We start from the raw sequence: 56,607 nt of genomic DNA, 5'->3' as shown, positions 1-56,607 counted from the left end.
CCTCGTATCGGCCGGTATATGTGCCGTCACGAAGACTTTTGAAGCTGATGGCTTTCATCCAAAGATATGAATGAATAAAAAAATATTCATTCACATCATGGCATGAAGATAACTTCTTGACTAGACCATAAATGGAAGGCTTGTCCAATGGGCATCCGTCTTATGGAGTTCAGCTTTAATGGCAACGATCACATTGGAGATTGCCTGCACCTTTCCTTGTGGAAGCATACAGATGTGATCGCCCCTTGGGGTTATATTGCCAACCTTATATACGGATACGGCCTGTTCTCTGTGCTGACCATATGGATTTTCTACTTCACCGTTAATTGGGAAGCCCGAATGTCGGCTCTGTACGCAGATAATAGTTGGTCCGCACCTCTGCCGCCCAGTTGGCCAGAACCTCGCGCCATTGCACGCTGCTGAAGAACTCCTCGACCGTCTGGTTGTCGGAATCCCATTCCACGAAGATGTTGAGCGGGGTGATTCCGCCTGCCCATATTCCGTTGCCTGCGTCTGTGCTTCTCTCCCGCACCAGCAGAATGGGAAGACCGAACTGGAAGGCCATGGAGGGCTCAATTTGCAAATAAACGGACCCTTCCCAAAAAGGGGTTGTTGTCGGGGCCGGCCCCACATTGCTCTTGATAAATTGGGCGTAGAAGCGTCTGAAGTTGATGGCCAAAAGACCGTAGCTGGACATCACCAGGCGGCGGATGCTGGTCAGGATGGTTTCGGGATACTGCTCGCTTTCGGGCAGAGTGCGGGGAAACAGCAGCGCCTCCTCGATTTCCTGGATAAGGCGGTCCAAAAACTGCTGCTGCAGGCTGTTGAGAGTGTTGGTCGTACTCAAGAAGATAGGAATCCGGAAAGCGCGGTCCACGTATTCCGACAGATGCGCCGATACAGTATTCCCCTTCAGCGGAAAACTGGCGGGAAGACTGGAGATTGAGGGTTTTTCAAAACTTAGAACTGACTTGCTCCCGCCATACTGGGGAGAACGTTTCTTTAAGGGAATCGGCTGGGATTTCCCTTTGGATTTTTGAATACTCACCATAACAACCCCTACTGGCTCGATTTAGCATACGCTGGCACAGCATATGCACAAACGCCTATGGGCGTTACACCAGATATGGCGATGGGGAATGCGGGAGGGGAAGAATTTATGGGTGCCATCTTAAGGGTGAGAGTTCCAAACAGGGGAAAAGTGCCTGCAGTTGACCAAAGGCGAGGACACCTGCCGCGAGACAGAAGTTAATGTTCCCGCAAGAAAATTCAGGTAGGACACAAGGAACACACGATTCTGCGGGAGGACTTCTGAGGCACCAAAGGTTGAATGTGGATTTTGTTATAAGTGAACTAACTTAAGCATTACTTGAATTAAAGCATTGAATAAAACGAAAGTTTGCATTAATATTATTTATATGCAAAGTTTGCAAACTTTCGAGTGGAGGTAATAATATGGGGACTGAAACCCGGAGCGCACAAACCAAAGCCCTGATCCTTGATCTTTTAAGCAGCAATCCTCAGAAATCGTATACGTGGGCTGAAATGCGCGAACACGTTAATAAATCTCTGAGTATTACGAATGGAATTTTCGCTGGATCGATTCAAGCGTTAACGTCTGCTGGGAAAATTGAAAGGAAAGACCGAGGTGTATATGCAATCACCACTGAATATGATTCCGGCGATTTGCTTAGTCCGAGAATCGTTAGAATTCTGAGGGATGCGGAAAACAGTATTCGACAGGAAGCCCAAGGAATCAAAATTTTGAATCTGGAAGAAGCTGATTTTTTAACGATTCGCCACATCCAAAAATTGCTGGCCGATCTAGAGAGATTGCGGACTGGATTTGAAAAAAATGTAAGTTCATCAATTAACATCTAACTCAAACGGAAAACTGACGTTGCTCGGAATTTAAATATAGAGAGGAGCAAGGGATAAATTGAATTGTTTTTTATCCCGTATATGGTATAATGAAAACTGTAATTGAATTGCTTCATGATCCAGAGCTAGACACGCGTCCTGTTGATGACTTGCTTTTTGATATGGAGCAGCAAAGTAAAAAAGATCCTGGAGTTCGGCAACTATATAAGTTGATCGTTCGCGGACTTGAGGTATTGGAACATCATGGATTGGATTTTGCTCTGAGGGAGTATCTTGTTGAAACAAGAGAAGATGGGAAGCCTTACACAATTAAACTTGCTAAGGAACTGAGAGATCACGTTCCACTTATTGAATTTAGAGTGAATTGGGTAGGTACTGGAGCATTTCGTGCAGTTTTTTTCGAATATGTTCGGGATAATACTCAGATTTTGATTTTTCCTCGAGCCATTGTCAAACAAGCCACTTATGACCCGGAATTTGAGCGGATTGTAGCAGAGACGGAATCCATATATCAAGATTTTTGTGAGTTTCCCGAAAAATACATTGTATTTCCCGGAGGTGTCGAAGATGTCGAAACCAAGTAACCCCCCTGTACTTGGTCAGTCCTTTAAGGACTTGAAGAAAAGGGCAAGACAGATTCCTGAAGTCAAAGATTACTTGGATAGTTATTCGGTTGTTATTGGAAATATTATATTTGTTCGTCGAATGAAGTTAAAATTAACGCAGCAAGAACTCGCTGAGCTTGCTGGAACGAAACAATCCAAGATTTCTGAGATTGAATCGGGTGAGGCGAATGTAACGATGGAGATTATGAACCGGGTTTTCAAGGCATTGGGACTTGAGGACCTTCAACCTCAGTTCCGCGACGAACAAGCGGCAGGATTCAAGCTTTAGAGAAAAACACCGGTGGCCGGTGTTTTTTTGTTTTTGGTTTGCCAAGTCGGAGCTGGAGCATGACCCCACAGGCCACGATTGGTGGCATGTCCGTCGGGTTGCCACTATGGCTGGGAAGCTGGTCCAAAGCGAAGGAGCGGATTTCTTTATATGCGCTGTAGCCGCGTTGCTCCATGATGTGGCTGATGAGAAGCTCAACGAGTCCAAGGAGGCCGGTCTGCAAAAGGTAAGCAGTTGGCTGGAGCGGCAGCCGGTGGAGGAAGAGGACCGCCGGCATATTATCGAGATTATCGCCAATATGTCATACAATGCGGGGGCCAATCCCCCGATGCGGACTCTGGAGGGGAAGGTGGTCCAGGATGCGAACCGTCTGGATGCCATAGGAGCCATCGCCATTGCCAGAACCTTTCTGTACGCCGGATGGAGCGGGCAGCCCATCTATGATCCACATAGATCATAACGTCATTGTTCCCGTCCTCGGTCAGACGCTCGGGATGCCGGGCTTCTTCGCGGATATGGAAGGATCTCACGCCGGATACATCGAAGAACACTTTGCCTGTTTTGCCTCAAATTGTTGGAAATGGCGGGGCTCAATGCTTTATCTGCTGATGCGGGTTGGCTATCCTGTGCTCTGGAGAGCTCTGATCCCTACCTCCCCTCAAGCGTATATGAAATTTCGAGTATAATTTCCCGTCTGGCCACGAAAAAGCACATTATGATTGATTTTTCGATCATAATACCTGACATGGAGTGGTTAGGGGCAAATTATGGTTACTTTTTCATATACAAATGATGGTTTTAGCGATTTTCTCAAAATTATATATGATTTTTCGTGTCCGCCGCCGCTCCAGCCTGTCTTGTCTCACCCCCAGCTAGTGGTCCGCTCCAGCTCCCCGCCTGCCCCATCCAACCTACTCCCGCCCAACCTGCCCTATGAAGCACTTCATCAGGCCAGGCTAAACCAAATCGGGGCTTTGCAGAGAGCCCACGTACTGGTAATACACCACCCGCCCGGACTGCCCTTTTGCGATGGGCTGAAGCTTGCCCTTCTCCACCAGCCTGCGGCAATACTTGATGACGGTCATGTTATGGAGCTCCAGCTCCCGTTCCACCCGGGAAAAGCCCTTGTCCGTATTCCGCTTGTCACCGCCGTCGGCCGCCGATAAATACGGGGCAAGGCTGGTGCGCAGCGCATACAGGATGAAGGAGGGGTTTTCCTTCAACTCGTCCAACGCAATGTAAAACACTACACAGTCCTGCGTCTGAAGAAACAGTCCTCGGTTCAAATCCATCCGGTACTTGGTCCGGTCCATGCCATGGGAGCCATAATCCATCACCTCCAACGCCACACGCAGGGTCCCTGCAATCCACATGAAATCAACAAAGTAGGACCGTCCCCGCCAGTCCTTCACCTCATATTCCGGATGCAGCCCCTGGAAGCCGCCGGCCAGCGGCCACCACACCTGCTCCGCAAATAAGCGGTTGCCATACCCGTGCCCCCGTTTCAGCGCGTCCAGCCGCTCCCCTTTTCGTGCGCTTAAATGATGCTCCATCCATTTCCTGTGTTCCTTCTCAAAGCTCATGCCCATGTCCAACGCCTCCTTCAAAATGGCCCAACGCAAAACACAAAAAGCCCGCCCCTTTCCGGCATGGAAAGGAGGCGGGCATGCTTTGCCGCGCAAATGGTTAAATACTTCTTATAGTGTGCCATAATACCAACAGCCGCGCAAGAAAAACAATCCAATCCTTAGGTTTTTGAATCCTTTCCGCCTAATTCCAAGTATTATGAAGTATGATAAAACGAGAGGCGCATGTCTTGCCGTTATTGTGAGGAGGGATACCATGGGAATACTGTCCAGATTCAAGACCATTATGGCCAGTAATGTGAACGCTGTGCTGGATAAAGCGGAGGACCCGGAGAAAGCCATTGAGGAGCTGATGCGGGGGCTGCAGTTGGATTTGGGGGCCGTACGGGCGGAAGCCGCGGCTCTGCAAGCGGAGGAGCAGCGCGCCAAGCGGGCCCTGGAGGAATGCCGGGCGGAAATCCGCAAGCTGGCTGCCTATGCGGAGAAGTCCCGGGAGCTGGGCAATCCGGCGGATGCCGGGCTGTTCCTGGATAAGCGGGACGCCCTTCTCCCCAAGGAAACGGAGCTGGAGGGCCGGTACCGGGAAGCAGTCGGGCAAGCGGCCAGTCTGAAGGAGCTGGAGGAGAAGCTGGCTTCGGACATAAGCCGGCTGGAGGCCCGACAGGCGCAGTTGAAGGAACGGATGGCCGCGGCCCAGGCGCAGCGGAAGCTGAATGCCATAGAAGCGCCGGGACAGGGAGGGCGATCCGCTATCCAGGCAGCGGAGGATAAGATCAACAGCGCTTATTATGAAGCCCAGGCGCTGGCGGAGCTGAGGTCCGACCCGAAGGAGAAGCTGGAACGGGAGCTTGCGGAATTGGACAGAACCGCCCGGGCCCGGGAAACGGAGGACGGCAAACCGGAATAAGCCTCGGAAAAAGACCGGGAACGGGCTACAGCGAATCGTAAGGTGAGGTGAAGCGATGCAGGCCATTGATTTCAAATGTATGAATTGCGGCAGCAGCATGGTCTTTGACAGCGGCAAAACAGCATTGTCCTGCCCAAGCTGCGGCAGAACGGATTCCATTGAAGGGCTTCCTGACCCTGTGGAGGCATTAAAAGCGCCGTCTGCTCCCCAGCCCCGGGAGGAGTACCATTGCGCCAGCTGCGGCGGCGTGATCGAAGCGGATGGGGAAACCACCGCCACGCTGTGCAGCTTCTGCGGCTCCAGCGCCATCCTGGGGGACAGGCTGGCGGGCAGCCTCCGGCCGGTGCAGGTGCTGCCCTTTGCCATCAGCAAGGAGGAAGCGGTGCGGGCCTTCAAGAAATGGTGCCGCAACGGGCGGCTGACCCCCGCGGGATTTATGACGGCGGACCGGATCAAGAGCATTACCGGCACCTATGTGCCGTTTTGGCTGTACGGCCTGAACAACCATATTGAAGCGCGGGCTCAGGCCACCAAGGTGCGAACGTATGTGCAGGGGGACTACCGGATTACGGAAACCCAGCACTTCAGCGTATACAGAAGAATCCGGCTGAACTACAACCGGGTACCCCTGGACGCGTCGGAAAAAATGAGCGACAAGCTGATGGACCGCCTGGAGCCATTTCCCTACCATCAGCTGAAAAGCTTCAAAACTCCATACCTGGCCGGGTACCGGGCAGATAAATACAGCTACACCGGCGAAGAACTGCTGCCCCGGGTAAAGGAAAAAATCCGGCCCTACGTGGAAGCCTATATCCAGTCGGCCATGGCGGGGTACACCACGGTCAGCTATACCCAAAAAGATATCGACACCCGGATGACCCAGGCGGATTACGTCCTGATTCCCGTTTGGGTGGTCCATTACGATTACGACAAGCTGGAGCATACCTTTGCCATGAACGGGCAGACCGGCAAGGTAGTGGGCAAACCGCCCATCAGCTTCGGCAAGGTGGCAGCCTGGTTTGCGGGCATTTCGGGCGTGACCTTCCTTTCCCTGAAGCTGATCGCCCTTCTGATGGGAGGCGGTTTATGGTGAACAGACAACGCCAACGGGCTATATTGGGCCTGCTCTGCTTCACGCTGCTTCTGCTGGCGGCCATGCTGGCTCCCGCCGGGCAGACGGTTTATGCCGGGGCGGAGAAGCGGCTTATCTATGATGAAGCCGATCTGCTGACGCCCGAGGAGGAGGCGGCGCTTACTGCCTTGGCCATGAAGTATGGCGAGAAGCGGCAGACGGACTTCATGATTTACACCTCGAACAATACGGCCAACACCGATGTGGTGGTCATGACCGAGGATTTCTACGACAGCAAGGCGCCGGGTTATGACAAGGCCCATGGCAACACTGCCATTCTAACCATGGACATGCGCAACAGGGAGATTTACCTGGCCGGGTTCTATAAGGGCGAGGAGTATCTGGATGACCAGCGGATGGACAAAATCCGCACCAAAATCACCCCTTACCTGAGCGCAGGCGATTACCGGAAAGCCTTCGAGCTCTATCTGGACACCGCCAACCGGTATATGGGTTACCGGCCGGGCGTGAATCCCGACAATATCCTGTTTCAGCTTTGGTTCCAGCTGGCGGTTTCCCTGGGACTGGGCGCTATCATCGTCGGCACCATGGCGTATCACTCCGGCGGCCGGGTGACGGTGAACCGGCAGACTTATGAGGACGCCGCCTCGTCGGGAATTCTTGACCGCCAGGACCAATACATCCGCACCACCGTTACCAGAACCAAAATTCCCAAGAACACCGGAGGCGGAGGCGGCGGGGGTGGCGGAGGTGGAGGAGTCAGCCGGGGAGGCCATTCCCACAGCGGCAGCAGAGGCTCGTTTTAGGGAGAAACATAGAGTTACCTATCTTGCAATGAAGGAGTGGTTCAGATATGTCGTTTTTCCGCAACCAGTTTGCCAATGTAGTGGAGTGGGAAGAGTTCCGGGAGGATATGATCTTCTGGAAATGGAGCAACCGGGAGATCAAAAAGGGCAGCAAGCTGATTATCCGCCCCGGCCAGGACGCCATCTTCTTCCACAACGGCAAGATTGAAGGGATTTTCCAGAACGAGGGCGAGTACAATATCGAGTCGCAGATCATTCCCTTCCTGTCCACCCTGAAGGGCTTCAAATTCGGCTTTAACAGCGGCATGAGGGTGGAGGTGCTGTTCGTCAACACCAAGGAGTTCACCGTCCGCTGGGGCACCCAGAACCCCATTCTGCTTCCGGCTCCCAATCTTCCCGGCGGACTGCCCATCCGCGCCAACGGCACCTTCAACTTCAAGGTGAATGATTATGTGGCCCTGATCGACCGGATTGCCGGAATGAAGGACAGCTATCTGGTGGAGGAAGTGAAGCTGCGGATTACCTCCGTGCTGGACCAGCTTCTCATGAAGTGGATCAGCCGGGAGGGCAAGGATATGTTCAATCTCCAGGCCAACGCCTTCGATATCGCCCGCGGCATCCGCGAGGATCTGGACATGCAGGTATTGAGCACCGGCCTCACGGTTACCGGTTTTCAGGTGATGAGCTTCAATTATCCGCACCAGATCCAGGATATGATCAACAAGACGGCCTCCCACGAAATGATCGGCAATGTGGGCAAATACCAGCAGATTTCCATGACCGACGGCATGGCCTCCGGCAATGTGAAGGGCGGAGGGGCCGCGGCGGATATGGCGGGGATGATGATGGGCATGAACATCGCCAAGGAAATGATGAAGAATATGGACCCGCAGAACCCGCAGGCAGGCGGCTCCGGGCAGGGCAGCCCGCAGGGAGCCCAACCGGCCGGAGCGGACGATGGGAAGAAGCCCAACTTCTGTCCCAACTGCGGCGCGAAGAATGAAGGAGCCAACTTCTGCTCCAATTGCGGCCAGAAGCTGGCATAGGGATACTCACCCCATTTGCAGATGAACATCCAAAGACGCTCTTTCCTACGGGAAGGGGCGTTTTTTTGCGCAGAAGGCCGTGGCCGCATGTTGATGCGGGAGGTAGTTTTTGCCCATTTGACTAAAACCAAGCAAACCTTGGACGGCACCCCCTTCGCGCTGATTGTTCCGGCTACCTTCAGCATGCTGCTCCAGTCCCCCGAGGATTATTACGAGCGCTGGGTGCCCGGCTCCCTTTTGCGGATGCTCCGGTTTGCTGCCGCGTTTTTGGCCCTGATGGCGCCTTCGCTTTATATCTCTTTCATCTCCTTTCATCCCGGGCTGATTCCCACCGAGCTGGCGATCTCCATCATGGAGACCCGCCAAGGGGTTCCCTTTCCCTCCTTAATCGAGGTGCTGATTCTGGAGGTCTCTATTGAAATCCTCCGGGAGGCGGGCATCCGTCTGCCCAAGCCCATCGGGCCGGCCATGGGCATTGTCGGCGGCCTGATTATCGGCGATGCGGCGGTACAGGCGGGAATTGTCAGCCCCTTTCTGGTTATTGTGGTGGCGGTGACCGCCATTTCCTCCTTCTCTATTCCCACTTACAGCGCCGGCATCACCCTTCGGGTGCTCCGCTTTGCAGGGATGCTGTTTGCAGCCTTCCTGGGCATGTTCGGCACCATTCTGTTTTTTCTTCTGCTGTGCAGCCATCTGACCAGATTGAAGAGCTTCGGGGTTCCTTACCTCACCCCGGCTTCGCCCTACCGGCTGCAGGATTGGAAGGACCTGTTCCTGCGCGCCCCGCTTTCTATGATGAAGCGCCGGCCGGTTATGCTGAAGACGAAAAAAAGCAAACGCAAATCCTGATTTTCGGAAGGGGAGCTACGCTTGTTCCTTAGAGCCGATGACAAGATTACTTCCTCCCAAGCGGCGGTATTCCTGACCAATACCCTGCTTGGCGCAGGGATTCTGACCATGCCGCGCAGCATAACCCAGGAGATGAAGACGCCTGACTCCTGGCTGACCATTCTGTTGGGAGGCGCAGCGATTATGCTGGTCGTCCTGCTTATGGTCAAGCTCAGCCAGCAGTTTCCCGGCGAGACCATTTTCCAATATGCGGGGAAGATTGCCGGCAGGGTTCCGGGAGGGGCGCTCTGCCTGCTCCTGGTCCTCTATTTCGTGATTGTAGCGGGCTTCGAGATCCGTTCGCTGGCGGAGGTTACGCTGTTCTTCCTGCTGGAGGGAACGCCCATTTGGGCCATGGTCATTCCGTTTATTTGGGCGGGGGCCTACCTGGTGTGCGGCGGCATTAACGCCATTGCCCGGGTGTACCAGATCGTCCTGCCCATTACGATTCTGGTGCTGCTGGTGTCGTATGCGGTCAGCCTGCGGCTGTTCAATATCAATAACCTGCGCCCGGTTCTGGGGGAGGGATTCGCCCCTGTCTTCCGCGGCTTAAAGTCCTCCATCCTGGTTTACTCCGGCTGTGAGGTGGTTCTGACGCTGGTGGCCTTCATGCAGCATCCCCAGCACGCGGTTAAGGCCATGCTGGGGGGGATTGCCATTCCCCTGGGGTTGTATCTGCTGACAGTCATTATGGTTGTCGGCGGTCTGTCCATTGATTGCGTGATTACCAGCGCCTGGCCTACCATCGATTTGATCCGCAGCTTCGAGGTCACCGGTTTTTTTGTGGAAAGGCTGGAATTTCCGCTGATGGTGGTTTGGCTGATACAGATGTTCTGCACCTTTTGCAGCTTCTTCTTTCAAGCCTCCCTGGGTATTTCCCAAGTGTTCCGGCTGCCTGTGCAGCCGGTTATTCTCGCCATGGTTCCCGTATTGTTTCTGGCGACTATGGTGCCGAAGAGCCAGCAGGACCTGATTCTTCTGGGTGACGCCATCGGATGGGGCAGCGCAGGTCTGTTCCTTCTATTGTTCGTCCCGCTTCTTGTGGTATGGATGATTCGTGTGAAGGGATTGAAGCAGCATGTGTAAGCAGCTTAAGCTTCTCCTGGCATGCGCTGCTCTGACGCTGCTTCTGCCGGGCTGCTGGAGCAGCAAGGAGATTGAGGATCTGGCTTTGTACGCCGGATTGGCGCTGGACAGCGGACAGCCTGCTCCCGGCGAAAAGAAGTTCGAGGCCAAAGGGGCCGTCTACAGCAAACGAAACAAGCTAATGGCCACCATTCAGATTGTTCCTACCAAGTCGGTGGGGATGAAGGATAAGGATGAGTATCAATCACAGATGCCGTATGTCAATGTTTCGGGAAGCGGCGACTCGCTGATTGAGATATTCCGTCAATTCTCCACCCGGCTGGATCGTCCGGTTATTGGCCATCACCTGAAGGTCATTGTCATTTCCGCCGATTTGCTGCAAAAGCAAAGCATAGAGCAGCTGACGGATTTTTTGCTCCGGGACAATGATATCCGGCCCAGCACCATGGTGTATATAAGCCAAGGCATGGCCAGGGATACGCTGGTATCCAACAGAACAGAGATTGTCCCGGCCTTTCACATCATGGGGATGATTCGCAACCGTACTCGCACCAGCAAGCTGCTTCCGCCGGTTACCCTATCCCGGCTGGACGGATTCACGTATGCCAAGAAAAACTTCGTGCTTCAGAATCTGGTCACCGGAGGCGGGGAGATCGAGTTTTCCGGCTCCGGGATTATCAAGGGCTCCTCCGGACGCTGGATCGGCAATCTGAGCCAGGAGGATACGGAGTGCCTGGTTTGGCTGAGGAATGAGGGGACAACGGGCGTGATTAAAACGGAGGACGCAGACAATGAAACCCTGACCTATGAAGTGAAGTCCATGAAAAGCAAAATGAATTCCATTGTGGAAGGGGACCGTATTGCATTCCGGGTCAGCCTTGTCAGTGAGGGCCGTCTGATTGAGACCTGGAACGAGCAGTCCACCCCTTCCTCCCACCAGTTTGCCGAAACGGCGGAGCAGATTGTGGAGGAACGGCTGGCCCAGAGGATGCAGACGCTGATGCGCAAGCTGCAGAAGGAGTACAAGGTGGATGTGGGCGCTTTTGGAGAACGGCTGGCCATTCAGCATCCGGAGGTGTGGAGGAAGGTGAAGGACAACTGGGACGAGGTCTTTAGCGGTGTGGAGGTGAATTTCAGCTATGATGTGAGGATTACCGATTTCGGTTCCTTTACGGAAGAAGATTAAGCCTCCGTCTTCTGCTGTTGAGCGTCTATGCCCGGTAGGGTATACTGAAAAGCAGGCATACGCCTATGTTGCAAAGGAGGGCATATATGACTGAGAAGCAGCGCATAATCGAGGATATTCTTCAGCAAGCCCGCAGCCGCGGGATAGAAATAGAACCAGCCGCCGCCAGCCTGAATGAATCCGGACTGGATTTCTGGGCGGTATTCGCCGATACCGCGGCCGGGGGGCGCTGGGTGCTCCGCCAGCCGCGGCGGCCCGATGTGATTGAGTCCGCCGCTTATGAGCGGAAAGTGCTGGAGCTGGTTTCCCGCCATCTGCCGGTGGAAGTTCCGGATTGGCAGGTGCATGAGCCGGAGCTGATTGCTTATCCCCTGCTGGGGGGAGTTCCTATCGCCACCATCAATCCTGAGCTGAAGCAGTACGATTGGGTGATAAACCCCCAGCAGCTGCCGGAGGTGTTCGTGCAATCCCTGGCGGAGACGCTGGCCGCCCTGCATAACATCCCCGAAGAGGAGGCGCGCCAGGCCGGTCTGCGGGTGTGGAGCCCTGGCGGGGTGCGGCAACGGCTGCAGGAGCGGATGGAGGAGGTCAAAGCCGCCTTCGGCGTGTCGCGGGCCCTCTGGGAGCGTTGGCGGGCATGGCTGGAGGACGACACCTTCTGGCCTGACCACTCGGCCTTGGTCCACGGCGACCTGCATCCGGGACATATTCTGGTGAATCCTGACGGCAAGGTAACCGGGCTTCTGGATTGGACCGAGGCGGAATACGCCGATCCGGCTGCGGATTTTGTTACGTATTATATGCTGTTCGGCGACGAAGGGCTGGCCGATCTTCTGCCCCGGTACGAGCGGGCCGGAGGCCGGGTGTGGCCCCGGATGGCGGAGCATATCAGGGAAACGACGGCGTCCTATCCTATTCTGATCGCTATTTTTGCAATGAAATCAGGGCTGGAGGAATACCGCCTGATGGCCTGCGGGGCTCTCGGCGTGGACGAAAACGGCAACGAGCTGGCCGGCGGAGAGTAGCCTGAACCGGCTCCCGCCGCGTTACAGCGACTGGCCAATGACCCGTTTGCAGTACAGCACGGACAGGATGCCGAAGATGGAGTACAGTCCGGTATAGACCAGCATGACCAGAATGGTGGGCGACAGCATTTCCGTACCGAAGAAAAACCACCCGGATTTGACGGCGAAATAGCTGTGGCTTAACCCCACCACCAGAGGAATGCCGAAGTTGAACAACTGCTTGAAGCGGATGCCGGAGAGCAGGTCTCCCGGAGTAAAGCCAAGCTTCCGCAGAATGGTGTAGCCGCCCTTTTCCTCCTCGCTTTCATCCATTTGCTTGAAATACAGGATGCAGCCGGAGGTAATCAGGAAGGTCAGCCCGAGGAAGGCTACAATGAACATGATGAGCCCCATATTGGTGCGTTGGCTGACGAGATTTTCGTATTGGGAGAAGGCCGATTGCTTCGCTGGTTCGGTATTAAAAATGGCGTTGGCGGCTTTGATCTGGCCGGGCTCGGCCAACAGAATGCCGTAATAGACCCGTTCATTGGCCTTTTCCTGGCTGGATGCCGCGGCGGACAGGTTTTGATAATCGGCCTGGTCTATTATCAGCGGCTGGCCGTAATAGATGGGCAGCAGCGCCTCCTTGGAAATGGAGGTAACGGTGACCGGATAGGAGGTTTCCCCGGCAAATATGGTCACCTCCGAATTGTTCCGGGGCGACAGGAAATTCTCCAGAGCCGAGCTGCTGATAAAACGCGCTTCACCCGGCCGGATGTCGATATGCTCCAGCTGCCGGTCTCCCACCACCGTAACTTCCATCGTGCTGTCCTCGCTGCCAGTGAATAAGGATGGGTCCAACAGCCGGGTGGGGTCCATCCTCAGTTTAATGGAGGGGATGGCGATTTCCCGGTAGCCGATTCCCGCTTTGTCCAGCGCGGCGGTGAAATGCCCTTTATCCTCTTGGCTGACAAACCCGAAGTCGTGGGGAGAGGACTCCCTTGCCAAGATGGCGGCAGAGGTATAGGAAATATAGCTTAAGGACAAGAGCCCGATGGCCAAGGCGGAAACGGTGGTAATGACGGTGAGCAAAAGCGCGTTGGACCGCATCCGGAACATAATGGAGGACAGGGACAGCACCTGCTTGACGGACAGGTAGCCGTTTTGGCTTTTGCGGGCCAGATTGAACAGAAAGCGGACGGAGCCTTTATAGAACAGGTACGTGCCGGCAATAACGGAGGCCAGGATGGCCACCATGGCCGCCATCAGCTCTGTCATGGAGGTAAAGGCGCCCCCGAACAGCCGCGCGGACAGTGCATACCCTCCGCCGATAAAGCCCAACCCCAGCACTCCCATGATGATATCCCATATGGAGATGCGCTTAACCCGCTCCTGGGCGGTGGACAAAACCCGGAACAGGGAGAGAATGGTCTGGCTTTTGATAAACAGGTAGTTCATAAGCATAATCAGCAGATATATGGACGCGAAAACAAGAATGGTTTGCTTCAGCGCTTCCGGTGAAAACCGCAGCCGGGCCATTTCCTCCACTTCAATAATCTTGAAGAGGATCATAAGCATCAGTCGGGAGATGCCGAAGCCCCCGCCGATGCCCAGGAGCATCGATCCGAAGTACAGGATCAGATTTTCGGCGCTGAAGAGCCGGAAGATCTTCCCCTTCGTCAGTCCGATTAATTGGAACAGGCCGATTTCGCGGCTGCGGCGTTTGATGAATATGGTGTTGGCATACAGCAGAAACACGGCGACGATGACCACGAGCAGCACGGAGGAGGCTCCGATGGCGGCGCCCCCCTTGACGGTGCCCTCCATTTCGCCCAAAGCCGGATCATACCGCAGGGTAACGAAGGAGAAATAGAGGGCCACGCTGAAGATGAGCGCGAATACATAGAGGTAATAGTTCCGCAGGTTCTTCTTCAGGTTGCGCAGGATGATAAAGTGGATGTTCATGGCTGCACCCCGCCCAGCACACCCTGGGTTTTGATAATATCGCCCAAGAAGGACTGGCGGGTTTCCGCCCCCTTCTCCAGCTGGGTGTAGATTTGCCCGTCGCGGATAAATACCACTCGGCTGCAAAAGCTGGCGGCCATGGGGTCATGGGTGACCATCACGATGGTGGCCTGCCGCTTCTGGTTCATCTCCGAGAGCTTGTTCAGGAGGTCGGAGGCGGATTTGGAATCCAAAGCCCCCGTAGGCTCATCGGCAAAAATAATGCCCGGCTGGTGGATGAAGGCTCTGGCTGCAGAGGTCCGCTGCTTCTGGCCGCCGGAAATTTCCGACGGGTATTTATCCTTCACTTCGAAAATCCCCAGCTCTCGGGCCACCTCCTCAAACCGGAGATGGGCTTCGCGCTTGCTGATGTCCGTAATGGACAGGGGCAGCAGCACATTTTCCTTGACGGTCAGGGTATCCAGCAGATTGTATTCCTGAAAGATAAAGCCCAGGTGGCGCTTGCGGAATTCCGCCAGCGCTTTTTCCTTCATGCGGGTGAAGGTTTGGCCTTCGATATCGATGGTGCCTTGGCTTACCCGGTCGATGGACGACAGGACGTTCAGGAGAGTGGTTTTGCCTGAGCCGGAGGGGCCCATAATGCCCACAAATTCGCCTTTGCGCACCTTCAGGTCGATGCCCTTGAGCACCTCCTGGCGGTTCAGCTTGTTGCCGTAGGTTTTATAAATGTTGGAGGCTTCCAGAATTGCCATATTTGCTTCACTCCTTTGATACCTCCATCATAATCCAGCCGCCGGCGTGTTTTCCTGCGTTTCGCCGAACAAATGAAAAGAGCATGTGACATTCCTGTCACATGCCTGCAAGACGGACCAGATCGTTCTTCCGGGGGAACACCAGAGTGAAGGCGCTGCCCTCGCCGGGCATGGATTCCGCCTGAATGACAATGAGCAGCGACTGTGCCGCTTGCCGGGCCAGATAAAGCCCCATGCCGGTGGCGCTGCCTCCGTCCTGGCGGTTCAGGGTGGAGGTGAAGCCCTTGTCGAAGATCCGCGGCAGGTCCTTGGGGTCGATGCCCCGCCCGCGGTCCCGGACGGTCAGCGTTACATGCCCGTCGAGCTCTCCGCTGAAGATGGAGATGTCTGTGCCGGGACCGCTGTATTTGATGGCATTGCTGAGCAGTTGCCGCAGGATAAAGCCCAGCCACTTGGCGTCCGTTAAGGTCTCTTTCGCTTCCAGGGAGAGGTCGAAGCCGATCCCCTTGGGGATGCACCAGGACCGGAGGTCGCGGATTTCTTTGTTCAACACGGCTCCGAGCTGCACGGCTTCCATGTACAGGTCATTCTTCAGGAAGGGCAGTCGTTTGCGGTGCAGCTCCTGGTCCAGGAGCAGATGAATCCGGAGCCATTCCTGTTGGAGCTGGCTTCTCAGCGTTTCATCGGTGATCCGCCCGAGCATCAGATGCATGGCCGAGAGGGGGGTTTTCACCTCATGAATCCAGGAGAGCAGGTCATTCTTCTCCTGCTCCAGCAGGTGGGCGTTGGACGCGGACTCCTGGCGGATGCTTTCCGTTTGCTCCAGCACAGCCTCCCGGACGATGGCCTCGAAGGGGCTTGCCGCCTCCGGGAGACGCCGGGAATCGAACAGATGCTCACCGGCGGCCAGGCTTTTGTAGAAGCGGGTTTCCCGGAAGTAACGCCAGCATATGAAGGCGATGCATACCGATGCATTCAGCCAAACCAGATATAGAGTGGGCAGGAGATCGATGCCCGGGTCCAGATAGGCCACAAATACCAGCAGCAGCTGCAGCCCGAGCAACAGGAGAAGCCAGCTCGCGCGCTCACTCAGATAGCGGCGGATCATATGACCGGCCCCTCCTCATCGGTGGCGATATAGCCCTGCCCCACCCGGGTTTCGATGCAGGCGTCCAGACCCAGAGGCTCCAGCTTTTTGCGCAGCCGGTTCACATTGACGGTCAGGGTGTTGTCGCTGACAAAATCCTCGTTGTCCCACAAGGCCTGGATCATCGCCTCCCGGGTGACAATCTGCCCCTTGTGCTCCACCAGCAGATTCAGCAGGAACATTTCGTTTTTGGTGAGAAGGACGGTTCCCCTGGAGCCGGAAACGGTGTTTTTGAGGAATTCGACAGTGGCTCCCCGCCAGGTGCGCAGCTCTGGACGGTCGGTGGTGTAATTGTAGACCCGGCGCAGAATGGCCTGGATTTTGGCCACCAGGACCTCGAAGTGGAAGGGCTTCTGGATGTAGTCATCCGCCCCCAGGGTCATGGACATGACCATGTCGCTGGGATGATCCCGGGAGGAGAGCATCAGGATCGGCACCTTGGAGTGGGCCCGGATGGTGCGGCACCAATGGAAGCCGTCAAACTGCGGCAGCTGGATGTCGATGATAACCAGCTCCGGCTTCAGCGCCGCAAACTCCTCCAGCACCCTGCCGAAATCGGTAATGCTGTGGACCTGGTAGGACCATTGGGAAAGCCGCTGGCGGATTTCGCCGAACAAAGCGGCATCGTCTTCAATGAGCAGAATGTTGAACATAGTGAAAATCCTCCTGTAACACCCCTGTCCGCGCGAGGCAGGTGGGGTATGGAAGCGTAGAGATGGGTATGGGCCGGGAGCCGCGTGCGATTCTAACGGCGGTGAGAGCCGCTATTTGCCCCGAAATAGCGGTTTGCCAAATCTAACGGAAGCAGGAGCCGCTATTTGGCCAAAACCGGGCTTGCGACGGGTTGTTTGGCCCGAATAGCGGCGCTGGCCACCGTTAGAATGTTTGGGGCGGTGTTTTCGCGGAAATAAAGGCTTACACCGCCGTTAGAGCTGCTGCCCTTGGTGATGCGGGGCTGACGGCTGCGGCTGCGGCAGCGCCAAGGGAGACAAACCGATGCCTCAGCCGCCCTCTGCTTCCGCCACCGCTGCCGCCTCCTCCATCAACTGGTGGATTTTGCGGGTGGTATTGACGTTACGGACGGTCATCAGCCCGTACAGCTTGGTGCCGATGAGCTTTTGCATCCCGCTGCGAGTGGCATTGGCCCGGTCCACAGACCAAAGCACAGCGCCCGGCGCGTAGAGCACACGGTCGATCTCCGGCTTGAACTTAAGCTCGTCCAGCACCTCCGGCGCGTCTGCTTCAGCCCACAGGAACAGTACATCGCTCCGCATGGTGTCATCGTTGGTCCAGGCTTCCGGCAGATGGCGGATCACCTCACGGATATCCTTCAGACTGCGGATGACCACTCTGATGGGCAGGTTGAACTCCCGCAGAATCGCTTCCTCCAAAATGCCCGCCAGCTTGCGCTTCAGCTCCTGTTCCTGCTCACCGGACAGGCTCCTGCCGCTTGCAGCCTCCTCCGCATCCCAGGAAAACACAATATTTCCGGAATTAATATAGGTGACCACCTGCCGCATCCCCGCCTGCTCAAAGGCTGCCTTCAGCCGCTTCATATCCACCTTGTTATTGCCGCCCACATTAATGCCCCGCAACAGCGCAACGTAAATCATTTTGTCACTCCTTTTTCCTTGTCCCATCATGCTATATTGCTAGTATGCCACAAAATGGGTGGATTCGCTGTAACCCTGCTGACGGAATTGTGCAGAAGAAGTTGCGCGAGAGGCGCAGCAAACGGATATGATCGGTTTTGAAAGGGAGCGATGGGGATGGATTGGCTCACAAAAATGAACAATGCTCTGGACTATATTGAGGAGAATCTCACCGGGGAAATCGACTATGCGGCAGCCGCGCAGAAGGCCTGCTGCTCCAGCTTCAACTTCCAGCGGATGTTTTCGTTTATTACGGGCACACCGCTTGCGGAGTATGTCCGCCGGAGGCGCGAATGGCTCCGCACCGCTTCTCATCTCTCCAGCCCCGCTTCTGCCTCCCTGTAGGAGGCGGCTCGTCCCGGCTTCAGCCTCCACTCGGAGATAAAGAGCCCGGCCAGCGTCAGCAGGGCGCCCATCAGGGCAATGCCGGTCAGCCGCTCATGCAGAATCAGCCAGGAGGCGATGATGGTCACCACCGGCACCAAGTAGATATAGACGCTGGTTTTGACGGCGCCGAGCACCCCCACGCACCAGTTCCACGAGGCAAAGCATAGGGCGGAGGCGAAAAGGCTCAGGAACAGCAGGTTCAGCAGATTCACCGGATCGGCGAACCGCTCCGGCGCCAGATGCACATCCATAAAGCCCAGCGCCGGAAGCATAAATATCAGCCCGTAGAAAAACACCCGCCGGGTACAGGCGATGTTGCTGTGCCCCAAGGCGCTGATTTTGCGCATGAGCACGGAGTAAAACGCCCAGAAAACACAGGCCAGCACCGCCAGAATGTCCCCGGCAGGGTTCAGCTCCAGCGCATAGCTCCCGTTCAGCGTAATGAGGACAATGCCCAGCATGGCCACGGCGAAGCCGATGAAAAAAGGCGGGCGCAGCCGTTCCCCCTTCAGGAAGAAGTGGGCCGCCACCGCCGTGAAAAACGGGGCGACGGACACAATAATCCCCACATTGGAGGCGAGGGTCATGGTGAGGGCGATATTTTCCAGCAGAAAATATAAGGTCACGCCGCAAAGCCCGGCTCCGGCAAACAGCAGCTCCTCCCGGATGCCGGATGTTTTCACAAAGCGGGGATGAACCGCAAGCAGGGCCAGATACCCCAGAGTAAAGCGGAAGATGAGAATCTCAAAGGGGGAGAAATCCCCCAGCAGCACCTTGGTGGAGATGAAGGTAGTGCCCCAGACAACAATGGTGAAGATGGCGGCTGCGTGTCCTGCCGCTGCGGCTTTCGGTTTAATCATGTTTGCCTCCTTGAAGTACGGGCCGGCGTACCGGACCGTCCGGGAAAATCCGCGTATACTGCCCTGGCGTCAGCCCGATCAGCCGTTTGAAGGTATGGGTAAAATGGCTTTGGTCGCCGAAGCCCGTCAGCTGCGCCGTTTCCGCCGGGGGCAGCCCCTGCTCCAGCAGCTGTTTGGCCCGTCCGATCCGCACAGCCTGGAGATAGCAGTACGGCGTGATGCCCAAGGAGCGGGTAAACAAGCGGAGAAAATGATACTTGCTCATACCGGCCAGACTGCCCAGCTCATCCAGCGAAACGGCATGATGATAATGGGTATCCAGATAGGCGCAGGCAGCCTTCAGACCGGCCTCCGGCTCCCGGCCCGCAGTCTCGGAGCGCAGATCCGCCTCCTCCTGCAGGAACTGGCCGATCAGCAATAGCGCCAGCTCCTCCTTGGCCATATCCCGCTCTCCCCCCAGAATCATCCGGTGCAGCTCGCACAGGGAACCGGCCAGCTCGCTTTGGAACAGCACCGGCCGTTTGAGGCGGGGCAGACAGGACCGTCCCGTCATCTCCCGCACCATCCGCTCCATGGCGTCCGCCTGAATGTTCAGGCAGCGGTAATCCAAAGCCCTGCCGTCCAGCTGCTCGCAGGAATGGACATCCCCGGGGTTGAAGACGGTAATGTCTCCCGGATTGATGATGTACTCCCGGTTTTTGCAGACCAAAAGCCGCTGCCCCGCCTCAATGAACCCGATAACATAATAATCGTGGAAATGGTTGGGGAATTTCTGCATGACTCCCACAAACCGGTAAGCCTCGATTTCCAGTTCCGCATCATAGCATACGGTCCGTTTTTCCTTCGCCATGCGCCTTCTCTCCTGTCCGGCCTCGATTAGTGTAAGAATACCACAGCCTGCCCTCTGAAGGATTGTATAATCTTGCTCAATTGGGCGGGTAACCGTATAATGAGAGAAGGGAACGTATGTTTGTTGGAAAAAAGGGATATAGGGAAAGAGGAGATATGGTATGCTGTTGGAAAAGGAAAGGCTGATCCGCTTTTTGGTGGAGGCCAAGCGCAATACATATGCGGCCCAAGGGGATGAAGCCTCCGTGCCGCCGCTTCTGGCAGGCTCCAAGCAATTGGAATATGCCAACGGGGATTACCGGTACCGGGATATTTATTTCGGCATGGATTTTTTTGCCGGGCAGGAGGTTGTGGAGCTGGCGGGGCGTCCCGTTTGGACCATGGTTTATTCCGGTGGTGTAACGATGTCCCCGGCGAGCCGGGCGCGGACGGCGGCGGTGTACCAGTTTTTGCGCAGCGCCCTCAGGCAGGCGGATGCGCAGCAGCCTTACCGCGGGCCGAAACGCTGGCGGGAGGGGGATTGGGAGTACCGCAATACCTTCGAGGGCGGGCTGGGAAGCTTCCACGGGGTAGAATCCATTCTGCTGGACGGGGAATCCGTCTATGAGCTGCATTACAGCGGCGGACTGCTGCTGGACTGAACAACGAAGGGGCTGATTGACCGTGCATCTGCTGGATATGGAGGGGCTGGACGAATCGACTATTCTGGATATCTACAAGCGGGCCGACAGCCTCCGGCTGGAGCCGGGAGCCCCTTTGCTGGCGGGAAAAACCTGCGTCATGTTCTTCTCCGAGGCCAGCCTCCGCACACGCCTCACCTTCGAGAAGGGGATACAGCTATTGGGCGGCCGGACCGTCCTGTTTCCGCCGGAGACGTTGGATAAGGAGGAACGGCTTCAGGATGTGATGGGGTATCTGGAAAATTGGGCGGATGCCGCCATCATCCGCCATCCGGATCTGGACAAGCTCCGGGAGATTGCGGTCCATGCCCGCATTCCGGTGATCAACGCCATGACAGCCCATAATCATCCCTGCGAGATTCTGGCGGATCTGTATGCCCTCCGTCTGCGGCGGCCGGATTACCGGGAGCTGGCCTATACCTTTGTGGGGCCGCCGGGCAATATCGCCCGCACTTGGATGCACATGGCCAAGGTGATGGGGCTCCGCTTCATCCATGTTTGCGCGCCCGGCCATGAGATGGGGCCGGAAACCGCCCAGTACCGGTTTGCCGTTTCCCTGGAGGAGGCCCTCCGGGAGAGCGATGTGGTGCTCACGGATTCGCTGCCCCGCTCGTTCCGCGAGGAGGCTTATTTCCGGGATTACCGCATCACCCCGGAGCGGATGGGACTGGCGAGACCGGGAGCGGTGCTTAATCCCTGTCCCCCTTTCCGCGTGGAGGAGGAGGTGAGCAGTGCGGCGATTGCTTCCCCGTATTTCGTGGGGTACGGCTTCAAAAAGCATCTGCTGGAGGTCCAGCAGGCGGCGCTGCTCCACTGTCTGGAGAGGTAAACCGGCTCGGCTTCCTTATGGAGGATTGCTTATCCGGACCGAGAATCCGTTATTTTGCCAAAACGCAGGCTTCTGGCGATTTCGCGGACACACAGTACGCTATTTCCTCTGCAACCCGTCCAAACCCGCTCTTTTCCGGCAGATAGCGCATCCTGTGTCCGCGCAGATGAGAAAGCGCCGTTTTTCTGCCAAATAGCGAATCGTCTGTCCGTTGGGGCGGCCGAATCCGCTGGCTCTCCTGAAATAAAAGCCGCCAGGCAATCCGCCCGGCGGCTTTCGGTGTTTAGCGCAGAGAATGAAGGGCCAGCAATTCCTCTTCGGTCAAGGCGCGGTCGAACACTGCCAGCCCGCCCAGCCGCCCGGCGAAGAAGTTGCCGATGGAGTGGAGACGGTCTACGGCGCCTACCGTAAAGTCCGCCCCGTCCGGCCCGCCGTCATACAACCCGCCCGGATAATAATACGGATTGCGCTCCGGACGCGCATCCAGCTTGCCGTTGACATAGGAGCGGGCATAGAGCCCGTCGTAGGTGATGGCCAGGAACAGCCACTCGTCCTCGGGCAGGGGCGTTTGGCCGATAGAGGCGTCCATGCAATAGCGGTAGCCCGGCGTAGGCCCGCCGATGGCGGAAACGTGGCCGCACAGCTGCTCCTTGCTGTCCCAAATGCCCAGGTTCAAAAACATGCCGTACTGCCGCTTTTCCCCTGTTTCGTTCCAAATTCCGGCGATGAATTCGCATTCCTTGAACCAGGGGCCGTTGGGGTTGCCGTCCCGGGTCATGAGGGGCTTGCGGTGCCGCTTCACCCATGCGGCTACCGTGAGCTTGGCATCGGGGCCGCCGATATTCAGCGCCGGGGTCTCCCGGCGGGCGGCGCGAAGCCATTGCCCCGGCGTAATTTCCGCGGAATAGGGCCCGAGAACGCCGTCCTCAACCCGCCTAACCCCGCCGGCCATTTCCTCCAGCACATACCGGTGGGGGCCTTGTGATACACGGGGCTGGCCGGCCTCCTCCTGAAAGTCCCACAGCGCCACCAATGAAGGCTGCGCCAGCACTGCTTCTTTTACGCTCATACGTTTGTTTCTCCTTCCCCATCCTGCAGAGTGGTCATAGCTTCAGTTTGCAAAAGCATGTTCAGTTTGTCAACGATTTTGGGCAAAGGAGGGTTTGACTGTAAACAAATTTTCCCTGGTTTCTTCAAGGTTCCAGGCGTATACTGGCGCTATTGCATATTGCACGGGGTAAGGGATTGGGCAAGCGCAGATAAGCGGAGGGGGCAGGCATGTTTCGAAAATCATTGCGAACGATTGGGATTTTATTCCGGTATGCCCCGGGTCTGACGGTGATCAAGCTGGTGCAGCTTGGTTTGACAGGGGTGATGGCGCCTTTATCCATCTACTTTATCCAACGGGTGATCGACGCTGCCACAGGTGTGGTGGCCCACGGGGCAAGCTGGAGGCCCTTGGCGGTCTGGTGCGCCTGCCTGCTGGGGGCGCTGCTGTTCAACTCTACAGAGGGAGGGTTTCTGGACGGCATTCTGTTCATCGCCATCAAGCGGAAGCTGAACAGCGGCATGACGCCCAATATTGTGGACAAATTCAAACGGCTGGAATATGCCTGTTTGGAGGACAAGGATGTGCAGGATACCCTCCAGCGTATGTCCAACGATCCCCAGGACAAGGTGTTCCAGCTGTTTTTGAGCGTGACGGGGGCACTGGCCTGTATGGTGGCTATGGCCGGCTCCGCTGTTGTGTTTGCCCAGGCGGGATGGTGGTTTATGGCCGGTTTTCTGGTTCTTCTCGTTCCTGTGGTATGGCTGGACTTCAAGGCTGCCGATATGATGAACGCCATGTTCAACAGCCAGTCCGCGGATGAGCGGCGGATGCGGGATCTGGGCAATCTGGTGGCCGGCAAGGCGGCGCTGTTCGAGCTGAAGCTGTTCGGCGCGACGGATTATATTATGGGCAAATGGCGGGGGTTGGCGCAGCAGGTGCTCCGCACCCGGGTGAAAACCACCTTCCGCGCCCAGCGGTATTATCTGGCCGGTCTGATTTTGTTCAAAATCTGGTCGGCCTTTATCCTCATCAGCCTGGTGTCGGCAGCCGTTCGCGGGGATATGACCATTGGCCTGTTTACGGCCCTGATCGCCTCCACAGGTGCCGTGCTCAGCAACGCGGAGCTGCTCTCCCACACCCTCCAGCGCCTGCGCTCCCGCTATTTGCTGATGGACCATTATTATGCCTTTTTGGCTCTTCCGGAGACCGCCTATGGGGACAAAACGCTGGGAGAAGAACCGCTGCGGGTGGAGTTTGACCGGGTGGCATTCACCTATCCCAAGACTGACCGGCCGGTTCTGAAGGGAGTAAGCTTCACGGTAGAGCCGGGTGAGCGGGTATCTCTGGTAGGGGAAAACGGAGCGGGCAAGTCCACGATTATTAAGCTCTTATGCCGTCTGTACGAGCCGGACAGCGGGTGCATTCTGGTAAACGGCATCCCGATCCCGGAGCTGCGGCGCAGTGAGCTGCAGCGGGTATTCTCGGTTATATTCCAGGATTATCAAGGCTATGAGCTCACCCTGCGGGAAAATGTGGCCTTCGGCGATCTGTCCAAGCTGGAGGACGATGAAGCCCTGCGCGCCGCGTTAACGATGGGCATGGCCGGTGATATGGCGGATAATCTGGATGTGCCGCTGGGCAAGCTGGACCCTGCGGGAAGGGATCTTTCCGGCGGCCAATGGCAGCGGGTGGCTCTTGCCCGGGCCTGTCTGCCGGACAGCGCCTTCGTGATTCTGGATGAACCGGCTGCGGCCCTGGACCCGCTGGCCGAGAGCCGGATGTATGAAAGCTTTGCCCGGGTGCTGGCCAACCGGGGCTGCATTCTCATCTCCCACCGTCTAGCCAGTGCCCGGATGGCGGACAAAATTGTAGTGCTAGCCGACGGTGTTGTGGCGGAGAGCGGGGATCATCTGACACTGATGGAAGTCGGGGGGCTGTATGCCCGGATGTACAACAGCCAGCGGGCCTGGTACGGAGAGGAGGCGGCAGTATCGTGAGCAGTCTGCGCCGTATTTATGCCAGTATGTTCAAATGGGCGCCGGTTGCGGCGGCGCTTACTGTGTTCCAGCAGCTTGCCGGAGCTTTGGTTCCGGCTGCGGCAACGGTGGTTTCCGCCGGGCTGTTCGACCATGCGGCCAGAGCCATCAACGGAGAAGCGGTGGACAGCAAGCTGTATCTGTATGCGGCCCTTTATCTGATCATTTATTTGCTTAACGACATGCTCAATTATATCTTCAGCATCGCAGTAAACGCAGGGATCTACGAGAAAGGGACCGCCTATTTCCGGATGGCGCTCTACGAGAAGCTGGCGAAGCTCCCCTTGCTGGCCCTGGAGGACCCGGAGGTGCTGAACCGCAAGGAGCGGGCGGAAAAGGCGGTCAACGATGAATCCCTCTCGGCGCTGTTCAACGGCACCATGGTATTTCTGCGGGCTCCCTTAACCGCGGTTTCCATAGCGGCCGTGCTGGCCAGGTACAGCGTGTGGCTGCTGCCTCTGTCGCTTTTGTCGGTGCTGCCCTATTTTGTGGCCCGGCTGGTGCGGGGAAAGGAGTTCTTCCATGTCAAGCGGGCCCAGGCCGCCGAAACCCGCCGGCTTGCCTATCTATGGAGCCTGTTCCATACCCGCCAGACGGCCAAGGAAATGCGGGTTGCGGGTTTTGACGGCTACATCACCGGCAAGTGGCAAACCACCCGCGACCGGGTGAATGAGGAGCTGTGGACGGTGGGCAAAAAGGATGCCCTGAGCCTGCTTTACTGTGACCTGTTCCGCATCCTCGGGTACGGGGCCTCCATCGGGCTGGTGTTGGCGCTGGTTTTGCGGGGGCAGGTGACCATGGGCGTGTTCGGTGCTTCCGTAACGGCTTTCCTCAGCCTGCAGATGGCCATGAAGGTGTTTCTGCAGTTCCTGGGGCGCATCCCTGAGCAGTTGGGCTACGCCAAGGACTATTATGCGTTTTTGGACCAGGAGGAAGAGCGGAACGGCAACGGCGGCTACCCCGGGCTCCAGCAGGAAATCCGCCTGGAGGGTGTATCCTTCCGGTATCCCGGCCAGGCAGGGTATGCGGTGAGTCATCTGGATTTGGTTATTGGCAAAGGGGAAAAGGTGGCGGTGCTTGGGGAAAACGGCAGCGGCAAAACGACCCTGGGCAAGCTCCTGCTTGGCTTTTATCCGCCGGAGGAGGGGGAGGTCCTCTTCGACGGTGTTCCGGTCTGCCATTATGACCAGGACGGCTTCCGGCGCCAGGCGTCGGCGGTGGCTCAGCAGTTCGCCGTCTATAACCTGAGCCTGCGGGAAAATGTGGCCATGTCGGATATCGGCCGGCTGCAGGCCGACGACGATATTCTGGAGGCCTTGCGGCAGGCGGGACTGGAAGGGATAGGCGGCCTTGACGAGCCCATGGGCCGGGAATTTGGCGGCCGGGAGCTGTCCGGAGGCCAGTGGCAGAAGCTGGCTATTGCCCGGGGGCTGTTCCGCCCAAGCGGCCTGATTCTTCTGGATGAGCCCACCGCCGCTCTGGACCCGCTGGTGGAAACGGATATCCTCCATTCCTTCCTTCGGGCCGCCCGCGACAAAACCGCCGTCATCATCTCCCACCGGGTGGGGCTGTGCAAGCTGGTGGACCGGATCGTCGTGCTGAAGGAGGGCAGCGTTGCAGAAAGCGGCACCCATCAGGAGCTGTTGGCCGCCGGCGGGGAATATGCCCGGCTGTATACCGCCCAGGAAAAATGGTACCGCTAGGCAGGGCTCTATTCCCGCTTGCGGGCAACCACCCGCAGCCGCCGGTAGTCCATCACCCAGCGGCCATCCCTGAAGAGAAGGGGCGCCAGTTCCTGCTCCAGGTGATCCAGAACCGCCTGGCGGGAGGCATTATCCAGGACGCTGAGTACGCCGTTGGCAAAGGTATTGACCCATTTGCGGAAGCCTGCCTCCCCATCCTCCAAGGGGGTGGGGCGGTGGAAGCAGAGGGCCAGCTCCACCTCCAGGCCGTATTTTTCCAGCAGGGAGGCATATTCCCCCACTGTGGGGAAGTACCAGGGCAGCCGCAGCTTATCGGCTGCTCCTGCGGCGGCAAAGGCTGCGGGCAGCCCCCGGACGACAGAGGCAATGTTGCCGTGGGCGCCGAATTCGGCAACCAGCCGCCCTCCCGGCCGCAGGCTTCCCGCAATGGAAGCGGCGGCCCCTTCGGCGTCGGTCAGCCAGTGCAGCGCCGCGTTGCTGAACACGGCGTCGGCCTGCTCCGGGCTGATGTAGGACTGGCCGTCCGCCAGGATAAATTCCAGCTCCGGGTGTTTGGCCCCGGCGGCCGCAAGCATGTCCGGGGAGGCATCGATGCCTGTCACCCGGGCTCCGGAGCGGGCAATGGCCGCTGTCAGATCCCCGGTGCCGCAGCCCCAGTCCAGAATATGCTCCCCCTCCTTCGGCTGAAGCAGCTCCAGAAGGGATTCCCCGAACCGGGACACAAACGACATATCGGTATCATAGACGCCGGTATTCCATGTTTGACTCACCTGTATCATCCTCTCTATATTTGTTGCTGGGTCTTTTATTTACCGTATCTCTGAACGGTTCAATTAGCAAATATATAAAATGAATGCTGTTGATAGGCACCGCCTATAATGCCCCGCCCCTTCTACTTCTCTTCCCGCCTTACATGCGCTTGTCAAAACAGGCCAACTGCCAGATTCATCCGTCCAAGCCTCTCAGTCTCTCGTTCATATGCTACTTAAAGAGAGAGGAGGTGGCAGCAAGAATGGAAAAAGCAGCGATAGCACAGGTTTATCCCCGTTTGCGGCTTTATTCGGATGAGAACTTCCGCGGCATCCGGCGTACGGTGCGCGGGAATGTGGGCATTGCCAATCTGGAGCGGCGGTATGATGATGTGGAAAGCCTCACCTTTTTCTCCACCAGCAGCAATGCGACCTTAGTCTTGTTTTCCCGGACCAATTTCCGCGGGAACTTCCGGGTATTCCGGGGCAATGTCAGTCTGCGGGATCTCGATGACATCATCGGAGGGGATGACGAACCGGAATCCCTGATCTCGTCCAACCGTTACCTGACCCTTGCGCAGATTCGGGCAATCCGTTCCTCCGGCAATCTGCCTTCCGGCTTCAGAAGACTGTAAATTCCCTGTCTGCCGCATAACGCAGACAAAAAAACCGCCGATCCGGCGGTTTTTTAAGTGTGACGAAAATGTAAACGGGACGCTGCCCGGTTTAACGGGGGATAGCGACAGAAGCGGTGCCTGCAATTAGACTGGGCAGGGTAGAATCGATACCGACAATCGGGTTAGTGGGTAAAAATCGGGTTAGTGGGCGAAATAGCGGATGAGCGATAGCCAGTGTGCGCGTTTTTTGACGGGTCCGTCTTCTGCTGCGGAACTCAGCGACTCTTATGGCGGCAAAAGCGGGGATTTGGGTTTTTTGCGGAACTGAGAGACCCTTATGCCCACTTGCGCGTCAAAAATGAGGGGGAATGAGGCTGCGGCAGGCGATAAGGGCTTCTTAGTTCCGCTTGGAACACGAATAAGCCTCCAAAGCCGCTTTAAGAGCCGCTCAGTTCCGCTGCTCCTGTACCCTCGTAGTTCCGCCATGCTGCCCCGTTCCTCCTGTACTCCGGTAATACCGCTACGCTGCCCCGTTGCTCCTGGTACTCCGGTAATTCCACTGCGCTGTTCCGTGCTCCCGTACCTCGGTAATTCTGCTGCGCTGCTCCGTTGCTCCCATGCCGTAATCGGGGTAGCCTCCAGAATGGCTCCCCGCAAGCCTCCGCTATTGGCTGCCCTTCATGCAGCGTTACTCGCCCGCCGCCACCGCCACCCAATGTCCGGGACGGGCCTCCACAAAGCGGGAATGCTCCAGGCTGTACGGGTCGGCCTTGGCGGCTTCCGTCGGCACGGCGAAGGTTTTCTTCTTTTCCACGGCAGGGTCGGGCACGGGAATCGCCGCCAGCAGGGACTTGGTATACGAATGGAGCGGGTTGGCGTACAGCTCCTCGCTTTCCGCCAGCTCCACAATCTTGCCCTTGTACATCACCGCCACCCGGTCGCTGATATGCTTGACCATGGACAGGTCATGGGCGATGAACAGATAAGTGAGGCCCAGCCGCTGCTGCAGCTCCTCCAGGAGCTTGACAATCTGCGACTGGATAGACACATCCAAGGCCGACAGGGGCTCGTCGCAGACAATAAACTCCGGCTCCACCGCCAGAGTGCGGGCGATGCCGATCCGCTGCCGCTGGCCTCCGGAGAACTCGTGGGGATAGCGCGGCGCATGGGAGGCGCTTAAACCCACCATCTCCAGGAGCTCCTCCACCCGCTTCTGGCGGGCCTGCTTGCCGCTGGTCATGCCGTGGACATCCAGCGCCTCGCCGATAATATCCGCCACCCGCAGCCGCGGGTTAAGGGAAGCGTAGGGGTCCTGGAAGATCATCTGCATATGGCGGCGCATGATCTTCATTTCCTTGCGGTTCAGCCGGTTCAAGGGGATGCCCTTGAACAGCACCTCGCCGCCGCTGGGTTCATTCAGCCGGAGAATGGCCCGTCCGGTGGTGGACTTGCCGCTGCCGGATTCGCCCACCACACCCAGAGTTTCGCCGGCGCGGATATCAAAGCTGATGTCGTTGACCGCCTTTACAATCTGGCCTTTCCCCATGTCAAAATATTGCCGGAGAGAGCGCACCTCCAGCAGCGGCTGGTTCCCCTCCGACCGGATCATGGCGGGAGCGGGTTTGGGCCGTTTTTTCTCGTCCAGGCGGGGCAGGGCATTCAGCAGATTTTGCGTGTAGGGATGTTTGGGAGCGGCAAAAATCTCCTCCGTCGTCCCTTCCTCCACAATCTCCCCTTCCTTCATGACCACCACCCGGTTGCACATGCCGGCCACCACGGAGAGATCGTGGGTAATGAGAATAATCGAGGTGCCCAGCTGCCGCTGCAGCTCCTTCATCTGGTGGAGAATCTGCGCCTGAATGGTCACATCCAGGGCAGTGGTGGGTTCGTCGGCAATAAGCAGGGAAGGCCGGCAGGCCAGGGCGATGGCAATCATCACCCGCTGGCGCATACCGCCCGAGAATTCATGGGGATACTGCATATAGCGGGTATCGCTGTTTGGGATGCCCACCATCCGGAGCATCTCCAGCCCTTCCCGGCGGGCCTCCTGGGCGGACAAGCCCCGGTGCTTGATGAGGCTTTCTTCAATTTGCCGGCCGATCCGTATGGTGGGATTCAGGGAGGACATGGGGTCCTGAAAGATCATGCCAATATCCCGTCCGCGGATGGCCTCCATCTCCTGGGGAGATTTGTCGGCCAGATTCTGGCCGCAGAACAGCACCTTCCCCGCCTTGACCATGGAGGGAGGAGACGGCAGGAGCCGCATAATGGTGCGGGCCGTCACACTTTTGCCGCTGCCGGATTCGCCCACGATGCCAAGGGTTTCTCCGCGTCCCACCTGGAAGCTGACATTCCGCACCGCTTCCACTTCCTTGTCCCGGGTAAAGAACGAAACAGATAAACCTTCTACCTTCAACAACGTGTCCATGCTTTCACCTGCACATCTATAATGGATTTTCGAAAAAATTTTTTTGACCTGCATAAAAATATATTGGTAATTGTATCACGGATATTATAAAATGATGAAATAAAAGTTTTATAATTCTTCAAAATTGGTCCATGCACAAGTATGGATAAGGGATGTTTTAATCCTTAAACCTTGTAACTCTATGGGAATTATTAGAATTGTTTGCAAATATAATTTTTTGAGGAGAAACGGGGCGTTGAAAACATGTCCGCAGACATGACTGCATCGGGTACCCGTCCGGCCGGCCGGCTGGCGGAAATCTATTCAAAAATGCTATTGCATCCTGCCTACCGCTATCTGCTCCTTCTTTTGGGAGCGCCGGTGAATGCGGTGGTGTTTTTCATTTATCTGCACCGCCGGAAGCAAAGCGGCTACAGCGGGAGGCGCAGGGAGCTGCAGCGCCGGCTGCAGGCGGAGGGGGAGCCGGAACGGCTGCTGGAAGAGGCCCGCGGGCAGCTGGTGAAGAAATACCGCTTTTTTGGGCAAACGGAAAATCCGGAGAAGCTGGAGAGGGAAGCCCGGCAGATTGCCCGGGAACGGCTGCAGGACCGGATTGAGCGCGAGCTGGAGCGGATGCCGGGCGGCAAATCGGGCACTTCCTTTGCAGGCACCTTCGGGGAGCTGGCGGCAAGTCCGCTGTTTCTTGCAGTATCCCTCATTCCCGGCCTGCTGATGTATCTCTTGATGGCAATCTACAGCAACCCGTATCTGAAATATATCGCGGAACGGCTTCTGATGACGGTTTTTGTTATCTTCGGGGTGGCGTTTCTGGTCTTCACCATCCTCTACATTTCGCCGATGAATCCGGCGGCCAATATTATCGGGGAGACGGCCACGGCGGAGCAGATTGCCGCCTTCAACAAGCTGTACGGCCTGGATCAGCCCTATCTGGTTCAGCTGTGGGATACCATCAAGGGGATTCTGACCTTCGATCTGGGCAGATCCTTCCAGGGCAATGAAGAGGTTACGGTGGCCATCGCCAACAAGTTCCCGGTGACCATGACCCTGACGGCCATCGCCACATTGGTTTCTGTGCTCATCGCGCTGCCGGTGGGGATCATTTCTGCAACCAAGTCCAACTCATTCCTGGATTATACCCTGATGTTCATCGCGCTCCTGGGGCTGTCCATTCCTAACTTCTGGCAGGGCCTGATCTTCATTCTGACCTTTGCCATCAAGCTGCATTGGCTTCCGGCCACCTACAACCCCGCCAACTGGCTGTCCATGATAATGCCGGTGGTGGTGCTGGGCACAGGCCTGACCGCCGCCGTGGCGCGGATGACCCGCTCCTCTATCCTGGAAGTGATTCATGAGGATTACATCGTGACCGCCCGGGCCAAAGGATTGTCCAACCGCCAGGTGCTGTGGCGCCATGCTATGGGCAATGCCCTGATCCCCATTGTTACGGTGGTGGGATTGCAGTTCGGCGGTATGCTGGGAGGCGCCGCGGTAACCGAGAAGGTATTCAATATCAGCGGCATCGGCAGCTATATCGTGGATAAGCAGTTTATACCCGATATTCCGGGAATCATGGGGGGCGTTGTTTATACCGCCATTGCCATTTCCGTGGTCAACATGGTCATTGATATTTTCTATGCTCTGGCCGATCCGCGAATTCGCTCCAAAATGAGGCAATACTAAAGGCAGGTGAACCAACAAATGATCACAAAAACAGCCTCTCCATTATCCAACCAGGAAATTCACTTCCGCCTTGCCTCTGCGCCGGAATACGCCCAGGCCAGCTTCGCCGGGATTGTTTCACTGGCATTGGCGGCAGTGTTCTTTATAAGCGGCATCGATTGGACGGCAGGGGCGTTGAGGCCCCTCTGGACATCCCTTGCGGCTGTGTATCTGTTGTTTGGTCTGCTCCAGCTGGGCGTAAACCGGCTGATCCGGCGGGACCTGCTGGCGGACGGCGCCATCCGGACCTCCACCCGGCGTCTTGGCTGGGGGCTTTTGCTCAGTGTGCTGACGGGCAATCTGTTTGTTGCCATTGCAGCGTACCAGCTGATCAAACGGCGCAAAAGCCCGGCTTACATTCTGGCAGGCTATACCCTGCTGATCACCCTATTCGTATTCGCCGTATCGACGCTGAATATGTTCAAGCCGTATGTGGCCGATACCTTCCTGATGGGGATGGGCCTGCTGCTTCTCGCCGCAGTGCTCCAGCTTATCGCGCTTTTGGCAATTGCCCGCCATGACGACGACAGCCGGCTGCCTCCTTGGATGTGGGGGATTGCCGTGCTGCTTCTGGCAACGGCCGCCACCGGCAATCTGTTCGCCCTGTTCCTGTCGCTGCTCTTAATGTCGCGGCTCCGGGACAAGGGCTATACCTCCGGCTCCAAGCTAAGCGATATTGTCGCCAAGCTTTCCCGCAGCTCCACCTCCATGCTGGGCCTGTTTTTCGTCGGATTCCTGGCCTCCCTTGCCGTATGCAGCTATCTGACCTTCGATTACGGCATGGCCATTGAGAATAATTACAGCAATATCCTGCATGCCCCGTCCCTGATGTATCCCATGGGCACCGATAATTTCGGAAGGGACCTATTCTCGCGCATCGTCTTCGGCGCACGGATTTCCCTTGCCGTCGGCATTCTCTCCACCCTTATTCCCTTTATTGCGGGCGGCGTCCTGGGGGCGGTTTCCGGCTACTACGGCCGGACTACCGATAATGTGATCATGCGGGTGCTGGATATACTGTACGCCATTCCCGGCATCCTGCTGGCCATTGCCATTATTGCCGCCTTTGGCGCCAGCACCGCCAATTTGATTCTGGCCTTGTCCGTGGGAGCCATTCCCACCTATGCCCGGACCATGCGGGCCAATGTGATGATGGTCTCCACCCTGGAGTATGTCCAGGCGGCCAGGGCCTTCGGCTCCGGCGACGCGGCGATTCTGTTCAAGCACATTGTGCCCAACTCCATGGCGCCGATGATCGTCAAAGCCACTCTCACCATCGGCACCGCCGTCATTTCCACCAGCAGCCTAAGCTTTCTGGGCCTTGGCGTGGAGCCGCATATTCCCGAATGGGGCAACATATTGAAGGTGGGCAGCGCCTATCTGGAGACTCATTCTTTTACCGCCATCTACCCGGGTCTGGCCATTATTCTGTTGGTTCTGTCCTTCAACTTCCTGGGGGACGGTCTGCGGGATGCCCTTGACCCGAAGCTGGACTAAGGAGCAGTCTCTGATTACCGGAATCCGCATTCATGTATAAAAAGTGAATGTGCGTTCATAGATAAACACAATTCAATCAGGAGGGAAACGAATCATGAAAAAGGGAAATTTGGCTATTGCCGCAGCGCTCAGCTTGTCGCTGGTTGCCAGTGCCTGCACCTTGAGCACCAAAGACAAGACGGCTGAACAAACCGCCTCTCCTTCCGGAGCGCCGGTGGATACCACTCCGGTGGATATTGAACTGCTGGCCCAAAACTCCAACGAAGCCGATGTCAACATCATCCGCGACCAACTGACCAAAAACGGCTTCAACGTCAAGCTGAACCTTCAGCCGGATTACGGCACCTTTAAGGCTCAGCAGGACGCCGGCAATTTTGACATTGCCATCTCCAGCTGGACTACCGTAACAGGCAACCCCGACTATGCCGTCCGTTCCCTGTTCAAAACCGGCGGCGACTACAGCATTATGTCCGATCCGGAAATTGATACCCTGGTGGACACGGCTTCCACCCAAACGCCGGAGCAATATGCCGAAACCTACAAGCAGCTGGAGCAAAAGCTGGTTTTCGATAAAGCCTACATTGCGCCCTTGTACAATTCCGTGAAATCCCAGGCCTTCAATCAGGAGGTCCTGAACAAGGATACCGTGCGGCTGTCCAAATCCCGTTCCCTGCCTTGGGAGGCGCTGGACTTCAAGGATACCTCCAAGCGGGCCAAGGACCCCATCATCCTGCAATCCACTATGCCGACCTTGACCTCCCTGGACCCCATCAAGGGCAATGACGGCTCCATCAATATTATCAACACCAACCAGTACGTCCGTCTGTTGAACCTTACCGACGACGACAAGCTGACGGCTGAAGGCTCCCTGTCCTACAACTTCGCCATTGCCGAAGGCAACTCCGAATATTACTTCATCCTCCGCGACGATATCAACTTCGCCGCCATCAAGGATAAGCTGGCTGTGGATACCGGCGAGCGGGTAGGCGGAGACGATGTGATCTTCTCCCTGCTGCGGGCCAAGGACAAAAATTCCGTGCCCAACCACCGCACCTATACCCTGCATGAGCATATTTCCAAGGTGGAACTGGTGACCGATGCGGCTGCCCTGGACAGCGTGAAGATTTCGGGCAGCGGCGATACCGTGAAAGCCGGCCTGGAGAAGGGTCTGCCGGCGAAGATTGCAGCCCTTGTCTCCGACAAGAAGGAGTCCAACAACAAGGAAGGCAAATACCAGGTCATCAAGCTGACCACCACCAAACCCTTCCCGCAGGTGCTGAACTATCTGGCCCACCAATCCGCGGGTATCGTCTCCAAGAAGCAAGTGGAAGCCATCAATACCTATGATGTAGCCAAATTTGACCCGAACAAGGATATTCCTTACGGCGATCAAAATACGGTGACGGAAGGCGCGAAGTACAACAATACCCTGTACACCAGCGGCCCGTACATCCTGTCCTCCAAAACCGACTATGAAGCCAACTTCTACAAGAACCCGGCTTACATGAAGGGTACCGCCAACGAGCCGAAGGTCAACAACATCAAGGTCCGCTTTATTAAGGACATGGACAGCACCCTGTCCGCCCTGCGCAGCGGCGAAATCCACCTGTTCTACAGCGTGCCGGAAAACAAGTATGATGTGGTGAAGGGCGACACCAAGCTTTCTCTGCAAACCATGCCCAGCAACGCGGTATCCTACCTGCTGTTCAATACCAAGAACCGCGAGGTAGCCAAGAGCGCCGACCTGCGGAAGGCCGTGCTGTATTCCATCAATCAGGATGAATTCCTGGCCTATTACAAAAACAACAAGATCAAGGCCGTCTCCACTGTCAGCCCGCTGGTGAAAACCGGTCTTGAGGTGAAGGCCGATCCTGCCAAGGTGAAGGACTTCCTGGCCAAGTACAAAGCAAGCAAATAAGTTTGACGGAGTGATCACTTATGGCATCATCTAAGAACAACACACAGGACTTGGTGCGCCTTTCCCAATGGGATGCGCTGCTGCTGGAATCCCTGAAGGGCTACGGCTGGTCCGCCGACGAGCTTTTGCGCCGGGTGCGGGAGGGCGACGTGCCGGAGGATACCAGCAAGTTCAAGTTCAATTACCAGAACCTGCTGGACACCGCCGCGGCGGATTTCGATACGGTGGAAGCCGCCGTCCGCCAGGGGTACCGGATCAAGTTCAATACCCTGCGGGGGCTGTCCAACTGGATTCTGCTGGCGCTGAAGGCCGAGCCCGAGGTTGTGGCGGAGCCGGGCCAGGAAGCCATTCTGGTCACGCTGACCGCAGAGCAGCACAGCCGTTTGTTGTCCGTCATTTCCTACGGCTGGACCGTTACGGAAACGGGCGCCGCGGAGAGCGGCAGCCATTACCGGATCGAGCCGATGACCCGGCTGTAAGGACCGGTTAACGAATCAAAAAAAGCAGCCTCAAGCTATTCATGAGGCTGCTTTTCTCATATATGTGGGGTGTTTATCGGCTTAGCTGTGGCTGGATTGGGATTTGTAGACGCGCACTGCAAATAGATAGGCGGCAATCAGTATCCCCAAGCACCACGCCAGGGCTGCCCAGATATCATGGCCTGCCGGTTGGCTGGATAACAGCGCACGGATGGTTTCAACGATGGAGGTCACCGGCTGGTTTTCGGCAAAGGCGCGTACGACGGACGGCATGGTTTCCGTCGGCACAAAGGCCGAGCTGATAAACGGGAGAAAGATTAATGGATAGGAGAATGCGGTAGCACCCTCCATCGATTTCGCGGACAGTCCGGCAATCGCCGCGACCCAGGTCAACGCCAGCGTGAACAGCACCAGTATGCCGGCGATGGCAAGCCAGGACAGTATTCCCGCCGATGAACGGAAGCCCATAATGAGCGCTACCAGAATGATGACGGCAATGGATATGACGTTGGATACCACCGAGGTCAGCACATGCCCCCACAGCACGGAGGAACGGGCAACCGGCATGGAGTGGAACCGCTCAATGATGCCCCGCTGCTTATCCAGAAACAGGCGGTAGGCTGTATAGGATATGCCGCTGGCAACGGCAATCAGCAGAATACCCGGCAGCAGGTAGTTCACATAGTTGTCCGCCCCGCTTTCGATTGCGCCGCCGAAGACATAGACGAACAGCAGCATCATGGCAATCGGAGTGATGCAAACCGTGAAGATGGTGTCCATGCTCCGCAGAATATGGCGCATGGAGCGTCCGAGCATCATGCCCATATCGCTGAAAAAATGTTCATTCATTGTGCCATAACCTCCTTTTTACCGGTGATTGCAAGGAAAATTTCCTCCAATGAAGGCTGCTTCTCCACATACTCCGTCTTCGCGGGCGGGAACAGCTTTTTCAGCTCCTCCAGCGTGCCATTGGCAATAATTCTGCCCTCATGCAAAATGGCAATTCGGTCGGCCAGCTGTTCGGCCTCCTCCAAATACTGAGTGGTCAGGAATACCGTTGTGCCCCCGTCGGCAAGCTCCTTCACAATCCTCCAAGTCTCCAAACGCGCCTCGGGGTCAAGCCCTGTGGTCGGCTCGTCGAGGAAAATGAGCTGCGGTTTTCCGATCAGGCTCATGGCGATATCCAGCCTGCGGCGCATACCGCCGGAATACGTGGACGCCCTGCGGTGGGCAGCCCCGGTCAGGCCGAAGCGGTTCAGCAAATCGTCCGCAACTTGACGCGGGTGCTCCAGATGCCGCAGCTTTGCGATCATGATCAAATTTTCCCGGCCGGTCAATATTTCGTCCACGGCGGCAAACTGTCCCGTCAGGCTGATGGACTGCCGTACATGGCCGGGCTTTGCCGCAACGTCAAAGCCGTTTATCACGGCGGTGCCGCCATCCTGCTTAAGCAGTGTGCTGAGGATTTTGATAATCGTTGTTTTGCCTGCGCCGTTGGAGCCGAGCATGGCAAAAATATCGCCGCGCCTCACTTCGAAATCCACGCCCTTTAGAACTTCTATGTCCTTGAAGGATTTTCGCAAGCCTTTCACTTCAATTGCTTTTTCCATCCGGATATCCCCCCTTTACTTTGTTTTGTCCGTAGCCTTTTTCATGGCCTTGTTCACTTCTTGGCCAACAGATTCTTGGTAGAGGTCAGCGTAAGTTTTGGAATCCTTGATTAGATCGTCGCAGAAAGCCGCTACGTCACTGCCCGTCACCTCTAGCACGCCTTTCCCCGAGGCCGCGCCCTCTTCAAAAAGATCGACAATCCCCGAAAGCAAACCTGTCCCTTCGGTCAGCTCAACAGGGCCCACCTTAAAGAGATATTTTTGGATTTCCTTGTAAGCAATCTGATAATCCTGCGGGAGCGCCTTGACCCGCGCGACGTGCGCCCGCCACTCTCTTTTGCCTTCGATGATATCTCGTATTTTCATGTGGCCCTCCTCCTATTTGCCTAATTTTTTGGCAATATTATTGTTGAGCTGCTCGCGCCACTTGTCGCGGACAGACTTTGCCCCTTCTTCACCGGCCAAGGCTGAACAGAAGCCCTTGATATCGTCGCCCAACACCTCCTGGACACTCTGCTCGTCCGCCGCCGATTCTTCCAGCAGGCCAAGCACACCGTCGAGAATTGGCATAAGGTTGCGGCCGGTGAAATCGGAGTGCGGCCAAAGATTGGCATTTATTTTTTCCCATGCCGCTTGATAATCAGCCGGCAGCTTTTTGGCTCGCGAATCAAAAGCTTTCATTTCCTTAGTCATGTCGTTTCCCGTGATCAGATCCCAAAAGTTCATTATATTTCCTCCTTTAACTCGTTCATTTTTGAGGATACAAACTCCCACTTATCCCAGAATCTCCGCAGCTCCTCATGCCCCGCTTCGTTGAGTGTGAAAAATTTTCGCGGCGGCCCCATGTCAGAGGGTTTTTTGGCGACCTCCACCAGCCTGTTTTTTTCAAGCCGGATCAGGATGGTGTACACCGTTCCCTCCACCACATCTGTAAAGCCGAGGGCGTTCAGCCGCCGTGTGATTTCGTAGCCGTAGGTTTCTTGGCGGCTTATAATTTCAAGGACACAGCCCTCCAGCACCCCTTTGAGCATTTCCGTCAGGTTTTCCAGCGCAATCCACTCCCTGCTATTCTGTACCACTGGTATCAAGTAATACTTACTACTGCTATAAAGTAACACGTAGTAGCTGCTTTGTCAATAGCGCATCTGTGCCGGCTTGCCAACCGGAACATCCGCCCAGACCGGCGCATACACTACGCATGAATACTCCGGCAAGCAGTTCCAGGCTGCTGCCCGAAAGACAGAAGGTGGAACCTTGTGCCCGAATGTGTACAACATTTTTAATATCCGCATCAATAATGTGTCCAACGGCGGCGCTGTCAATTTTGGCGACAATCTGTTCAGCAACAATGCCGCCAACCAAAAGGCGGTAGGGGGCAACACCATCATGGGCGACGCCAGCCCGTCCCTCAACGTGGACAATAACCTGGTGAATGATCCCGACGGCGAGGATCAGCCCACCAATGCCATGAACAATGGAGTGATCGGATAATTCCGGCCTGGAGCGAATCGGCAAATGCCTTTAGGAGGTACTCTCCCATGAACTTTTATATCCACAACATTAAAGTGAATTCCATTGCCAGCATCGGTTCGTTGAATATCGGCAATACCATTCTGACCCGGAACCAATCCACCGTTATTACCCAGACCACCGGGGATGACCAGCCCGCAGGCGCTGCGCAGGAAGCAGGCGCACTGGAGCCGATTGGAGCCGGGGGCGCCATAGGAGCAGTGGAGGACGATAGCCACGGCGGTGAGGCGGAGGAGGAGTCCCCGGGCAGCTTCGTCCAGACTCAGGGCTCTTCCTATACGCCCCCTGACGGACCGGATGCGGACGGAATATTTGCCGGCGAACCCCCGGCTTGGAGGCGATTCGTATGAATGCAGCATATTATGCCCCCCAGGGGGAGCAGCAGGTCTGGCAGCAATGGGTGCATAGTCTGATGCACCGCAACGAATGGCTGGAGAAGCGCCAGGCGGAGCTGGAAAGCCGCCTTTTGCGGATGGAGGAGCAGCTGCACCAGCTGGAGGAGGCCAACCGGCTGTTGAAGGAGCAGGTGGACGCCGTGAAGCCTGTCCAGTACGGAGACATTACGTACAAGGTGCAGGAGCTGCATGTGAATGAGCTGACCGGCACGCTGAATATTGGGCTGACTTCCTTGGCGGATGAGGGGCAATTGAAGACCATGATGGAGCAAATGAAGCTGGACGGACAGGAGCTGCAGATTCCCGGCGGCCCTCCGGTGGCAGATTCTTCGGGATAGCCACGTTCTCGCTTTCTCCCTTATAATATGGAGAAAAGGAGTCTGACGAGATGAAGCTGATGTCATGGAATGTCAACGGCCTGCGGGCTTGTATCAATAAAGGGTTTATGGATCGCTTCCAGGAGGCGGACGCGGATATTTTCTGCCTGCAGGAGACTAAGCTCCAGGAAGGGCAGATTGAGCTGGACCATGGGGAGGCCTACGGCCAATATTGGAATTATGCGGTGAAAAAGGGCTACTCCGGCACGGCGGTGTTTACCCGTGTCCGGCCGCTCACCATTCGCTACGGGCTGGAGGAGGATGAGGAGCCGGAGGGCCGTGTGCTGACGCTGGAATTTGCGGATTTTTACCTGGTGAACGTGTATACGCCCAATGCCCGCAGGGATCTCTCCCGGCTGCCCTTCCGCATGGAGTGGGAGGACCGCTTCCGGGCCTATCTCATGCAGCTGGACAAGCATAAGCCTGTGGTGGTGTGCGGCGATATGAACGTGGCCCATCAGGAGATCGACATCAAGAATGCCAAGTCCAACCGGGGCAATTCGGGCTTTACGGATGAAGAGCGGGAGAAAATGACCCTGCTCCTGGAATCCGGCTTTGTGGATACCTTCCGGCTGCTTCATCCGGACCGGCAGGACGCCTATTCCTGGTGGTCCTACATGCCGAAGGTGAGGGAGCGCAATGTGGGCTGGCGGATCGACTATTTCCTTGTGTCCGAGCGGTTGGCCCCTCAGGTGAAGGAGGCCTTCATCTGCCCTGAGGTGATGGGCAGCGACCACTGTCCCGTTGGACTGGTGCTGGAGGTAGAGGCATGACACAAGAGGCAGCCGGAGTCCGGAAGGAAGGAGGGCGCCTCCGTCAGAGCCAGTTCGCCATGCTGAAGCTGATGGGCGTCCTTTTACTGGCCGGTCTCCTGCTGTATGCGTACCAGGCCATTACGGCGCCCCATAACCGCCCCGAGGCTAAAGATGGGGTGCTTGACGCGGCGGATTGGGATTTTGCCGGAGCGGGTACGATTCCCTTGTCGGGTGAATGGATGTTCTATCCCGGTCTTCTGACACCGGAGGACTTCCGCCGGAATCCCGAGCTTGCGGGACAGGGCATAAGGGTCAGGCTTCCGGGAAAATGGGACAGCTACATGGCCGAAGGCGGGGTTAACGGAATTGGGGCAGGCACCTACCGGCTGGAAATCAAGCTCCGGGACTCGGGTATGTACGGGCTGCGGATGAAGAAGGTGCGGTTGTCCAGCAAGGTTTTTCTGAATGGGGTGTGTCTGGGCGGCACCGGTGAAACGGCGGAGAATGAGCGGGATTTTGTGCCCAGCAATCTTCCGTTTTTTGCGGTGGGCCGCGGGGAAGCGGGGACCACGGAGCTGCTGATCCAGGTGTCCAACTACATTCTGATGCCCAAAAACGGGATGAGCCAGGCGCCGGAATTCGGATATGCCAAGCAGGTGATGAACAACCGGGACCGGTCCCGTCTGGAGGATATGGCGCTGGTTACGGCCATGCTGGTATTCGGCTTTTACTTTGCCGGGATGTTCAGGCAATGGCGGGCAGAGCGCCATTATATGTATCTCAGCCTGTTCTGCCTGTCTACGGGGTTCTTTTTCAGCATCGACAACGAGATTCTGGCAGCGCTTGTAGTGCCGCAATTGCCGTTTATCTGGCTGCAGAAGCTGCTGTTTATTCTGGCTGTGCTGTCCTTTTACTTTTTTATCCTGTACATGTCGAGCTTTCTGCAGGATAAGGTGGGAGTCATCCGGCGGGGACTGCCGTGGATTCTGGCGGCCTATATCGGTATGGTGGTGCTCCTGCCCAATGAAGCGCTGCGGATGACCTTTTGGCCCAACCTGATTCTTCAGGCCATCGCTTTTATGGCCATCTTCTACTTGCTGTACCGGGGCTTTGCCCGAAGCTCTCCAGTGGCCCGGTATTTGGCCTTGGTGGCGGTGTTTATGTCTGTCACGACCATATCCGCCCAGTTCCGGTACCAGATGGCCCGGGACAATGCGACCATTGCCATCCTGAGCCCGCTTTTGCTGGTGTTCTCCCAGGCGCTCCTGGCCAATTTCCGGGCCCAGCAGATTATGGACCGGAGCCGCCGCCTGTCGGAGCAGCTTCTGGAGTACGACAAGCAGAAGGACGAGTTTCTCGCCCGGACCTCCCACGAGCTGCGGACGCCGCTGCACGGGATGATCAACCTGTCCCAAATCCTGCTGGACGACCGGAAGGAGCCCCTGTCGGCGGCGCACCGGGAGCAGGTCCGTATGCTGAATCTCTCCGGCCGGCGGCTGGCCGATCTGGTGCAGGATATTATGGATTTGAATCTGATCCGCACGGGAGAAATCCGCATCCGCCGGACTGCGGTGGATTTGGGGCTGGCGGTGCGGCTTGTGCTGGATATGCTGGCGGTCTCCATGGTCAAAAAAAATGTGGAGCTCAAGAATGAGCTGGCCGAGGATCTGCCTCTTTTGTATGCGGATGAAAACCGGGTGAAGCAGATTCTGCACAATCTGGCGGAGAATGCCCTCAAATTTACGGAGCGGGGCTGCGTGCGCATCTCCGCCCGTGTGGAGGGCAGCATGATGGCCATATCGGTGGAGGATACCGGCTGCGGGATTCCCGCCAAAGCGCTGGACCGGATTTTCCAGCCCTTCCAGCAGGCGGAGGAGGCGGGCTGGAATCCGGGTGTGGGGCTGGGCTTGAGCATTACCCGGCAATTGGTGGAGCTGCAGGACGGGGCCATCACCGTCCGCTCGGAGCCCGGCATGGGGAGCTGCTTTACCTTCACGCTGCCCATTGCCCGCTCTGCCGTGCCTTATGTTCGTACGGTCAGCACCGGGGAAGCGGGTCTGCCGGCTGCGGAGCCTCCTGCCGGACCCCGGACTGTCCGCTCGTTTGAATCCGCGGGCAAGGAGGGGCTGGTTCTCCTGGTGGACGATGAGGAGGCGAATTTGAAGGTGCTTATGGAGGTTGCCGCTTCCATGGGCTGGGGCTACAAAGCCTTCACCAGCGGCGGCGACGCCCTGGTCTGGATGGAGGGGGCGGGCAGGCCGGAGCTGGTGCTGCTGGATCTGATGATGCCTGTTATCTCCGGGCTGGATATCTGCCGGGAGCTCCGCAAGCGGTACAGCCATGCAGAGCTCCCTGTGCTGATGCTGACGGCCTCCGGCAGACAGGAGGATGTGGTGGCGGCGTTTGAGGCGGGAACCAACGATATCCTGCAAAAGCCCTTTGAGCTGGCGGAGCTCCGCGCCCGGGCCGAATCTCTTCTCGCCATGAAGCGTGCCTCCCGGCATGCCGTCCAGAGCGAGATGGAATATCTGCAGGCGCAGATCACCCCCCATTTTCTGTACAACAGCCTGAATTCCCTGATCGGCTTAAGCTACAAGGACCCGGACAAGCTCCGGGAAACCATCTACCAGCTGACCACCTATTTGCGCGCCAAATTCACCTACAGCTTCCAGCAGGAGCGGGTTCCGCTCCAGGATGAGCTGGAGGTGGTCCGGGCGTATCTGGCTATTGAGCAGCTGCGGTTCGGGTCCAGGCTTCAGGTGTCCATTGAGATTGCTCCGGACACGGATTGCATGATGCCGCCGCTATTGCTTCAGCCGCTGGTGGAGAACGCGGTCCGCCACGGCATCGGCCAGAAGCCCGAGGGCGGCAAGGTCGAGATCCAAGTGAAAAAGCTGGGCCGCGGGACATGCTTCACCGTATCGGACAACGGCGCCGGGATGTCCCCCGACCGGCTTGAAACCATCAAGCTTGGCCAAGCGGAGGGGGTGGGCATCCGCAATGTTTCCCGCCGGCTGCAGATGCTGTACGGGGAACGCCTGTGGATCGAAAGCGTGCAGCATGAGGGAACTGTTTTCACATTCCAGCTTCCGGAGGAGCCGTATATCTCATGATCAAGATTCTGGTAGTGGATGATGAGTGGATTGCTTTGGATATTTTGGAGATTTTGCTGGGGGAGATCGAAGGCGTTGCGCTGGTGGGCAAGTGCGTCCAGGTGAAGGAGGCGCTGGGTACGGCGGCGGCGGAGCAGCCGGATCTGATTTTCCTGGATATCGAGATGCCCGGGATGAGCGGCTTGGCCGCCTTTGAACGGTTCCGGGAGATTTGCCCGGAGGCGGAGATTGTATTTGTTACGGCGTACCAGCAGTATGCGGTGACAGCCTTCGATCTTTCGGCTATGGATTATCTGCTGAAGCCTGTCTCCCTGGAGCGGCTGGCGCGTACTGTTGAGCGGTACAAGACCCGCCGGGGGTCCGGGGCTTCCCAGGCGGGAGCCGTGTTGTCTGAAGGGCCTGAACCAAGGGTCAAGGTGCTGGGCAGCCTGGAGGTGTATGGGGAGTCGGGAACTCTGCTGGCGTGGCGGACCAAAAAAACACGGGAGCTGTTTGCATTTCTCCTGCATCAGAAGGGGCCGGTCTACCGCGACCGGATTCTGGACAGCCTCTGGCCGGAGCTGGAGCTGGAGAAGGCCCAGACGCTGTTTCACACCTCTCTCTACCAGCTGCGTCATACCTTGAAGCAGGGCGGCTACGGCCAGATGGTTTCCTTTGCCGATGAGCGCTACATGATGAGCCGTGAGGACCTGCGCTGCGATGCGGACGAGCTGGAGCAGCTGTTGGCTTCGGACCGGAGCGGGAGCCGCGTAGCCGAGGCGCTGGCGCTGTACCGGGGAGACTATCTGGAGGAGGAAAGCTACGGCTGGGCGGAAACGAGGCGGTACAAGCTCCGCTCCTCCTTCCTGGAATATCTGCACCATGCAGCCGGGCAAGTCAAGGGGAGCCGCAGGGAGGCTGTGCTGCGCAAGCGTATTGAGCTGGAGCCGTATGCCGACTCCCATTACCGGGATTTGCTCCTTCACCTCCGGGGTCAAGGAAGCTCCGCGGCCATGGAGGAGCTGTACAGGCAGATGCGGGAGAAGTATGTGGGGGAGCTGGGGCTTGAGCCCTCCCTTACGCTGAAGGAATTGCTGGAGGACGTATGAAGAAGGCGGGCAGGCTTAGGGCGTATAAGCCAACAAGCAGGAATCCTTAGGATTCCCGCTTGTTGTTTGGGGCGGCTTTGCTTTAGGCAGCCGGCTGCTTACATGTATACATGCTGCTGGGAGCCGGCTATGCCTTGCTGGGTTTGTTGGCCGAGCTTCTGCTTGGCGAACTGGAAGGTTTCCTGGCCGGATTTTTGGTAGGTTTGGATTTGCTTCTGGATCTCCTGGCTCTGGGCCGGAGAGGCAGCGTTGTACATGTTGTTTTGCTTCATCAGCGTGTAGACCTGTCCTTGCATGGTCAGGGTGCTGTTCAGCAGATCGGTGAAGATTTTGCGCAGGGACTCATCACCGGCTTCGGTGACGGCAGTTGCATATTCGCGGGCGGTGCGCTTCAGGTCGCAGAGGACGGTGTAGAGCCAATCCTTTTCGGGCAAAAGATTTTGGGCGGCTTGCTGCTGCTGTTGCTGTTGTTGCTGCTGTTGCTGTTGCATGAATTGATCCTGGTTGTAGTGTCCGAATTGGTTTTGCTGATGCATGTTTTTCCCTCCTTCCGTTATTAGTGTTGCTGCGTCATGCCGGCAAATTGCTGCTGGTTGGCGGCAAATTGGCCGTTGGCGCTGTTCAGCCCTTGATGAAGGGCGTTCATCAGGGTGTGCAGGTGCTGCTCATGGGTTTGCACATGGGCCTGGCACAGGCTGCGCACGGCCGGATTGGCAGTAATGGAGGCCGCTGCGGCGCATTGCTTGAGCAGCAATTCTTCGTTGGACATGGAGTCCACGATGTACCCCAGTTCTTTAGCTGTAGGTGTTTGCATATTCATCCTCCCTTCTGGAATTACCAGAACTTACAATTCCCTTATTCAGGGGAATTATGTGCGCGGGGATGAAGGGTTTCCTTTTTGGACACAAGATTGTGAATGGAGCGATGGCATGAGCTATACGAACACGTTTATTACCGTTTCCCCCGATTGCCCGGTGAGTTCGTCTGTCCGGCCGCAGCCGAAGGGCGGGGCGAAAACCAAACCATTGCTGGAATATGAGCTGCTGTCCGCCCATCCTTATTGTTTTACGGAGAAGGAACTGATTTATCAGGTGCACGTGCGGCATCAGAGGGTGACGGAAGTGGAGCTGCGGGAGCGGGAGGGCGAAATCCGGCAAAAGCTGTTCGCCAAGTCCCATCCGTGTATGCGGGCCTCCATGCTTCCCAAAAAATACGGCTATGGGATTCATTATGACCATGAGGGGAAAATCGCCATCTACGGTATGGAAACCTCCCGGTACCGCGCCTTTGCGGAAGGCGAAGAAGAAGGGGGGCGGGTGATTGCGGCCATGCGGAATAAGAAAAGCGGAGGCCAATGAGGGGCGCACCGGAGCGGGCTCTCTGCCGCAACAATACATAAAAGGGGCTGTCCGAAAAGCCAAACGGGAGAAGCTCTAACGAATCTATGCATCGCTATATGACTATAGGTGAGCCTGTTTGAAATCTAACGAATCGTAGGATCGCTATTTGTCCGAATGTGCGCCGAAAGGCGTTCAAACAGGCGAATAAGGCGATATAGATTCGTTAGATTTTTTATCATGCCCGTTTTCGCGAAATAGCGTGAGAGAGATTCGTTAGCCAGATTCCGCTTGTCCGCAGACGTATGCTTCCGAAGCGGGTTTTCCTGCAAAAAAAACTTACCTCCCGGTCCTTTCTGCCGAATATGGATTCACCTTGGCGTATTTTCGGACAGCCCCTTTTTGTGTGCCCGTGCATTTACTGCGTGGCGGACGGCTCATCGGCAACGGGGGCTGCGCCGCCCTCTCCGGCGGCCTTCCGTTTGCGCCTGCTTCTCCGCAGCCGCCATCCTACCGCCGAGACTACGGCCAGGAGGAGCATGATGCCATACATATACGGCTCGAACCTCACTGACATGATTCCCAGGGGGACAAGCGCCAGCACAAAAATATAGATCATGTTGCCCAGCACGGTGGCGTAGAGGAACGGCCGCATGCTGACGGAGCTTAAGCCCGCCGCTACATTGACCACGCTGGTGGGGACAAAGGGGAATACCCTCCCGATAAACACCACCCAAAAGGCGTTGTCCTCAATGCGGTCCCGGAGGGCGGGCTTAAGCCACCGGGCGAAGAAATCCTGCAGCCAATATCTCGCGGCCCAAAACGAAACCACTCCCGCCAGGATGCTGGTGGCCCAGCTCCAGAGGTATCCGCCGGCAAAGCCCAGAATGGCGATATTCATGGTGATCAGCAGTATAAACGGAATGACTGTAAACAGGTTTTGAATCACCATCAAAAGAAGCATCAGACCCAGAAACAGATACCGGCTGTTTTCCGAGACCTCCTGTCCAGCCTCCGGATCGCCGGACAAAATACCCGCCACCAGGTCAGAATGCCAAACAACCAGCAGGAGAGCGGCGATCAAGGCAAAAGAGGCAATTTTGATCCACAATTTCATTCCCGCAGCCTCCTCACGTACTCATTTATATATACCCCGTCCCCGGAAAAAATGGGCCTGTCCCTGTCTTAAAAAAAGTAGCGCCGGCCATAAAATTATGTTACCTTATATAACAATAATCTCACACGCGGCTATCGTCTGCAACAATTCTGCTCATGCGTCAGAGACATGAATCTGGTTGGAGGAGGCGGAAGGGATGGAAGCGGGAAATAAGCATGATTGGCTGTCCTTGCTCCCCATGGTGGACCTTCATGTGCATCTGGACGGCTCCGTCCAGCCGCATACGCTGCGGGAGCTGGCCCAAGAGCAAGGCAGACCCCTCTCCGGGGAATGCGATGCCCGTCTGCTCCGGCTGATGCAAATCGGCGAGGGCTGCGCCAGTCTGGTGGAGTATCTGGGCAAGTTTGATTTTGTGCTGCCGTACCTTCAGACGGCTCAAGCCTTGGAGCGGGTGGCCTACGAGACGGTAGAGCAATCGGCGCGCCATAACGGGCGCTATTTGGAGGTGCGTTTTGCCCCTATGCTGCATACCAGAGGCGGATTGAAGCCGGATGAGGCAATCGCCCACGTTCTGGCTGGTCTGAAGCGGGGGGAGCGGGAGCTGGGAGTTGCCGCCCGGGGGATCGCCATCTGCATGCGCCATCATGGGGAAGGCGACAATCTGCAGGTTGTGGATGCGGCAGCGGATTACCGGAAGCGCGGGGTGGTGGCAGTGGATCTGGCAGGGGATGAAGCCCATTATCCGCCGCAGCTTCACGAGGAGGTATTCCGCCGTGCCGGACGGTATGGTCTTCCGGTGACCATCCATGCCGGGGAGGCGGCGGGGGCGGAGAATATTGCAACGGCTGTCCACCGCATGGGGGCCACCCGCATCGGCCATGGCGTCCGGGCCCGGGAGAATCCCGATGTGCTGAAGCTGCTCCGGGACGGGGGCATTCCCCTGGAGCTTTGTCCCGTAAGCAATATCCAGACCAAGGCGGTTTCGGCTTGGGAGCATTATCCGGTACGCGACTATTTCGATCAGGGCCTTACGCTGACCATCAATACGGATAACCCAACCGTATCGGGCACCAGTATCCAACGGGAGTATTCCGTGCTGGCGGAACGCTTCGGCTTCGGCAAGGAGGAGGTGGCGGCGCTGATCATGAACGGCGTACAGGCGGCTTTTCTGGACAAAGAGGCCAAACGGGAGCTGGCCGGGCAATTCCGCACCCGCTTCCGGGAGCTGGGAATCCGCGTTTCGTAGGGGGCGGGCACCGCAAGATGAATCAGGCATGTTTCCGGCGGCGGGGCATGCTTTTTTCGCTTTGGAGGCAGCTCTTCTTAAAGATTGGCGGCAGATGAGGTTTTCTAACCGGCTGGTTTGTGTTACCATTTTGGTAAAATGGAACGGCCCGTTGGACTTGCATAAGGAGGAATGACCGTGATCGGCAAACCCCGGTTGATTGATCCGTCCGTAATGATCCGGAAGGCATACCGGAAGACCTTGGAGATTCGGAATAAGCAGGTAACCGTTGAGGTGGAGGACGCAATGTATGCACCCGCGGAGGAAGGGGAGGAGCCCCGGCTCCTGGATGAACCGCTGGTGGCCCAGATGATCAGGGGGATTGCCGCCGCTGTGGCTCACAATGCCTCTCCCTATAATCCTGTACCGCAGCGGATTGTGATTTCCCACGGGCCTCCCGAAGGAGAACCTGCGCATTCCGCCGGAGAGGGTGCAGGCAGTCCGGCCTCCTCCGGTGGGGAGCTGAAGCGGCAGCCGGCCGAACCGGCCCTTCTTCAAGCCCCATCCGGTCTATGGTCCGCCTGCGCGCCGCGCTGGACGCTGGACGAGGTTAGTCTGAACCCGGAGGCCAGGAGCCACATTGAGGCCGCGTTGGTTATGATCCGGCACAGGGAGAAGCTGTTCGGGGACTGGGGATTGGAGGAGTCCCATTTTGACGGCCGCGCGGTTGTGTTGAATTTCTACGGTCCTCCCGGCACCGGCAAAAGCATGACCGCCGAAGCGCTGGCCGGCACCTTGGGACGCCAGGTGCTGCTGGTGAATTATGCGGAGCTCGAATCCAAGTTTGTGGGGGAGACGCCGAAGAATATCAAGTCGGTGTTTGCCGCCGCTTCCGGGGCGGGAGCGGTGCTGGTATTCGACGAAGCGGATTCCTTCCTGGGCAAACGGCTGACCCATGTCCAGCAATCCTCGGATTACGGTGTGAATATTAGCCGCAGCGTGATGCTGCTGGAGCTGGAGCGTTTTGACGGGGTTGTGGTGTTCACCACCAATTTGCTGCAAAATTATGATGACGCCTTCCGCCGCCGGATTTTGGCCCAGGTGGCTTTCCGTTATCCCGATGAAACGGAGCGTGTGGGCATTTGGGAGACCCATTTGCCCAGCAGGCTGCCGTTAGGCAAGGGGATTAATCCGGCTGTGCTGGCGGCGGCTTTTGACCATATGACCGGTGCGGATATTAAGGATATGGTGCTGTATGCATCTGCCCTGTGCCTGAAGGAAGGCGGTCAGAGGGTGGAGATGCTCCATTTTCGCCAGGCTGCGGATTATGTGGCTTCACGTTACGTTCAGGAGGGCGGCGGCCCGGACCCGTCCTGATGATGCACCGGCGTTCTTCTTGTGGAATAATAGAAGCATGTGTCTGAACCTTGCGGAAAGAAGGGATTGCTTTGGAAAGGGTAGGATTGGTGCTGGAAGGCGGAGGCATGCGGGGAGTCTATACGGGAGGCGCGCTGGAGTGCTTTCTGGATTACGGCATCCGGGTGCCTTATATCATCGGTGTTTCGGCGGGAGCCTGCAACGCGGCCTCTTATATTTCCGGCCAAAAGGGGCGCAACAAGCGGGTCACCATTGATTACGCCTCCCATCCCCGTTATGTGGGGGTCCGCAATCTGTTCCGGGAGAAGAGTATTTTCGGGTGGAGCCTGATTTTTGACGAGCTGCCCAATAAGCTGGTGCCCTTCGATTATGAGGCTTTTTACCGGGACCCCGGCAGTTTGTGGATCGGGATGACGGATGCGGTTTCGGGACGTCCGGTTTATGTGGAAAAACGGGAGACGGAGGCGGTCGGCAATATTCTGGATATGATCCGGGCCTCCAGCAGCCTGCCCTTTGTGTCGCCGCCTGTGCTGGCCGGGGGACGGGTGCTGTTTGACGGAGGGATCAGCGATCCGATTCCGGTGGGCAAGTCCATTGCCGACGGGAACCGCCTGCATATTATCATCTCCACGAAGCCTGCCGGCTACCGGAAGACCCCCTTCAAGCACGGTTGGCTGGCCCGCCGGGTGTACGGCAAGTATCCGGGGCTGGTGGAGGCGCTGGTGAACCGCTACCAGGTCTACAACCAGTCCATGGAGCTGGCAGAGGAGCTGGAGCGGCAGGGCAAGGCCATCCTCATCCGTCCTTCCGCCCATATTGAGGTAGGGCGGATGACCAAGGACCAGGCCAAGCTGACGGAGCTGTATGAGCTGGGGTACCGGGATGCGGAGGCCCAGCTGACACGGATCAAGGAATGGGTGGAGACGCCGGCGGCGCTGGCGTAGCATATAGACAGCAAGGACCTGTGCCAGAGAGCGGCGCAGGTCCTTTATTTGTCTTGGCAGCGGCTATAGTCGCGCATACAGTACCCCGGCTCCGATCATCGGTGCGGACCCAGGTTCCGTTATTTGGCGGAAAACCGCTGTTTTTTGGTATTCGCGGACAGGCGATCCGTTATGTGGTGCGAAACCGGCCATTTTGGAGTCTGCGAGGCAAAATAGCGTACCGTGTGTCCGCCAAAATGCTCCAAAGCCGCTTATCTGGGGAGATAGCGGATCGTGTGTCCGCTTGCCATAAGCGGCTCCTTTTGACGCAGCGGGCGGGAGGGCGGGAGGGCGCGGGAGGGCGCGGGAGGGTGGGAGCCACGCAGACGCCGCCTGCCGCCTCCGCAATGCAACGCGGCGGCATGGCGGCATGGTGCTGGCCCGTCAGGCCGACACATGCGGTTCTCCTGCCGCGCCGCCGGGCAGGACGCGCTTCACAGCCGCCTGGCGGTTCCAGGCGGAATGGGCCCAATAGGCTCCTGCGGAGAGCAGAGCCGCCCCCAGCGCCAGCCAGGCCACCGGAGGCAGGCCGCCGGCATCGTACAGGCTGCCCATCACATAGGGGCCGATGACTCTGCCTCCCGAGCCGATGCCGCCGGCCAGGCCGATGTAGAAGGGGGCATGGGCCCCGCCGTGCTCGGACAGATACGCCGGTACCGCCGGGGAAATAAGCATTTCCCCCAAGGTGGCCAGGACCATTCCCAGAACCATGCCGGGGTAGCTTTGGATCAGCAAAATACACGCGTATCCGGCAGCATAAAACAGGCTGCTTGCCGTCATTTGGGCGGAGACCGTGCGGGTCAGGTAACGCTTAATCAGGCCCAACAGCGGCTGGGCCGCGAAGATGAGCACCCCGTTCAGCGTCCACAGAAAGCCGTAATATCTTTTGGCCATCCCAGCGCCTACGATGAAGGGGGACACGCCGGTATTCCATATGGAGTTGCCGATGTGAAGCAGGAGAGCTCCGCTGGCCAGCAGAAGATAGAGCCGGACATTGCCCAAGAGCGCCCAGGCTCCCGGGGATTCCGCCCTGCCGCCATGGACACTGCCGGACGTGGCGGCACCGTGGGAAACCACGGTGGATTTCAGATAGAACAGGAAGAATACAGCGAAAAATGCCGAGGTCGCCCCATTGGCAATAAAGCTGAGATGATAGGAAAAATCGGCCAGAAAGCCGCTTAACGCCGTGCCCAGCGCCACGCCGATATTGTTGGCCACATAGATAATGTTGAAAATCTCCGCCCGCCGTTCGGTAAACCGGAAGCCGATGTACGATTGGATGGCCGGCAGCGACATGGAGTTAAACAGCCCGATCAGCCACATGGCGCCGATGAAAAGCCGCCAGTTGCCGCTCAGGAGAGGCAAAAGCAGCAGGATGGAGGCGTTCAGCGCCAGAGAACCGGTCACCAGCCGCTTCACGCCTACCCGGTGATACAGGGCGCCGCCCAGCAGCTGGCCGATGATGCCGCCCAGCGACTGGGCCAATATGGCCAGCCCGGCATCCGCCAGGCTCCGCCCCAGCTCATCGAAGACATACATGGATACCAGCGGCCACATGAGGGAGCCGCCTGTGGTATTGATAAGACTGGCGATCAGGAACATATTCAATTCTTTCGGATTGCGGCGCAGCGGATTCATGCCCGGTTTACTCCTATTCAGCGCAGAATCCTCCAGGGATTCCGGAATTTAAACAATGGTCAGAACATTAGTCTACTTCCAGACCCGGGGGATGTCAATGCCTCCGATGCCCTCTCGCCGAGCCCAAAAACGCCCCGCGCCTGGCCGGAGAAGGCCAAGCGGGGGCGTTGCGGTCGCAGGCAAGTCATGGCTATGACTGCAGTGAAGGTTCAGCCCGGCTTTAGAGCTGTACGTTGGGGTTTACATCCGCCTCATAATCCACATTGTCGAAGCCAAAGCCGAAGAGCTGCAGGAAATCCTGGCGGTACCCCTCCAAATCTCCCAGCTGCGGCAGGGTTTCGGTGGAGACGGCGGACCAGGCCTGGTTAATTTCGGACTGGATGCCTTCGTCCATCTCCCAATCATCCATCCGGATGCGGCCTTCTGCGTCGGTGGGAACCTCCCCCTCCGCTCCGTAGATCCGCTCCATCATCCGTGCCATCTGCTCGATGCAGCCCTCATGGGTTCCCTTGGCCTTCATGAGCTTATACAGAAGGGAGATATACAGGGGCACCACGGGAATGGCCGAGCTGGCCTGGGTAACCAGCGCTTTGTTGACGGAAACATAGGCGCGCCCGTGGTATGGGGCAAGCTCTTCAGTCAACTGGCGGGCGGTAGCCTCCAGATGATCCTTGGCCCGGCCAATGGTGCCTTCCCGGTAAATGGCGTGAGTCACTTCCGGTCCGATATAGGAATAGGCGAGAGTGATCACATTGTCGGCCAGCAGACCCTCTTTGGCCAGGAGCTGCATCCACAGGGTCCAATCCTCGCCGCCCATCACCTTGGCGGTCTGGCGGATCTCCTCATCGCTGGCCGGCTCCAGCGTTACTTCGCTGACCGCGCCATTCTGCACATTCACCGATTTGTTGGCGAAGGCCTGCCCAATCGGCTTCAGAACAGAGCTGTACACTTCGCCGGTAACCGGGTCTGTTCTGCGCGGTGCGGCCACGCTATAGACCACTAAGTCCACCTTGCCCAGCTTCTCGCGGATAAGACGAACCGCTTCCTCCTTCACCTCTTGGGAGAAGGCATCGCCGTTCAGGCTCTCCGCCACCAGCCCCGCTTCACGCGCGGCCTTCTCGAAGGCGGCGGTGTTGTACCAGCCGGCGGTGGCCGTCCGGTCGTCTGTCGCCGGCCGTTCGAAGAACAGGCCGATTGTATCGGCGCCCATGCCGAAGGCGGCGGCGATGCGCGAGGCCAGGCCGTAGCCGGTGGATGCTCCGATTACCAGCACCTTTTTGGCTCCCGCCACAGGCTTCTTGGCCTGTACAACGGCGATTTGGCGCCGCACACTCTCGGCGCAGCCCTCCGGGTGGGCGGTGGTGCAGATAAAGCCGCGTATTTTCGGTTTAATGATCATATGCCAGGAGTTCCTCCCCGAAATCATGTGGTATTCCTTGTCCTTCATAATATATATGTTAGCCGGAGGTTTTTCAAGACCAGGTCCTAAATGGGGTTGTTTCATCTGCAGATTTATGGGGTAAAAGAAAACAAACCCCGCCGGAGGCCAATCCCGGCAGGGCTTGTATGAAGCTAAGGTAATCAGCGTTATTCTGCAGGCTCAGAGGTCATTTGGGTATAGATCTCTTCCCACAGCACGCGACGGGCCGAAACATAGCGTTTCTTGTAATAGGATTCATCCAGGCTGCTTTTGGTTACGCCTTCATCGCTGGCGGAATGGGCAAACATTCTGTCGCCGATGTAGACGCCCACATGCGAGATGCCTTTGCCGCTGGTGTTGAAGAACACCAGATCCCCGGGGCGAAGGTCGGATTGGGGAATCCAGTAGCCTTCTTTGGCCTGGGCAGCGGAATTGTGGGGCAGCTCAAGATTGAACTGGGCGAACAGGTACTGGGTGAACCCGGAGCAATCGAAGCCTTTGTCGGAGGTGCCTCCAGCTTTGTAAGGGGTTCCAATAAGGGCGTCGATTTGTTCATTCATCGGGCTGGCAGCCGAAGCGGTACCGGCCGAGAAACTGAGCAGCATGACGGCAGCGACGAGTGCGACAACGGACTTCTTGAAGAATGAAAACAAAAGATAAGCCCCTTCCTGGCGCCTGCGAGGTTAGCTGTAGGGTTCGGTTGAAGGTTCCCTATGATCCCTATCGTGCGAGATCAATTCACCCAAATTGGTTCCCCCGCTTCCCGTAAACGGGAATTCGGCTCGGTATTTTTTCCAAGTTTATGTATTCTCTCCGCTTGGACAAATTCCTCCTTCACTCTTTAAAAAAAGATAAGGATTTCTTCAGGAATATTGGAAAGTTCACCGAATGGACAAAAGGACTGGGCTATTCTAACCAGAACTTGTCGAATCGGCTGAAAAACCTGGGTTTGACCCCCTCCTTTTCCTCCAAAAAACGGTAGACACCCTATGATCCCGAGCAGCCATTTTTTTGTTTGTGGCTTATGTACTAGAAGTGTTTTGCAAAAGTCGAAATTTGTTAGATATTGCCCTTGTGAGTTTCTTGTGAGCTTGCTATCGTATGATATATTCAAGCGGATTTTGTCCGATAGGGGAGCGGCATCATGAAGGCGGCTGGGAAATGGGTTGGGATTGTTTCGGTTACGGCAGCTTTTGTGCTGCTGGTAACCTTGTTATATACAGGATTGGTTGAGCACGGGAGCGCCCCTCCTGCGGTAAAGGGGGTTCTCGATCTGCGCGGGTTGGGTTTGCCGGAGCGGGGGATGGCGCAGCTGAGCGGGGAATGGGAGTTTGTGCCGGACAAGCTGCTGGAACCGGATGACCCTGTGTGGGAGCAGCCGGGCGAGGCCATCTATCTGGAGACTCCCCGGACCTGGCGGGGCAAGCATGAGAACGGCGGCGTCGAGGCAAAGGGCTCGGGCACATACCGTCTTAAGGTGCTGGTGCCCGAGAAGAAGGCCATCTACGGAATCAAGATTGCCAACATCCGGATGGCCCACAAGCTGTATATTGACGGAAAGCTTGAGGGCAGAAGCGGCACTCCCGCTTATACGCTGGAAGAGCATAGCCCGGGGAATACACCGTATACGGTGTTTTTTTCCTCGGATAAAGGTGAAATTGAGATTGTCATTCAGGTTTCCAACCATGTGTTTTTTAATGGCGGAATTGCCAGGCCCATTCAGTTTGGCGCGCAGAAGGATGTGATGACGCAGACGGCGCTCAGTCTTGGCGGGGATCTGGCCTGCGTTCTGATCTTCACCTGGGTGGGCATCCACCAGCTCCTGCAGTATTTGCCCAGGCGGGAGGACCGGAGCTATTTGTATTGCGGGCTGTTCCTGCTGCTGATTGCCGTCGGGCAGACCATGCAGGACGAGAAGCTTGCCCAGCGGCTCCTTCCCCAGATTCCCTTTGATATCATATATAAATTGCTGGACATGACCTACCTTATTTCCGCCCCGGTGGCGGTGCTGCTGTTCAGCTCTCTGAATAGACGCATAATGTCCAAGCGGACACAAGCCCTTCTGATCGTTCCGATGGTCATATGTGTTGCTGCGATACCGTTCATTCCTTATCGCGTCTTTAATGACTTCAAGCTCTATGTAATGTCTTATATCGCCTTCGCAGAGCTGTGCATGGTGGCGGGAATGGCCAAATTATATTCCCAGCGGCAAAAGGGCAGCTATCAAAGCAAGGAGCTGCTATTGTACATTGCGGCTGTGGTGTGTTTGCTGATTTATCTGGTGGCGGATTCCTTGGCTAAGGAAAGCATTATGCCCTCCGACTTTACCGGCAAGCTGGGAGCGCTGCTTTTTACTGTGCTGATGAACATTCTGCTGGCTTTCCGCTTCGCGCGGACCATGGAGGAGACGAAAAGCCTCACTCGCCAATTGACCGCCTCCAATCAGGCCAAGGACGAATTTCTCATTATGACCTCCCATGAAATCCGGACGCCGCTGAATGCCATTATGAATATTGCCTCCCATCTTCTGGACGATGGAGAGGCCGCACTGTCTGCCAAACAGCAGCAGAATCTGCGGCTGGTCCGGGACATCTCTGTCAAGCTGACGATGCTGATGCGGGACTTGATCGACGTTACGCGGCTGCGTCACGGGGAGATGACCATGCAGATCACCTCCGTTAACGTCAGGTCGGTGGCCAAGCTTGTGCTGGATATTCTGCAGTTCGAGCTGGCGGGCAAAAGGGTAGTGCTGCAAAATGAGATTCCTGCCGCACTATGGGTGCAGGCGGATGAAAACCGCCTCCGTCAGGTGCTGTACAACCTGGTGCATAACGCCATCAAGTACACCGAAGCGGGCAGCATCACTTTGAGCAGTACGGTTGACGGAAGCGCGGCCTTGATCACCGTTGAGGACACGGGGGCCGGCATTGCCCCGGAAAAACGGCAT

At 56.9% G+C, this 56,607-nt stretch carries 54 protein-coding genes, 2 pseudogenes and 1 riboswitch (1 of these 57 cut by a window edge); of the genes and pseudogenes, 33 read left to right on the top strand and 23 right to left on the bottom strand.

The annotated features are described in order from the left end of the window. Positions 1-322 precede the first annotated feature (322 nt). Complete coding sequence (locus DQG13_RS18405; RefSeq protein WP_397333995.1) at positions 323-1,051, bottom strand: hypothetical protein; 729 nt, start codon at positions 1,049-1,051, stop codon at positions 323-325. 404 nt (positions 1,052-1,455) lie between these two features. Here DQG13_RS18405 and DQG13_RS18400 point away from each other — a divergent pair, with 404 nt between their 5' ends. The 4 genes from DQG13_RS18400 (at position 1,456) to DQG13_RS18385 (ending at position 3,235) form a co-directional block, all read left to right on the top strand. Further along, positions 1,456-1,881, top strand: a complete 426-nt coding sequence (locus DQG13_RS18400; protein WP_113021247.1) for a hypothetical protein — start codon at positions 1,456-1,458, stop codon at positions 1,879-1,881. 89 nt (positions 1,882-1,970) lie between these two features. Continuing rightward, the gene (locus tag DQG13_RS18395) at positions 1,971-2,465 is read left to right on the top strand and encodes a hypothetical protein (protein ID WP_113021246.1); all 495 of its coding nucleotides are present in this window, start codon (positions 1,971-1,973) and stop codon (positions 2,463-2,465) included. Next, a complete protein-coding gene (locus DQG13_RS18390) occupies positions 2,449-2,775 on the top strand; it encodes a helix-turn-helix domain-containing protein (RefSeq protein WP_113021245.1) in 327 nt (108 codons plus the stop codon). The genes DQG13_RS18395 and DQG13_RS18390 overlap by 17 nt, the downstream gene beginning before the upstream one ends. Positions 2,776-2,794: 19 nt before the next feature. Further along, positions 2,795-3,235 (top strand): HD domain-containing protein, encoded by a 441-nt coding sequence (locus DQG13_RS18385; protein WP_258525741.1) that lies wholly within the window; start codon positions 2,795-2,797, stop codon positions 3,233-3,235. A gap of 496 nt (positions 3,236-3,731) precedes the next feature. Here the strand turns inward: DQG13_RS18385 and DQG13_RS18380 are convergent, their stop codons facing one another. Continuing rightward, positions 3,732-4,364, bottom strand: coding sequence for a hypothetical protein (locus tag DQG13_RS18380; protein WP_258525740.1), 633 nt, complete (start codon positions 4,362-4,364; stop codon positions 3,732-3,734). A 253-nt stretch (positions 4,365-4,617) separates the two neighbouring features. On the opposite strand from DQG13_RS18380, the gene DQG13_RS18375 reads away from it, so the two are divergent. The 8 genes and pseudogenes from DQG13_RS18375 (at position 4,618) to DQG13_RS18340 (ending at position 12,398) form a co-directional block, all read left to right on the top strand. Then, positions 4,618-5,268 (top strand): PspA/IM30 family protein, encoded by a 651-nt coding sequence (locus DQG13_RS18375; protein ID WP_113021244.1) that lies wholly within the window; start codon positions 4,618-4,620, stop codon positions 5,266-5,268. Positions 5,269-5,323: 55 nt separating this feature from the next. Next, complete coding sequence (locus DQG13_RS18370) at positions 5,324-6,361, top strand: TFIIB-type zinc ribbon-containing protein (protein WP_113021243.1); 1,038 nt, start codon at positions 5,324-5,326, stop codon at positions 6,359-6,361. Then, positions 6,355-7,167, top strand: a complete 813-nt coding sequence (locus DQG13_RS18365; protein WP_113021242.1) for a TPM domain-containing protein — start codon at positions 6,355-6,357, stop codon at positions 7,165-7,167. Before DQG13_RS18370 ends, DQG13_RS18365 begins: the two co-directional genes overlap by 7 nt. Positions 7,168-7,214: 47 nt before the next feature. Next, positions 7,215-8,213 carry an SPFH domain-containing protein gene (locus DQG13_RS18360; RefSeq protein WP_113021241.1) on the top strand — a complete coding sequence of 333 codons (999 nt, stop codon included), beginning with the start codon at positions 7,215-7,217 and terminating at the stop codon, positions 8,211-8,213. A gap of 138 nt (positions 8,214-8,351) precedes the next feature. Next, a pseudogene (locus tag DQG13_RS18355) lies at positions 8,352-9,062 on the top strand (spore germination protein); the annotation flags it as partial. A 21-nt stretch (positions 9,063-9,083) separates the two neighbouring features. Further along, positions 9,084-10,187, top strand: coding sequence for a GerAB/ArcD/ProY family transporter (locus tag DQG13_RS18350; protein ID WP_113021240.1), 1,104 nt, complete (start codon positions 9,084-9,086; stop codon positions 10,185-10,187). Further along, a complete protein-coding gene (locus DQG13_RS18345; protein WP_113021239.1) occupies positions 10,180-11,373 on the top strand; it encodes a Ger(x)C family spore germination protein in 1,194 nt (397 codons plus the stop codon). Before DQG13_RS18350 ends, DQG13_RS18345 begins: the two co-directional genes overlap by 8 nt. 86 nt (positions 11,374-11,459) lie before the next feature. Continuing rightward, positions 11,460-12,398, top strand: coding sequence for a macrolide 2'-phosphotransferase (locus DQG13_RS18340; protein ID WP_113021238.1), 939 nt, complete (start codon positions 11,460-11,462; stop codon positions 12,396-12,398). A 21-nt stretch (positions 12,399-12,419) separates the two neighbouring features. Here DQG13_RS18340 and DQG13_RS18335 read toward each other — a convergent pair whose 3' ends face one another. From DQG13_RS18335 to DQG13_RS18315, 5 genes and pseudogenes are all read right to left on the bottom strand, one after another. Further along, positions 12,420-14,342 carry an ABC transporter permease gene (locus DQG13_RS18335; RefSeq protein WP_113021237.1) on the bottom strand — a complete coding sequence of 641 codons (1,923 nt, stop codon included), beginning with the start codon at positions 14,340-14,342 and terminating at the stop codon, positions 12,420-12,422. Beyond that, positions 14,335-15,094 (bottom strand): annotated as a pseudogene (locus DQG13_RS18330) (ABC transporter ATP-binding protein); the annotation flags it as partial. The gene DQG13_RS18335 and the pseudogene DQG13_RS18330, both read right to left, overlap by 8 nt. Before the next feature lie 97 nt (positions 15,095-15,191). Further along, positions 15,192-16,202 (bottom strand): sensor histidine kinase, encoded by a 1,011-nt coding sequence (locus DQG13_RS18325; protein WP_113021235.1) that lies wholly within the window; start codon positions 16,200-16,202, stop codon positions 15,192-15,194. Further along, complete coding sequence (locus DQG13_RS18320; RefSeq protein WP_113021234.1) at positions 16,199-16,894, bottom strand: response regulator transcription factor; 696 nt, start codon at positions 16,892-16,894, stop codon at positions 16,199-16,201. Before DQG13_RS18320 ends, DQG13_RS18325 begins: the two co-directional genes overlap by 4 nt. Positions 16,895-17,242: 348 nt before the next feature. Further along, positions 17,243-17,854 (bottom strand): DUF1697 domain-containing protein, encoded by a 612-nt coding sequence (locus tag DQG13_RS18315; RefSeq protein ID WP_113021233.1) that lies wholly within the window; start codon positions 17,852-17,854, stop codon positions 17,243-17,245. 156 nt (positions 17,855-18,010) lie between these two features. Between DQG13_RS18315 and DQG13_RS18310 the strand changes: the two genes are divergently transcribed. After that, on the top strand, positions 18,011-18,238 hold the full coding sequence (locus tag DQG13_RS18310; RefSeq protein ID WP_220094411.1) for an AraC family transcriptional regulator: 228 nt from the start codon (positions 18,011-18,013) through the stop codon (positions 18,236-18,238). On the opposite strand, the gene DQG13_RS18305 is transcribed toward DQG13_RS18310, so the two are convergent. Together DQG13_RS18305 and DQG13_RS18300 are read right to left on the bottom strand one after the other, a co-directional pair. Continuing rightward, on the bottom strand, positions 18,205-19,137 hold the full coding sequence (locus DQG13_RS18305; RefSeq protein ID WP_397333996.1) for a DMT family transporter: 933 nt from the start codon (positions 19,135-19,137) through the stop codon (positions 18,205-18,207). The genes DQG13_RS18310 and DQG13_RS18305 overlap by 34 nt on opposite strands. Further along, positions 19,133-19,990, bottom strand: a complete 858-nt coding sequence (locus DQG13_RS18300; protein ID WP_113021231.1) for a helix-turn-helix domain-containing protein — start codon at positions 19,988-19,990, stop codon at positions 19,133-19,135. Before DQG13_RS18300 ends, DQG13_RS18305 begins: the two co-directional genes overlap by 5 nt. Before the next feature lie 160 nt (positions 19,991-20,150). On the opposite strand from DQG13_RS18300, the gene DQG13_RS18295 reads away from it, so the two are divergent. Further along, the gene (locus tag DQG13_RS18295; protein ID WP_113021230.1) at positions 20,151-20,630 is read left to right on the top strand and encodes a DUF5680 domain-containing protein; all 480 of its coding nucleotides are present in this window, start codon (positions 20,151-20,153) and stop codon (positions 20,628-20,630) included. Positions 20,631-20,652: 22 nt separating this feature from the next. Then, positions 20,653-21,498: an ornithine carbamoyltransferase gene (locus tag DQG13_RS18290; RefSeq protein WP_113021229.1), complete on the top strand. Its 846-nt coding sequence runs from the start codon at positions 20,653-20,655 to the stop codon at positions 21,496-21,498. A gap of 283 nt (positions 21,499-21,781) precedes the next feature. On the opposite strand, the gene DQG13_RS18285 is transcribed toward DQG13_RS18290, so the two are convergent. Next, positions 21,782-22,567: a LamG-like jellyroll fold domain-containing protein gene (locus DQG13_RS18285; RefSeq protein ID WP_113021228.1), complete on the bottom strand. Its 786-nt coding sequence runs from the start codon at positions 22,565-22,567 to the stop codon at positions 21,782-21,784. 209 nt (positions 22,568-22,776) lie between these two features. Here DQG13_RS18285 and DQG13_RS18280 point away from each other — a divergent pair, with 209 nt between their 5' ends. Together DQG13_RS18280 and DQG13_RS18275 are read left to right on the top strand one after the other, a co-directional pair. Further along, a complete protein-coding gene (locus tag DQG13_RS18280) occupies positions 22,777-24,546 on the top strand; it encodes an ABC transporter ATP-binding protein (protein WP_113021227.1) in 1,770 nt (589 codons plus the stop codon). Then, positions 24,543-26,288, top strand: a complete 1,746-nt coding sequence (locus DQG13_RS18275; RefSeq protein ID WP_113021226.1) for an ABC transporter ATP-binding protein — start codon at positions 24,543-24,545, stop codon at positions 26,286-26,288. Before DQG13_RS18280 ends, DQG13_RS18275 begins: the two co-directional genes overlap by 4 nt. An 8-nt stretch (positions 26,289-26,296) precedes the next feature. On the opposite strand, the gene DQG13_RS18270 is transcribed toward DQG13_RS18275, so the two are convergent. Beyond that, positions 26,297-27,067, bottom strand: a complete 771-nt coding sequence (locus DQG13_RS18270) for a methyltransferase domain-containing protein (RefSeq protein ID WP_113021225.1) — start codon at positions 27,065-27,067, stop codon at positions 26,297-26,299. 233 nt (positions 27,068-27,300) lie between these two features. On the opposite strand from DQG13_RS18270, the gene DQG13_RS18265 reads away from it, so the two are divergent. Further along, complete coding sequence (locus DQG13_RS18265) at positions 27,301-27,672, top strand: hypothetical protein (protein WP_113021224.1); 372 nt, start codon at positions 27,301-27,303, stop codon at positions 27,670-27,672. A 670-nt stretch (positions 27,673-28,342) separates the two neighbouring features. On the opposite strand, the gene DQG13_RS18255 is transcribed toward DQG13_RS18265, so the two are convergent. Then, positions 28,343-30,082 (bottom strand): ABC transporter ATP-binding protein, encoded by a 1,740-nt coding sequence (locus tag DQG13_RS18255; RefSeq protein WP_113021222.1) that lies wholly within the window; start codon positions 30,080-30,082, stop codon positions 28,343-28,345. A gap of 243 nt (positions 30,083-30,325) precedes the next feature. On the opposite strand from DQG13_RS18255, the gene DQG13_RS18250 reads away from it, so the two are divergent. The 4 genes from DQG13_RS18250 (at position 30,326) to DQG13_RS18235 (ending at position 35,695) form a co-directional block, all read left to right on the top strand. After that, positions 30,326-31,762, top strand: coding sequence for an ABC transporter permease (locus DQG13_RS18250; RefSeq protein ID WP_113021221.1), 1,437 nt, complete (start codon positions 30,326-30,328; stop codon positions 31,760-31,762). Between the two features lie 18 nt (positions 31,763-31,780). Continuing rightward, positions 31,781-33,298 (top strand): ABC transporter permease, encoded by a 1,518-nt coding sequence (locus DQG13_RS18245; RefSeq protein WP_113021220.1) that lies wholly within the window; start codon positions 31,781-31,783, stop codon positions 33,296-33,298. A gap of 94 nt (positions 33,299-33,392) precedes the next feature. Continuing rightward, positions 33,393-35,216, top strand: coding sequence for an ABC transporter substrate-binding protein (locus tag DQG13_RS18240; RefSeq protein ID WP_113021219.1), 1,824 nt, complete (start codon positions 33,393-33,395; stop codon positions 35,214-35,216). A 20-nt stretch (positions 35,217-35,236) separates the two neighbouring features. Beyond that, entirely contained in the window at positions 35,237-35,695 is a 459-nt protein-coding gene (locus DQG13_RS18235) for a hypothetical protein (RefSeq protein WP_113021218.1), read from the top strand. Between the two features lie 81 nt (positions 35,696-35,776). Here DQG13_RS18235 and DQG13_RS18230 read toward each other — a convergent pair whose 3' ends face one another. Genes DQG13_RS18230 through DQG13_RS18210 form a run of 5 tightly spaced genes read right to left on the bottom strand, consistent with a single transcriptional unit; the run spans position 35,777 to position 38,336 of the window. After that, complete coding sequence (locus DQG13_RS18230) at positions 35,777-36,544, bottom strand: ABC transporter permease (protein WP_113021217.1); 768 nt, start codon at positions 36,542-36,544, stop codon at positions 35,777-35,779. Further along, the gene (locus tag DQG13_RS18225) at positions 36,541-37,305 is read right to left on the bottom strand and encodes an ABC transporter ATP-binding protein (protein WP_113021216.1); all 765 of its coding nucleotides are present in this window, start codon (positions 37,303-37,305) and stop codon (positions 36,541-36,543) included. The genes DQG13_RS18230 and DQG13_RS18225 overlap by 4 nt, the downstream gene beginning before the upstream one ends. Positions 37,306-37,320: 15 nt before the next feature. Then, a complete protein-coding gene (locus DQG13_RS18220; RefSeq protein WP_113021215.1) occupies positions 37,321-37,671 on the bottom strand; it encodes a DUF1048 domain-containing protein in 351 nt (116 codons plus the stop codon). A gap of 12 nt (positions 37,672-37,683) precedes the next feature. Further along, positions 37,684-38,031, bottom strand: coding sequence for a DUF1048 domain-containing protein (locus DQG13_RS18215; RefSeq protein WP_113021214.1), 348 nt, complete (start codon positions 38,029-38,031; stop codon positions 37,684-37,686). Further along, positions 38,031-38,336, bottom strand: coding sequence for a PadR family transcriptional regulator (locus tag DQG13_RS18210; protein WP_113021251.1), 306 nt, complete (start codon positions 38,334-38,336; stop codon positions 38,031-38,033). The genes DQG13_RS18215 and DQG13_RS18210 overlap by 1 nt, the downstream gene beginning before the upstream one ends. A gap of 223 nt (positions 38,337-38,559) precedes the next feature. Here DQG13_RS18210 and DQG13_RS18205 point away from each other — a divergent pair, with 223 nt between their 5' ends. Genes DQG13_RS18205 through DQG13_RS18180 form a run of 6 tightly spaced genes read left to right on the top strand, consistent with a single transcriptional unit; the run spans position 38,560 to position 44,563 of the window. Then, entirely contained in the window at positions 38,560-38,796 is a 237-nt protein-coding gene (locus DQG13_RS18205) for a spore germination protein (RefSeq protein WP_113021213.1), read from the top strand. Between the two features lie 47 nt (positions 38,797-38,843). Next, positions 38,844-39,185 (top strand): hypothetical protein, encoded by a 342-nt coding sequence (locus DQG13_RS18200; RefSeq protein ID WP_113021212.1) that lies wholly within the window; start codon positions 38,844-38,846, stop codon positions 39,183-39,185. Next, a complete protein-coding gene (gene gerPC, locus DQG13_RS18195) occupies positions 39,182-39,568 on the top strand; it encodes a spore germination protein GerPC (protein ID WP_113021211.1) in 387 nt (128 codons plus the stop codon). The genes DQG13_RS18200 and gerPC overlap by 4 nt, the downstream gene beginning before the upstream one ends. Positions 39,569-39,618: 50 nt before the next feature. Next, the gene (locus DQG13_RS18190; RefSeq protein WP_113021210.1) at positions 39,619-40,380 is read left to right on the top strand and encodes an exodeoxyribonuclease III; all 762 of its coding nucleotides are present in this window, start codon (positions 39,619-39,621) and stop codon (positions 40,378-40,380) included. Further along, positions 40,377-43,475 (top strand): ATP-binding protein, encoded by a 3,099-nt coding sequence (locus DQG13_RS18185; RefSeq protein WP_113021209.1) that lies wholly within the window; start codon positions 40,377-40,379, stop codon positions 43,473-43,475. The genes DQG13_RS18190 and DQG13_RS18185 overlap by 4 nt, the downstream gene beginning before the upstream one ends. Beyond that, positions 43,472-44,563 carry a response regulator gene (locus tag DQG13_RS18180; protein ID WP_113021208.1) on the top strand — a complete coding sequence of 364 codons (1,092 nt, stop codon included), beginning with the start codon at positions 43,472-43,474 and terminating at the stop codon, positions 44,561-44,563. The genes DQG13_RS18185 and DQG13_RS18180 overlap by 4 nt, the downstream gene beginning before the upstream one ends. 98 nt (positions 44,564-44,661) lie before the next feature. Here DQG13_RS18180 and DQG13_RS18175 read toward each other — a convergent pair whose 3' ends face one another. Next, entirely contained in the window at positions 44,662-45,099 is a 438-nt protein-coding gene (locus DQG13_RS18175; protein WP_113021207.1) for a spore coat protein, read from the bottom strand. A 20-nt stretch (positions 45,100-45,119) separates the two neighbouring features. Then, positions 45,120-45,377 carry a hypothetical protein gene (locus DQG13_RS18170; protein WP_397333994.1) on the bottom strand — a complete coding sequence of 86 codons (258 nt, stop codon included), beginning with the start codon at positions 45,375-45,377 and terminating at the stop codon, positions 45,120-45,122. Between the two features lie 115 nt (positions 45,378-45,492). Here DQG13_RS18170 and DQG13_RS18165 point away from each other — a divergent pair, with 115 nt between their 5' ends. Beyond that, entirely contained in the window at positions 45,493-45,921 is a 429-nt protein-coding gene (locus tag DQG13_RS18165) for a DUF6157 family protein (RefSeq protein WP_113021206.1), read from the top strand. Between the two features lie 397 nt (positions 45,922-46,318). Here DQG13_RS18165 and DQG13_RS18160 read toward each other — a convergent pair whose 3' ends face one another. Further along, positions 46,319-47,017 (bottom strand): TVP38/TMEM64 family protein, encoded by a 699-nt coding sequence (locus tag DQG13_RS18160; RefSeq protein ID WP_113021205.1) that lies wholly within the window; start codon positions 47,015-47,017, stop codon positions 46,319-46,321. Between the two features lie 196 nt (positions 47,018-47,213). Between DQG13_RS18160 and add the strand changes: the two genes are divergently transcribed. The 3 genes from add (at position 47,214) to DQG13_RS18145 (ending at position 50,563) form a co-directional block, all read left to right on the top strand. Beyond that, positions 47,214-48,263, top strand: coding sequence for an adenosine deaminase (add, locus tag DQG13_RS18155; RefSeq protein WP_113021204.1), 1,050 nt, complete (start codon positions 47,214-47,216; stop codon positions 48,261-48,263). Positions 48,264-48,440: 177 nt separating this feature from the next. Continuing rightward, positions 48,441-49,619 carry an ATP-binding protein gene (locus DQG13_RS18150; RefSeq protein ID WP_181592832.1) on the top strand — a complete coding sequence of 393 codons (1,179 nt, stop codon included), beginning with the start codon at positions 48,441-48,443 and terminating at the stop codon, positions 49,617-49,619. A 71-nt stretch (positions 49,620-49,690) separates the two neighbouring features. After that, positions 49,691-50,563, top strand: coding sequence for a patatin-like phospholipase family protein (locus tag DQG13_RS18145; protein ID WP_113021202.1), 873 nt, complete (start codon positions 49,691-49,693; stop codon positions 50,561-50,563). Positions 50,564-50,986: 423 nt separating this feature from the next. On the opposite strand, the gene DQG13_RS18140 is transcribed toward DQG13_RS18145, so the two are convergent. The 3 genes from DQG13_RS18140 to DQG13_RS18130 all read right to left on the bottom strand — a co-directional run bounded on the left by DQG13_RS18140 (position 50,987) and on the right by DQG13_RS18130 (position 54,313). Further along, entirely contained in the window at positions 50,987-52,240 is a 1,254-nt protein-coding gene (locus DQG13_RS18140) for an MFS transporter (RefSeq protein WP_113021201.1), read from the bottom strand. A 220-nt stretch (positions 52,241-52,460) separates the two neighbouring features. Next, a complete protein-coding gene (gene fabV, locus DQG13_RS18135; protein WP_113021200.1) occupies positions 52,461-53,639 on the bottom strand; it encodes an enoyl-ACP reductase FabV in 1,179 nt (392 codons plus the stop codon). 188 nt (positions 53,640-53,827) lie between these two features. Then, entirely contained in the window at positions 53,828-54,313 is a 486-nt protein-coding gene (locus DQG13_RS18130) for a C40 family peptidase (RefSeq protein WP_309472243.1), read from the bottom strand. Between the two features lie 4 nt (positions 54,314-54,317). Then, positions 54,318-54,453, bottom strand: a riboswitch (cyclic di-AMP (ydaO/yuaA leader). A gap of 351 nt (positions 54,454-54,804) precedes the next feature. Between DQG13_RS18130 and DQG13_RS18125 the strand changes: the two genes are divergently transcribed. Further along, positions 54,805-56,607, top strand: the 5' portion of a protein-coding gene (locus DQG13_RS18125; protein ID WP_113021199.1) for an ATP-binding protein. It continues 1,332 nt past the right edge of the window; the window shows 1,803 of its 3,135 coding nt (coding positions 1-1,803); it begins with the start codon at positions 54,805-54,807; its stop codon lies off the right edge, out of view.

Source organism: Paenibacillus sp. YN15, from assembly GCF_003285005.1.
GTDB lineage: Bacteria > Bacillota > Bacilli > Paenibacillales > NBRC-103111 > Paenibacillus_AR.
Note: the sequence above shows the minus strand (reverse complement) of the source record. Positions and strands in the feature narration are given on the sequence as shown.

Coding starts and splice junctions, on each gene's coding strand:
- DQG13_RS18405 (WP_397333995.1), bottom strand. CDS start 1,051: ATGGTGAGTATTCAAAAATCCAAAGGGAAATCCCAGCCGATTCCCTTA.
- DQG13_RS18400 (WP_113021247.1), top strand. CDS start 1,456: ATGGGGACTGAAACCCGGAGCGCACAAACCAAAGCCCTGATCCTTGAT.
- DQG13_RS18395 (WP_113021246.1), top strand. CDS start 1,971: ATGAAAACTGTAATTGAATTGCTTCATGATCCAGAGCTAGACACGCGT.
- DQG13_RS18390 (WP_113021245.1), top strand. CDS start 2,449: ATGTCGAAACCAAGTAACCCCCCTGTACTTGGTCAGTCCTTTAAGGAC.
- DQG13_RS18380 (WP_258525740.1), bottom strand. CDS start 4,364: ATGGGCATGAGCTTTGAGAAGGAACACAGGAAATGGATGGAGCATCAT.
- DQG13_RS18375 (WP_113021244.1), top strand. CDS start 4,618: ATGGGAATACTGTCCAGATTCAAGACCATTATGGCCAGTAATGTGAAC.
- DQG13_RS18370 (WP_113021243.1), top strand. CDS start 5,324: ATGCAGGCCATTGATTTCAAATGTATGAATTGCGGCAGCAGCATGGTC.
- DQG13_RS18365 (WP_113021242.1), top strand. CDS start 6,355: ATGGTGAACAGACAACGCCAACGGGCTATATTGGGCCTGCTCTGCTTC.
- DQG13_RS18360 (WP_113021241.1), top strand. CDS start 7,215: ATGTCGTTTTTCCGCAACCAGTTTGCCAATGTAGTGGAGTGGGAAGAG.
- DQG13_RS18345 (WP_113021239.1), top strand. CDS start 10,180: ATGTGTAAGCAGCTTAAGCTTCTCCTGGCATGCGCTGCTCTGACGCTG.
- DQG13_RS18340 (WP_113021238.1), top strand. CDS start 11,460: ATGACTGAGAAGCAGCGCATAATCGAGGATATTCTTCAGCAAGCCCGC.
- DQG13_RS18335 (WP_113021237.1), bottom strand. CDS start 14,342: ATGAACATCCACTTTATCATCCTGCGCAACCTGAAGAAGAACCTGCGG.
- DQG13_RS18325 (WP_113021235.1), bottom strand. CDS start 16,202: ATGATCCGCCGCTATCTGAGTGAGCGCGCGAGCTGGCTTCTCCTGTTG.
- DQG13_RS18320 (WP_113021234.1), bottom strand. CDS start 16,894: ATGTTCAACATTCTGCTCATTGAAGACGATGCCGCTTTGTTCGGCGAA.
- DQG13_RS18315 (WP_113021233.1), bottom strand. CDS start 17,854: ATGATTTACGTTGCGCTGTTGCGGGGCATTAATGTGGGCGGCAATAAC.
- DQG13_RS18310 (WP_220094411.1), top strand. CDS start 18,011: ATGGATTGGCTCACAAAAATGAACAATGCTCTGGACTATATTGAGGAG.
- DQG13_RS18300 (WP_113021231.1), bottom strand. CDS start 19,990: ATGGCGAAGGAAAAACGGACCGTATGCTATGATGCGGAACTGGAAATC.
- DQG13_RS18295 (WP_113021230.1), top strand. CDS start 20,151: ATGCTGTTGGAAAAGGAAAGGCTGATCCGCTTTTTGGTGGAGGCCAAG.
- DQG13_RS18285 (WP_113021228.1), bottom strand. CDS start 22,567: ATGAGCGTAAAAGAAGCAGTGCTGGCGCAGCCTTCATTGGTGGCGCTG.
- DQG13_RS18280 (WP_113021227.1), top strand. CDS start 22,777: ATGTTTCGAAAATCATTGCGAACGATTGGGATTTTATTCCGGTATGCC.
- DQG13_RS18270 (WP_113021225.1), bottom strand. CDS start 27,067: ATGATACAGGTGAGTCAAACATGGAATACCGGCGTCTATGATACCGAT.
- DQG13_RS18265 (WP_113021224.1), top strand. CDS start 27,301: ATGGAAAAAGCAGCGATAGCACAGGTTTATCCCCGTTTGCGGCTTTAT.
- DQG13_RS18255 (WP_113021222.1), bottom strand. CDS start 30,082: ATGGACACGTTGTTGAAGGTAGAAGGTTTATCTGTTTCGTTCTTTACC.
- DQG13_RS18250 (WP_113021221.1), top strand. CDS start 30,326: ATGTCCGCAGACATGACTGCATCGGGTACCCGTCCGGCCGGCCGGCTG.
- DQG13_RS18245 (WP_113021220.1), top strand. CDS start 31,781: ATGATCACAAAAACAGCCTCTCCATTATCCAACCAGGAAATTCACTTC.
- DQG13_RS18240 (WP_113021219.1), top strand. CDS start 33,393: ATGAAAAAGGGAAATTTGGCTATTGCCGCAGCGCTCAGCTTGTCGCTG.
- DQG13_RS18235 (WP_113021218.1), top strand. CDS start 35,237: ATGGCATCATCTAAGAACAACACACAGGACTTGGTGCGCCTTTCCCAA.
- DQG13_RS18230 (WP_113021217.1), bottom strand. CDS start 36,544: ATGAATGAACATTTTTTCAGCGATATGGGCATGATGCTCGGACGCTCC.
- DQG13_RS18225 (WP_113021216.1), bottom strand. CDS start 37,305: ATGGAAAAAGCAATTGAAGTGAAAGGCTTGCGAAAATCCTTCAAGGAC.
- DQG13_RS18220 (WP_113021215.1), bottom strand. CDS start 37,671: ATGAAAATACGAGATATCATCGAAGGCAAAAGAGAGTGGCGGGCGCAC.
- DQG13_RS18215 (WP_113021214.1), bottom strand. CDS start 38,031: ATGAACTTTTGGGATCTGATCACGGGAAACGACATGACTAAGGAAATG.
- DQG13_RS18210 (WP_113021251.1), bottom strand. CDS start 38,336: ATGCTCAAAGGGGTGCTGGAGGGCTGTGTCCTTGAAATTATAAGCCGC.
- DQG13_RS18200 (WP_113021212.1), top strand. CDS start 38,844: ATGAACTTTTATATCCACAACATTAAAGTGAATTCCATTGCCAGCATC.
- gerPC (WP_113021211.1), top strand. CDS start 39,182: ATGAATGCAGCATATTATGCCCCCCAGGGGGAGCAGCAGGTCTGGCAG.
- DQG13_RS18190 (WP_113021210.1), top strand. CDS start 39,619: ATGAAGCTGATGTCATGGAATGTCAACGGCCTGCGGGCTTGTATCAAT.
- DQG13_RS18185 (WP_113021209.1), top strand. CDS start 40,377: ATGACACAAGAGGCAGCCGGAGTCCGGAAGGAAGGAGGGCGCCTCCGT.
- DQG13_RS18180 (WP_113021208.1), top strand. CDS start 43,472: ATGATCAAGATTCTGGTAGTGGATGATGAGTGGATTGCTTTGGATATT.
- DQG13_RS18175 (WP_113021207.1), bottom strand. CDS start 45,099: ATGCATCAGCAAAACCAATTCGGACACTACAACCAGGATCAATTCATG.
- DQG13_RS18170 (WP_397333994.1), bottom strand. CDS start 45,377: ATGCAAACACCTACAGCTAAAGAACTGGGGTACATCGTGGACTCCATG.
- DQG13_RS18165 (WP_113021206.1), top strand. CDS start 45,493: ATGAGCTATACGAACACGTTTATTACCGTTTCCCCCGATTGCCCGGTG.
- DQG13_RS18160 (WP_113021205.1), bottom strand. CDS start 47,017: ATGAAATTGTGGATCAAAATTGCCTCTTTTGCCTTGATCGCCGCTCTC.
- add (WP_113021204.1), top strand. CDS start 47,214: ATGGAAGCGGGAAATAAGCATGATTGGCTGTCCTTGCTCCCCATGGTG.
- DQG13_RS18140 (WP_113021201.1), bottom strand. CDS start 52,240: ATGAATCCGCTGCGCCGCAATCCGAAAGAATTGAATATGTTCCTGATC.
- fabV (WP_113021200.1), bottom strand. CDS start 53,639: ATGATCATTAAACCGAAAATACGCGGCTTTATCTGCACCACCGCCCAC.